This window comes from Tanticharoenia sakaeratensis NBRC 103193, from assembly GCF_000963885.1.
GTDB lineage: Bacteria > Pseudomonadota > Alphaproteobacteria > Acetobacterales > Acetobacteraceae > Tanticharoenia > Tanticharoenia sakaeratensis.
This window is the reverse complement of record NZ_BALE01000048.1, coordinates 170,069-221,615: the sequence shown is the minus strand read 5'-3', so window position 1 is coordinate 221,615 and position 51,547 is coordinate 170,069. Positions and strand designations below refer to the sequence as shown.

Annotated in this window: 54 protein-coding genes (1 of these 54 only partly in view); 37 read left to right on the top strand and 17 right to left on the bottom strand. The window is 63.4% G+C overall.

From position 1 onward, the window contains the following. Positions 1-121: 121 nt before the first annotated feature. The 4 genes from B8446_RS14595 to B8446_RS14580 all read right to left on the bottom strand — a co-directional run bounded on the left by B8446_RS14595 (position 122) and on the right by B8446_RS14580 (position 7,112). Positions 122-1,771 carry an efflux transporter outer membrane subunit gene (locus tag B8446_RS14595; RefSeq protein WP_048850802.1) on the bottom strand — a complete coding sequence of 550 codons (1,650 nt, stop codon included), beginning with the start codon at positions 1,769-1,771 and terminating at the stop codon, positions 122-124. Then, positions 1,772-2,950, bottom strand: a complete 1,179-nt coding sequence (locus B8446_RS14590) for an efflux RND transporter periplasmic adaptor subunit (protein ID WP_048850801.1) — start codon at positions 2,948-2,950, stop codon at positions 1,772-1,774. Further along, entirely contained in the window at positions 2,950-6,120 is a 3,171-nt protein-coding gene (locus B8446_RS14585; RefSeq protein ID WP_048850799.1) for an efflux RND transporter permease subunit, read from the bottom strand. Before B8446_RS14585 ends, B8446_RS14590 begins: the two co-directional genes overlap by 1 nt. A 599-nt stretch (positions 6,121-6,719) precedes the next feature. Continuing rightward, complete coding sequence (locus tag B8446_RS14580) at positions 6,720-7,112, bottom strand: helix-turn-helix domain-containing protein (protein ID WP_048850798.1); 393 nt, start codon at positions 7,110-7,112, stop codon at positions 6,720-6,722. 454 nt (positions 7,113-7,566) lie between these two features. On the opposite strand from B8446_RS14580, the gene B8446_RS14575 reads away from it, so the two are divergent. The 22 genes from B8446_RS14575 to B8446_RS14475 all read left to right on the top strand — a co-directional run bounded on the left by B8446_RS14575 (position 7,567) and on the right by B8446_RS14475 (position 27,044). After that, the gene (locus B8446_RS14575; RefSeq protein WP_241767809.1) at positions 7,567-8,097 is read left to right on the top strand and encodes a hypothetical protein; all 531 of its coding nucleotides are present in this window, start codon (positions 7,567-7,569) and stop codon (positions 8,095-8,097) included. Positions 8,098-8,682: 585 nt separating this feature from the next. Then, positions 8,683-9,165 carry a hypothetical protein gene (locus B8446_RS14570; RefSeq protein ID WP_053053906.1) on the top strand — a complete coding sequence of 161 codons (483 nt, stop codon included), beginning with the start codon at positions 8,683-8,685 and terminating at the stop codon, positions 9,163-9,165. Continuing rightward, positions 9,149-10,465 carry a phage terminase large subunit gene (locus tag B8446_RS14565; RefSeq protein WP_048850794.1) on the top strand — a complete coding sequence of 439 codons (1,317 nt, stop codon included), beginning with the start codon at positions 9,149-9,151 and terminating at the stop codon, positions 10,463-10,465. Before B8446_RS14570 ends, B8446_RS14565 begins: the two co-directional genes overlap by 17 nt. Before the next feature lie 33 nt (positions 10,466-10,498). Continuing rightward, on the top strand, positions 10,499-11,947 hold the full coding sequence (locus B8446_RS14560; RefSeq protein WP_048850793.1) for a phage portal protein: 1,449 nt from the start codon (positions 10,499-10,501) through the stop codon (positions 11,945-11,947). Further along, positions 11,947-12,507, top strand: a complete 561-nt coding sequence (locus tag B8446_RS14555; RefSeq protein WP_053053903.1) for a phage scaffolding protein — start codon at positions 11,947-11,949, stop codon at positions 12,505-12,507. The genes B8446_RS14560 and B8446_RS14555 overlap by 1 nt, the downstream gene beginning before the upstream one ends. A gap of 88 nt (positions 12,508-12,595) precedes the next feature. Beyond that, positions 12,596-13,975, top strand: a complete 1,380-nt coding sequence (locus tag B8446_RS14550; RefSeq protein WP_048850791.1) for a hypothetical protein — start codon at positions 12,596-12,598, stop codon at positions 13,973-13,975. 51 nt (positions 13,976-14,026) lie between these two features. Further along, positions 14,027-14,428, top strand: a complete 402-nt coding sequence (locus tag B8446_RS14545; RefSeq protein ID WP_048850789.1) for a hypothetical protein — start codon at positions 14,027-14,029, stop codon at positions 14,426-14,428. An 11-nt stretch (positions 14,429-14,439) separates the two neighbouring features. After that, positions 14,440-15,036 carry a hypothetical protein gene (locus B8446_RS14540; protein WP_241767808.1) on the top strand — a complete coding sequence of 199 codons (597 nt, stop codon included), beginning with the start codon at positions 14,440-14,442 and terminating at the stop codon, positions 15,034-15,036. Between the two features lies 1 nt (position 15,037). Further along, positions 15,038-16,024 (top strand): hypothetical protein, encoded by a 987-nt coding sequence (locus B8446_RS14535; protein WP_048850786.1) that lies wholly within the window; start codon positions 15,038-15,040, stop codon positions 16,022-16,024. A gap of 48 nt (positions 16,025-16,072) precedes the next feature. Then, the gene (locus B8446_RS14530; protein WP_048850784.1) at positions 16,073-17,557 is read left to right on the top strand and encodes a tail protein; all 1,485 of its coding nucleotides are present in this window, start codon (positions 16,073-16,075) and stop codon (positions 17,555-17,557) included. Between the two features lie 2 nt (positions 17,558-17,559). After that, the gene (locus B8446_RS14525) at positions 17,560-17,985 is read left to right on the top strand and encodes a hypothetical protein (protein ID WP_048850782.1); all 426 of its coding nucleotides are present in this window, start codon (positions 17,560-17,562) and stop codon (positions 17,983-17,985) included. Continuing rightward, positions 17,982-18,305, top strand: coding sequence for a hypothetical protein (locus B8446_RS14520; protein WP_048850781.1), 324 nt, complete (start codon positions 17,982-17,984; stop codon positions 18,303-18,305). The genes B8446_RS14525 and B8446_RS14520 overlap by 4 nt, the downstream gene beginning before the upstream one ends. A gap of 240 nt (positions 18,306-18,545) precedes the next feature. After that, on the top strand, positions 18,546-19,475 hold the full coding sequence (locus B8446_RS16150; protein ID WP_148506028.1) for a hypothetical protein: 930 nt from the start codon (positions 18,546-18,548) through the stop codon (positions 19,473-19,475). Between the two features lie 12 nt (positions 19,476-19,487). Continuing rightward, the gene (locus tag B8446_RS14515; RefSeq protein WP_048850779.1) at positions 19,488-20,405 is read left to right on the top strand and encodes a hypothetical protein; all 918 of its coding nucleotides are present in this window, start codon (positions 19,488-19,490) and stop codon (positions 20,403-20,405) included. A 7-nt stretch (positions 20,406-20,412) separates the two neighbouring features. After that, a complete protein-coding gene (locus B8446_RS14510; RefSeq protein ID WP_048850777.1) occupies positions 20,413-20,619 on the top strand; it encodes a hypothetical protein in 207 nt (68 codons plus the stop codon). Between the two features lie 65 nt (positions 20,620-20,684). Continuing rightward, on the top strand, positions 20,685-21,683 hold the full coding sequence (locus tag B8446_RS14505; RefSeq protein ID WP_241767807.1) for a hypothetical protein: 999 nt from the start codon (positions 20,685-20,687) through the stop codon (positions 21,681-21,683). Positions 21,684-22,153: 470 nt separating this feature from the next. Then, positions 22,154-22,318 (top strand): hypothetical protein, encoded by a 165-nt coding sequence (locus B8446_RS16650; protein WP_241767806.1) that lies wholly within the window; start codon positions 22,154-22,156, stop codon positions 22,316-22,318. A gap of 161 nt (positions 22,319-22,479) precedes the next feature. Then, positions 22,480-22,674: a hypothetical protein gene (locus B8446_RS14495; protein WP_158507603.1), complete on the top strand. Its 195-nt coding sequence runs from the start codon at positions 22,480-22,482 to the stop codon at positions 22,672-22,674. Positions 22,675-22,707: 33 nt separating this feature from the next. Next, positions 22,708-23,850, top strand: coding sequence for a baseplate J/gp47 family protein (locus B8446_RS14490; protein ID WP_048850880.1), 1,143 nt, complete (start codon positions 22,708-22,710; stop codon positions 23,848-23,850). Positions 23,851-24,125: 275 nt separating this feature from the next. Further along, entirely contained in the window at positions 24,126-25,094 is a 969-nt protein-coding gene (locus B8446_RS14485) for a hypothetical protein (RefSeq protein ID WP_241767805.1), read from the top strand. Continuing rightward, positions 25,095-25,787 (top strand): hypothetical protein, encoded by a 693-nt coding sequence (locus B8446_RS14480; RefSeq protein ID WP_241767804.1) that lies wholly within the window; start codon positions 25,095-25,097, stop codon positions 25,785-25,787. It abuts the gene before it with no gap. Between the two features lie 36 nt (positions 25,788-25,823). Then, a complete protein-coding gene (locus B8446_RS14475; protein ID WP_241767803.1) occupies positions 25,824-27,044 on the top strand; it encodes a glycine-rich domain-containing protein in 1,221 nt (406 codons plus the stop codon). 50 nt (positions 27,045-27,094) lie between these two features. Here the strand turns inward: B8446_RS14475 and B8446_RS14470 are convergent, their stop codons facing one another. The 9 genes from B8446_RS14470 to B8446_RS14430 all read right to left on the bottom strand — a co-directional run bounded on the left by B8446_RS14470 (position 27,095) and on the right by B8446_RS14430 (position 38,118). Then, entirely contained in the window at positions 27,095-28,417 is a 1,323-nt protein-coding gene (locus B8446_RS14470; RefSeq protein WP_053053901.1) for a c-type cytochrome, read from the bottom strand. Further along, positions 28,414-30,192 (bottom strand): GMC family oxidoreductase, encoded by a 1,779-nt coding sequence (locus B8446_RS14465; protein WP_048850768.1) that lies wholly within the window; start codon positions 30,190-30,192, stop codon positions 28,414-28,416. The genes B8446_RS14470 and B8446_RS14465 overlap by 4 nt, the downstream gene beginning before the upstream one ends. Before the next feature lie 13 nt (positions 30,193-30,205). Next, positions 30,206-30,907, bottom strand: coding sequence for a gluconate 2-dehydrogenase subunit 3 family protein (locus B8446_RS14460; protein ID WP_241767802.1), 702 nt, complete (start codon positions 30,905-30,907; stop codon positions 30,206-30,208). A 347-nt stretch (positions 30,908-31,254) separates the two neighbouring features. Continuing rightward, on the bottom strand, positions 31,255-32,133 hold the full coding sequence (locus B8446_RS14455; RefSeq protein ID WP_053053900.1) for a hypothetical protein: 879 nt from the start codon (positions 32,131-32,133) through the stop codon (positions 31,255-31,257). A 71-nt stretch (positions 32,134-32,204) separates the two neighbouring features. Beyond that, a complete protein-coding gene (locus B8446_RS14450) occupies positions 32,205-33,197 on the bottom strand; it encodes a hypothetical protein (protein WP_048850766.1) in 993 nt (330 codons plus the stop codon). Continuing rightward, a complete protein-coding gene (gene hslO / locus B8446_RS14445) occupies positions 33,194-34,144 on the bottom strand; it encodes an Hsp33 family molecular chaperone HslO (protein ID WP_048850871.1) in 951 nt (316 codons plus the stop codon). The genes B8446_RS14450 and hslO overlap by 4 nt, the downstream gene beginning before the upstream one ends. 34 nt (positions 34,145-34,178) lie before the next feature. Next, complete coding sequence (gene argF / locus B8446_RS14440; protein ID WP_048850764.1) at positions 34,179-35,165, bottom strand: ornithine carbamoyltransferase; 987 nt, start codon at positions 35,163-35,165, stop codon at positions 34,179-34,181. Then, the gene (locus tag B8446_RS14435) at positions 35,162-36,343 is read right to left on the bottom strand and encodes an aspartate aminotransferase family protein (protein WP_048850762.1); all 1,182 of its coding nucleotides are present in this window, start codon (positions 36,341-36,343) and stop codon (positions 35,162-35,164) included. The genes argF and B8446_RS14435 overlap by 4 nt, the downstream gene beginning before the upstream one ends. A gap of 203 nt (positions 36,344-36,546) precedes the next feature. Further along, positions 36,547-38,118: a D-aminopeptidase gene (locus B8446_RS14430; RefSeq protein ID WP_048850760.1), complete on the bottom strand. Its 1,572-nt coding sequence runs from the start codon at positions 38,116-38,118 to the stop codon at positions 36,547-36,549. 136 nt (positions 38,119-38,254) lie between these two features. On the opposite strand from B8446_RS14430, the gene B8446_RS14425 reads away from it, so the two are divergent. From B8446_RS14425 to B8446_RS16455, 9 genes are all read left to right on the top strand, one after another. Further along, positions 38,255-38,992, top strand: a complete 738-nt coding sequence (locus tag B8446_RS14425; RefSeq protein ID WP_084712365.1) for a regulatory protein RecX — start codon at positions 38,255-38,257, stop codon at positions 38,990-38,992. Further along, on the top strand, positions 38,989-39,441 hold the full coding sequence (locus B8446_RS14420) for a CHAP domain-containing protein (protein ID WP_048850756.1): 453 nt from the start codon (positions 38,989-38,991) through the stop codon (positions 39,439-39,441). Before B8446_RS14425 ends, B8446_RS14420 begins: the two co-directional genes overlap by 4 nt. 110 nt (positions 39,442-39,551) lie before the next feature. After that, positions 39,552-39,839, top strand: a complete 288-nt coding sequence (tatA, locus tag B8446_RS14415) for a twin-arginine translocase TatA/TatE family subunit (protein ID WP_048850754.1) — start codon at positions 39,552-39,554, stop codon at positions 39,837-39,839. 24 nt (positions 39,840-39,863) lie between these two features. Beyond that, positions 39,864-40,517: a methylthioribulose 1-phosphate dehydratase gene (locus tag B8446_RS14410; protein WP_084712364.1), complete on the top strand. Its 654-nt coding sequence runs from the start codon at positions 39,864-39,866 to the stop codon at positions 40,515-40,517. Continuing rightward, on the top strand, positions 40,514-41,056 hold the full coding sequence (locus tag B8446_RS14405) for a 1,2-dihydroxy-3-keto-5-methylthiopentene dioxygenase (RefSeq protein ID WP_048850753.1): 543 nt from the start codon (positions 40,514-40,516) through the stop codon (positions 41,054-41,056). Before B8446_RS14410 ends, B8446_RS14405 begins: the two co-directional genes overlap by 4 nt. Then, on the top strand, positions 41,053-41,766 hold the full coding sequence (mtnC, locus tag B8446_RS14400; protein WP_048850750.1) for an acireductone synthase: 714 nt from the start codon (positions 41,053-41,055) through the stop codon (positions 41,764-41,766). Before B8446_RS14405 ends, mtnC begins: the two co-directional genes overlap by 4 nt. After that, positions 41,763-42,686 (top strand): bifunctional riboflavin kinase/FAD synthetase, encoded by a 924-nt coding sequence (locus tag B8446_RS14395; protein ID WP_048850748.1) that lies wholly within the window; start codon positions 41,763-41,765, stop codon positions 42,684-42,686. The genes mtnC and B8446_RS14395 overlap by 4 nt, the downstream gene beginning before the upstream one ends. After that, positions 42,683-42,937: a hypothetical protein gene (locus tag B8446_RS16460; protein ID WP_199484130.1), complete on the top strand. Its 255-nt coding sequence runs from the start codon at positions 42,683-42,685 to the stop codon at positions 42,935-42,937. Before B8446_RS14395 ends, B8446_RS16460 begins: the two co-directional genes overlap by 4 nt. Continuing rightward, complete coding sequence (locus B8446_RS16455) at positions 42,882-43,151, top strand: GNAT family N-acetyltransferase (protein WP_199484129.1); 270 nt, start codon at positions 42,882-42,884, stop codon at positions 43,149-43,151. Before B8446_RS16460 ends, B8446_RS16455 begins: the two co-directional genes overlap by 56 nt. A gap of 83 nt (positions 43,152-43,234) precedes the next feature. Here the strand turns inward: B8446_RS16455 and B8446_RS14385 are convergent, their stop codons facing one another. Next, positions 43,235-43,564 (bottom strand): hypothetical protein, encoded by a 330-nt coding sequence (locus tag B8446_RS14385; protein WP_084712363.1) that lies wholly within the window; start codon positions 43,562-43,564, stop codon positions 43,235-43,237. A gap of 150 nt (positions 43,565-43,714) precedes the next feature. Further along, positions 43,715-44,092 (bottom strand): hypothetical protein, encoded by a 378-nt coding sequence (locus B8446_RS16145; RefSeq protein ID WP_148506026.1) that lies wholly within the window; start codon positions 44,090-44,092, stop codon positions 43,715-43,717. Positions 44,093-44,284: 192 nt separating this feature from the next. On the opposite strand from B8446_RS16145, the gene B8446_RS14375 reads away from it, so the two are divergent. Both B8446_RS14375 and B8446_RS14370 read left to right on the top strand, forming a co-directional pair. Further along, positions 44,285-44,494, top strand: coding sequence for a hypothetical protein (locus tag B8446_RS14375; RefSeq protein WP_048850745.1), 210 nt, complete (start codon positions 44,285-44,287; stop codon positions 44,492-44,494). A 95-nt stretch (positions 44,495-44,589) separates the two neighbouring features. After that, a complete protein-coding gene (locus tag B8446_RS14370) occupies positions 44,590-44,913 on the top strand; it encodes a hypothetical protein (RefSeq protein ID WP_048850742.1) in 324 nt (107 codons plus the stop codon). An 88-nt stretch (positions 44,914-45,001) separates the two neighbouring features. Here the strand turns inward: B8446_RS14370 and B8446_RS14365 are convergent, their stop codons facing one another. Both B8446_RS14365 and B8446_RS16140 read right to left on the bottom strand, forming a co-directional pair. Beyond that, on the bottom strand, positions 45,002-45,634 hold the full coding sequence (locus B8446_RS14365; protein WP_048850740.1) for an SOS response-associated peptidase: 633 nt from the start codon (positions 45,632-45,634) through the stop codon (positions 45,002-45,004). Next, complete coding sequence (locus B8446_RS16140) at positions 45,613-45,993, bottom strand: hypothetical protein (RefSeq protein WP_148506025.1); 381 nt, start codon at positions 45,991-45,993, stop codon at positions 45,613-45,615. Before B8446_RS16140 ends, B8446_RS14365 begins: the two co-directional genes overlap by 22 nt. A gap of 252 nt (positions 45,994-46,245) precedes the next feature. Between B8446_RS16140 and ileS the strand changes: the two genes are divergently transcribed. The 4 genes from ileS to mutL all read left to right on the top strand — a co-directional run. After that, on the top strand, positions 46,246-49,158 hold the full coding sequence (gene ileS / locus B8446_RS14360) for an isoleucine--tRNA ligase (RefSeq protein WP_048850738.1): 2,913 nt from the start codon (positions 46,246-46,248) through the stop codon (positions 49,156-49,158). Beyond that, complete coding sequence (gene lspA / locus B8446_RS14355; protein WP_053053899.1) at positions 49,155-49,670, top strand: signal peptidase II; 516 nt, start codon at positions 49,155-49,157, stop codon at positions 49,668-49,670. Before ileS ends, lspA begins: the two co-directional genes overlap by 4 nt. An 82-nt stretch (positions 49,671-49,752) precedes the next feature. Next, a complete protein-coding gene (locus B8446_RS14350) occupies positions 49,753-50,313 on the top strand; it encodes a DUF3035 domain-containing protein (protein WP_053053898.1) in 561 nt (186 codons plus the stop codon). Between the two features lie 79 nt (positions 50,314-50,392). After that, positions 50,393-51,547, top strand: partial view of a DNA mismatch repair endonuclease MutL gene (mutL, locus tag B8446_RS14345; protein ID WP_048850734.1) — the 5' portion only. It continues 654 nt past the right edge of the window; only the first 1,155 of its 1,809 coding nucleotides appear in the window; it begins with the start codon at positions 50,393-50,395; its stop codon lies beyond the right edge, outside the window.

Genomic DNA, 51,547 nt, shown 5'->3' with positions numbered 1-51,547 from the left:
AGCAGCAGGATATGAACCGGATTAACGTGGAACGGCTCTAGAGCGTGGCCATGCATGTGTCATGAAAAAAGGGGACGCCCTCAAGGCGTCCCCTTTTCTGTTCCGGTTTGCCGGCGTGGGTTCAGTGCGTTTGCGCGGCCGGGCTCGGGCTTGGCAGCGGCGTCAGCTGCGAGCCGGCGGAGGCTGCGGGTGCGGTGGGTGCGGGATTCGCGAGATTCTCGAACTGCTCCGGATGCTGCGAGATGGTAACGCCGCCGACCGTGTTCGGATGATGCAGGTGGTCGTACTGCAAGGGATCGATCGACAAGGTCTGGTCCATCGTGGGGAGCGTCTTGACGTCCCAGCCGCCGCCGAGCGCGCGGATCAGGCTGACCTTGGCCTGGTACATGCGGGTTGCGATCTCGACCTGATGAATCCGGGTTTCCAGCGTCTGGACCTGAGCGAAGATGGCTTCGAGATAGGTGCCGACGCCGCCCTGATAGAGCGTCATGGTCATGTTCTGGGTCGCGAGCGTCGCGGCGACTGCTTTCTGCATCGCGTCGTTTTCGAGCGTCAGGCGATTGGTGTTCGTCAGCCCGTCTTCGACCTCGCGGAATGCGGCAAGGACCGTGTGGCGGTATTCGTCACGGGTTTCGCGGTATTCCGACCAGCTGCGCTGCAGCTCGGCACGACGCATGCCTCCTTCGAAGAGCGGCATCGAGAGCCCGGCACCGTAGGACCACAGGGAGTTGGACAGGGTCGAGAGGTCGAGATTGTTCGAATCGAAGCCGCCGAGCAGGTTGAAGTTGATGTGTGGATAAAAGGCGGCGCGTGCGATGCCGATGTCGCGATTGGACTGCGCCATGGCGCGTTCGGCGCTGGCGATGTCCGGGCGACGCTGGAGCAGTTCGGACGGGATGCCGGCCGGCACGTTCGGGTTGTTGAAGACCAGGGTCTGGTCGGCCGGGATGTGGAAGCTGGACGGCGACGCATTGGTGAGGATCGCAATCGCGTGCTCGGTGACGCCGCGTGCGGCTTCGATGTCGAGTTCGGCAGCCTGGGTGCTGTAGAGCTGGGCCTGGGCGCGCGCGACGTCGAGGCGTGGTGCGGCCTGATTTTCCAGCTGGTTCTGGGTGATTGAGAGCGCCTTCTGGTAGTAGGCGATCGATTGCTTGTAGATCGCGATCTGCGCATCGTAGCCGCGCAGTTCGATATAGTCGGTTGCGAGTTCCGCCTGAGTGCTCAGGCGGGCCATGGCGAAGTCGGCTGCCTTCTGCTGTGCGTACTGCTTCTGTGCGCGGACTTGGTTGCGGATTTCCGACCAGAAATCAGGCTCCCACGAGGCCACGCCCTGATAATAGGCGTCTGCCGACGTGACAGGGCCCTTGTAGCGGAAGAGGCGGTTGACCGACTGCTTGTTGTCGGATGCCCCTGCTTCCAGCCCGAGATGGGGCAGGAGTTGTGCGCGCGCCTGAACGACCATCGAGCGCGCCTGGATGAAGCGTTCGGCGGAGGCCTGCAGGTCCGCGTTGCCGGCGGTTGCACGATCCTCGAGGCTGTTGAGCATTGGGTCGCCGAAGCCTGTCCACCAGTTGGTGGGCAGCGTTTCATCCGCAGGTGTCGCGACGTGGAACGGCCCTTGTCCCTGCCACGACGCGGGCACCACAAAGGTGGCCGGGTGGTATTCCGGGGCAAGGTCGCAGGCGGTGAGGCTCACAAGCGACAGTGCGGAGCCGCATGCGAGGGTGAGGCGGCGCCACAGGCGCCGCCTGGTGGCCTGGATTTCGCTCATTTACTGGTTTCCGTAGCCGGATTCGTTGTAGCCGCGCTGGGGTGTTACGACGTTGACCTTGTCGCCTTCGAGCAGGTCGGCGGGGGGGTTGTCGATCACGCGGTCCGAGCCGTCGATGCCGCCTTGGATTTCCGTTGCCGTGTCCGCCATGCGTCCGACGACGACGGGTTTATAGTGAACGCGGCTATTTTGATCCACGGTTGCGACCGTCATGCCCTTTTCCTCGAAGACGAGGGAGGAGGACGGCAGTTCGTAGAGTTGCGAGTGGTCGTTGTTGGCCTTCAGCGCCACGGACGCGAAGGTGCCCGGCCAGATTTCCTGCTTGCTGTTGTCCATCACGAATTCGGCGATGGCGGTGCGGGTGTTGGGATCGAATCCCTGCGCGGTGGTGAGGAACTGGGCCGAGAATTTCCGGTCCGGATACTGGGGAACCGTCACTTCACCTGTCAGGTCCGGTGCCAGAACGTAGGAGAAGACTTCCGGCACGGAGATGAACAGGCGCAGCTTATGTGTGTCTGCGACTGTGAAGAGTTCGGATGCGCTCCCCATCGCGTTGAGATTGCCGCCGCCGCTGTTGACGTAGTCGCCGACGCTGATGGCGCGATTGGTCACCACGCCGTCGAAGGGGGCTACGATGGTCTTGAACTTTTCGAGTGCCTCGAAATGTTCGACGTTGCGCTTGGCGGCCTCGACCTCGGCCTGGGCTGACTGTTCGTTGGCGAGCGAAACCGAGACGGACTGTCCGGAGACCGACTGCGAGCGCCCCATGGCGCGCCAGCGGTTGGCGGTGACGACGGCGAGGTTCGCCTTAGCCTGCTGGGACGCGAGATCGGCCTTGGCCTGGGCGTATTGCGCGTCCAGGGCCGGGGCGTTGATTTCAGCCAGGACGTCCCCTGCCTTCACGTGGGCACCGTAGTCCTTGTACCACATTTTCACGTAGCCCGAGACCTGCGGGTAGATCGGGGCCTGGTACCAGGCGTCGATCGTGCCGGGGAGGGTGAGGGCGACCTTGGTAGGAGACTTCTTGGGCTGGAGCACCGAGACGTCGGGGATCGCGCTGGCGTTGGTCTCATCCGCGAGGGCTGACGCGGCGTGGACTTTCTCGACGACGATGTAGCCGACGTAGAGCGCGAGGACGCAGCCACCCGCGACGGCGACGAGGTTACGGGAGGTGGCCATCAGACGGTTTCCTTCTGGCGCGCAGAGCGGTTGTGGAGGATTGCGTAAACGCAGGGAACGAAGAGCAGGGTCGAGATGGTGGCGACGATGAGTCCACCGATCACGGCGCGGCCCAGCGGCGCGTTGGTCGAGTTGGACATGGCCATCGGGATCATGCCGACGATCATGGCGAGTGCTGTCATGAGGACCGGGCGGATACGGCCGAACCCGGCCTCGATGGCGGCCTTCAGCGCGTCACCGTGGATTTCGATGCGTTCGCGGGCGAAGGATACCACGAGGATCGAGTTGGCGGTTGCGGTTCCCATGCACATGATGGCGCCGGTCAGGGCTGGCACCGACAGGCGGGTGCCTGTCAGGAACAGGGCCCATGCGATGCCGCCGAGTGCGCCCGGGAGTGCCGTGATGATGATGAACGGGTCCAGCCAGGATTGGAAGTTCACGACGATCAGGAGGTAGATCAGGACGATCGAGACGACCAGTCCTTCGACGAGCTGATTATAGGCGCCGTGCATGGTGGTGGCCTGGCCGCGAACGTCTACCGCCGACGAGCGGGGCACGTTCTTATGGTCGCGGGCGAGGACGTCGTTCACACCGTTGAGTACAGAGCCGAGATCGGTGCCTTCCGCCGAGACGTAGATGTCGATCTCGGACATCGAGTTGTAATGCGAGACTTCGCCCGGGGTGCCGATGGCGGCGACGTTCGCGACGGCGCCCATGAGCTGGGTCTGGTCGTTGGGGTCGCCGTCGCCCTTGTCCACGGGGATGGTCAGCAGGTCGTTCAAGTGGGTGAGCTGATCCTGTGAGGTGTAGACGTTCAGCGGGAAGGTGACGTTGTCTTCCGGGTCGAGCCAGAACTGGGGATCGACGACGACCGAGCCGGACAGGGTCAGCAGTTCGTTGTTGGCGATATCCGCTTCCGTGATGCCGGTAGCCTGGCTGAAGGTCCGGTTGCCGTTCACCATCAGGGTTGGTGTTGCCATTGTCTGCTGGATCGTCACGTCTGCGGCGCCCGGTATGTGACGGAGTTGGCCGATGATATGTTTGGCGTAGCCGTAGTTGTCTGACGCGCTCGGTCCGGAGATCTGGATGTCGATCGGGGACGGCGAGCCGAAGTTGAGGATCTTCGCGGTCAGATCCGCGGGCTGGAAGGTGAAGACGGTGCCGGGGAAGCGTGCCGACAGGTCCTTGCGCAGCAGCGCGCGGTAATTCCAGACGGGCGATTCCTCGTCCTTCAGTGCGATGGTCAGATCGCAGTCCTGGGTGCCGACGGTCGGTGTCGGCATGAACGCCTGGTTGTGCGGGCCTTCCGGCAGGCCGCAGTTGGAGATGATGTTATCCACCTTGTTGGGCAGGTCCTGGCGGATGCGGTCGTCCACGAGGGCTGCGATGCGGCCTGCGACTTCGATGCGGGTTCCGAGCGGGGCGCGGAAGTGCATCTGCAGGGCCCCGGACTTCACCTCGGGGAAGAAGTCGCGGCCTGCGAAGGCGTAGAGGGTGAAGGATGCGAGCGAGCAGAGCAGGAAGATGCCGACGAACAGGTTGCGGCGTGCGATGCAGCGAGTCAGCACGTCGTTATAGCCATCGCGGAAGCTGTTGAACCGTCGTTCGAAGCCCTGCTGGAAGCGGCCGAAGAAGCCTTTCTTCGGTGCCGGGTGGGCGTGATCGTCGTGGCCGTGCGCGTGGTGGACCTGGCCGGCCAGCAGGAACTTCGCCATGGTGGGGACGAGGGTTCGTGACAGGATGAAGGATGCGATCATCGCGAACATGATGGCTTCGGCCATCGGCATGAAGAGATAGCCGGCGACGCCGTCCAGTTCGAAGAGCGGCAGCCAGACGATGCAGATGCAGGTCGTCGAGACGAAGGTCGCGATGACGATCTGGTTGGCTGCGTCGATGATGGCGAGTTCGAGATCCTTGCCCATTTCGAGATGGGTGTCGATGTTCTCGATCATGACGGTTGCGTCGTCGACCAGGATACCGACCGCCAGGGCGAGGCCGCCGAGCGTCATGACGTTGATGGATTGTCCGGCCCATCCGAGTGCGATGATGGAGCACAGGATGGCGAGCGGGATCGATGTTGCGATGATGATGGTGGAGCGCCAGGAGCCGAGGAACAGCAGGACGACAATGCCGGTCAGGAAGGCTGCGGTCACCATTTCCTGGACGACGTCTTTGATCTGGTCCTTCACCATGATGGAGGCGTCGGACAGGATCGAGACGTGGACGTCCGGGGGCAGGATCGCACGCAGGCGCGGCAGCAGGGCCTTGGTGGCCGAGACGACGTCGAGCGTCGAGGCGGTGCCGCCTTTCTGGGTTATGACTTCGACGCCCTGGCGGCCTTTCACGAGAACCAGGTTCGTCTGCGGGTGGCCGCCGCGATAGACGTCGGCGATGTCGCGGATATAGATGACGGCGTTGCCGACCCGTTTCACGGGGATGTTGGCGATATCCTCCATCGTTTCCGGGGTGGCGTTCGTCTGGACCATCCAGTCAGTCGCGTCGATCTTTTCGTCGCCCGCGGGCAGCACGATGTTCTGGTCGCGCAGGGCGGCCTGAACGTCAGATGCGGAGAGATGGTGGGCCCTGAGCTGGTTCTGGTTCAGGGCGATCATGACGAAGCTGTCCATGCCGCCGTAGGGGTGGGCGACGACGGCGCCGGGGACGGTTGCGAGCAGCGGACGGACGGTGATGACGCCGAGTTTGAACAGGTCGGACGGGGTCTGTTTTTCCGATGTGATCTGAAGGGCGATGACCGGCACCTGCGAGGGGTTGAGGGCCACGATCATCGGTGCCGGGACTTTGGGGGGCAGGCCGAGGAGTACGGTCTGGGAGATGGCCGTGACTTCGGCTTCGGCGGTGCCGACCGGGGTTCCGGGCTGGAAGTAGATGTTGACGATCGAGCGGCCGTAATAGGAGTTCGACTCCATATGCTCGATGTTCTGCACCGTCGTGGTGACGGCCAGTTCGAAGTTGTAGGTGATGCGTCCCGCGAACTGCTGCGGCAGGAGACCGGGATAGGTCCAGATGACGGCGACGACCGGCACCTTGATGTTCGGGAAGACGTCGGTTGGCGTCTTGAAGATCGACATGATGCCGAACATGAGGATGAGGATCGAGAGGACCACGAACGTGAGTGGTCGTCTCAGGGCCGTGACGACGATAGCGTTCATCGGATCGGGTATCCCGGTCGGTTCGGTGGGGGCGTCTGGGTCATCGGTTCACTCGAGAGTGTCGGTCGGCGGTCTGCGGGCGTCCGGATCGCTTGTCGCATCCGGCATTTCAGAGCGTGTCGCGCGTTCATGCCCGTGTCCAGGGCTGTGGCGATGGCAGCATCTGTTCGCGATGGGGCAGCATCGCCGGGCCAGGAACCGCCGGCAATACTCTGTCGCATAAATGTTGTTTTAAATTATGGCGCTAAGGTTACGCCGTCTTCAGGAAGCGCCACAGTTTGCAATATGAGCGCCAGCGCAGCGGGGCGACAGCGAAGGGATTGCCCCTCAAGGCGATATTAATGGCAAAGAGCCACATTTGTTCCTTGACTCGATGGCAAAGTGCCATTAATTAATCGTTAACCCCGGAATTCCGCGATCCAATTTCGGATTGTGGCAGGGAGGCTGGGGGCGGACTGGCTGGGCTGACGATCAGAACGGCAATCCGGCAAATTTAACTCGTATGTTCACTTTATGTTCTTGTTTTGACCATTTCACAGTGCTATCTGACTGCCTGCATCTGGAGATTTCCCCGTTCATGAGCTCGGATCTCGATCACATCAGTGGAAATCCTCGTTTGGTCTCTTGGGCGTCGCAGGCTTGTCGGAAGGCGTGCTTCTGTCCCTGTCCGGATCCGTGTCCTGGCGCTGGAGCACCAGCTCTGGGTGCAGGGCCGCAAGACGCAGAGCCAACTCCTCATCCGTTCGTCCATTCAGGACACCTTTCAAGAGAAAATCTGTTGATACACGGAGCCGGTTCGACAATGCGGCAATAAGGAAGACGCTCGGCGCGCGGTCGCCCTTTTCGATCTTGTTCAGGGTCGACGCATCGACGCCAAGCAAGCGTGCGCATTCGCTTTGATTGGGCATGACAAGTTCTCGGGCCCAGGCGATCCGCGTTCCGATTGCGCGTTGGATCTCTGACAAGGCGTCGGGGCGTTTGTGCTTGGCCATAAGGCCTTCTTAGCAATGGCGTTATGCCAAATCTAGTGGCTAGTTATCATTTCACGTCGTGTCGCGGGAAGTTGACCGCGCGCACTGTATTTCGGGAACGATATTATGACGAATCCGAACGATAGTCGGAGAAAGCTCGACCGCGTCACCGCGGAGCAGGTGGCCCGCATTCTCGACTCGGGGTCGGTCCTTGCGCTTGGCCGGCGACGTGCGGCGTCTGGTTTGCGTCCGCGGTCCCAGCCTGTCGAGCGTGAGTCGGCCGAGCCGCTTGCGCCCGGCCATTCCATCAGCTGGGGAGCCATCTGGCAAGGGCAGGCGCCCCGTTTCCCTGGTTTGCGTCCGATGGGATGTTGGGAAGCAGCGGTCCTGGCTGACTAGGCTACGGCAATTGCCCGAGCTCAGGTGCCGGCGCGGCCTGACGGGTCTGTGATCTTTTCCTTCAGACTGGAAATCAATGATGTCTTTGCAAATGGCCGGGCGTTGCGCTCGTAAAGCAGCGGACGTTGTCGGGCCCACGCCCGAGCGGCTGCGACGTGACCGGTTCCGGACGACCAACGGAGTGACGCGGATCGTCAACACGGTGCAGGTCCTGCGGGACGCAGGCGACATTTGCGATGACGAAGTATCTGCCGCGACACGCTGGTATCGAGATTATGTCTTTGCGCAGCACGGCGTTGTCGAGGCCGATGCAGCTCATCCGGCAGAGACGGAGCGAGGCGATGTCCACACCTGGATGCTTGGTCGTGGAAAAAGTGCGGTGCGCATCAGCGATGTGAAAGCGGCGCTTGGATTGTGCGGGCATGTCCGCCTTCAGATGATGCTAGGCCAGGAGATGTCATTTTCTGCGATGGCGCGCATTCTCTATCCTGGTGATTCGGATTCGCGGGCGCGTATGAAGGTTTCGGCCCAGTGCAGTTTTCTGCTTGAGCAATTGGCGACGTTCTATCGGACACGTACATCCAAAAGGAAACAAAAGTTAAAATAGCGCTTGCAATCTGCGCACGATTGAAGTATAGTTTTCTCATAGTGGAAATTTGTATTTGAAAATCAATTAATTGACTGGCCGCCTTCGGGCGGCTTTTTTTATGACTGGGCCGATAATGATGTCTGCCATCTCACAAATCCGCGCCGGCGATGTCGTTTATTGTGCTCGTGAAGCAATGATTGTCATCGAGCGGAATGAGACGCATATTCTGGCGTGTCCTCTGGTCTCTGATGACGAGCCGCGTCATCGTGCCGATCAAGTTCTGGAATGGACGGATCTGTGCTGTGCCGGTCTGACAACGACGCATATTCGGGCACGGGCTGTTCCATGCTTTCGTTCCATCAAGGCCATACAGTCCGTTGGACAAGTTCCACGCACAGTATGGCAAAGGATCCGGGCAGCGGCCTGGCGTGAGCAGGCGTTGCGAACCGCCGAGCGTGTCCCCCGCAGAATCCGGGGTGAGGAAACACATACGACAGTGCACAGGAGAGCGCCGATGGCCAGTCATCGCCGTCCGTCGCTATCGAAAGTTGCCGTTGTCTCGCAGATGGACTGTGCAGTGCCATGTGGAGGGAGCCCGAGACAATGAGCAAAGATGGTATATCGCCTGTGAGTCGACCCAAAGACGTTGTCGAGGCATGCGAGGTAAGCTGTCGCGCCACGCGCATGCAAGGCATGAAAGCTGCGTTTCTCAGGCATCTCTCGAAAAGCGGTAATGTTTCCGAGTCCTCCCGCATCGCGGGTGTCGAGCGGTCGACCTTGTACAGTTGGCGTGACGCGGACGCGGTGTTTGCCAAGGAATGGGAGTGTGCGCTTGAAGATGCGGTCGACATTCTTGAGTCTGAGGCGCGCAGGCGTGCTGTCGAGGGATACGATGAACTTGTCCTGTCGGGGGGGCGCATGGTCTGCGATTCGAACGGATCACCTGTTACGCGTCGGAAATATAGTGACGGTCTTCTGTCTTTTCTTCTGAGGGCCCATCGGCCTTCCAGATTCGGCGATACCGATCGTGATGAAAAATCCGGCATGATCACGATCACGATCACGCCGGATGACAGTGTCCTTTAAGCTCAATGCGGGTCAGACGGCGGCAAATAAACTGCTCGGAAGTGGGGCGAGGCACATCCTGCTGCGTGGTGGCTCGCGGTCGGGCAAGACATTTGTACTTGTGCGCGCCATTGTGGTGCGAGCGTTGCGCGTCCCACAGAGTCGGCATGGAATTTTCCGATATCGTCTGACCGCACTCAAGTCTTCCGTCATCAGAGATACCTTTCCCAAGGTCATGCGTCTCTGTTTTCCGCAGGTCGAATACAAAATCGATCGACAGGACTGGGTCGTATCATTTCCAAATGGATCGACGATCCTGTTCGGCGGGCTTGATGATCAGGAGCGAACCGAGAAAATTCTCGGTCTTGAATTCGCGACGGTTTATCTCAACGAAGCAAGCCAGATCAGCTATGGCGCCAGGAACATTTTGCTGACACGACTGGCGCAACGATGCGGTCTGGCGACGCGGGAATATATCGATGCCAATCCGCCGAGCACCAGTCACTGGCTTTACAAGATGTTCGAGGAAGGCATTGAGCCTAAATCGGGCGCACCGATTGCCGATTTTTCGCGTTATGCGACGATGCTGCTCAACCCGGATGTCAATCGGGCCAATCTTTCGCCTGATTATCTGGAACGACTTGAAGCATTGCCGGAGCGGGAACGGCGTCGTTTTCTCCTAGGGGAGTATCAGACGGCCGTCGATGGTGCTCTCTGGCGGGTCGAATCTTTCCGCCGCGATATTGCAGTAACGGGACAGAACCGGTCGGAGATCGCCGAGGGGATGCGTCGGATCGTGGTGGCGGTCGATCCCTCCGGAGCAAGCGGGCCGGACGATTATCGTTCCGATGAAATCGGAATTGTCGTCTGCGGTCTGGGAACTGACGGGATCGGGCATGTTCTGGAGGATCTGTCGCTTCGGGAGAGCCCGGCGGGCTGGGCGCGCCGGGCTCTCCGTGCGCTGGATGACTGGGGTGCGGATCGGATCGTGGCCGAGCGGAACTTTGGCGGTGCGCTGGTGGAAAACACGATCCGCAGCGTTCGGTCCGATGTTTCGGTCAAGACTGTCAATGCCGCCCGGGGCAAGGTGGCGAGAGCTGAACCCGTGGCGGCACTCTATGAGACCGGACGCGTGGTTCATCACGGGAGATTCTCGGCTCTTGAAGACCAGCTCTGCCAGTTCTCGGTTTCCGGGTTTCGGGGAGGCAGATCTCCGGATCGGGCTGATGCCATGGTCTGGGGACTGACAGAAGTGATGTTGGAGGCACCCGATCAGGGTGCCGTCTCCTGGGATCCGGCTGGATTTTCGTTTTCGCGATAACGGCGCGCCTGGCTGCGTCGGAATGGAGCGTGCATGGACTGGTTGTCTCTACGATCACGTTATGCGGTACCGAGCGGCGTGTCTGCACGTGGTGCGCGGCTTCTGGCACTGAGGAAGGTGCTGGACGGGACGCAATACGACGTTCTGACCAATCCTTTTGCGAAGGAGCGTAGCGGCGCGGGAGAATATATTCCGTTGTCGAACCGCCGGCCATCGGTCAGGACCAATCTCTGTCGGACCGTCGTGGACGAGTCGGTTTCGCTGCTTTTCGGGGACACGCACTGGCCGGCTGTCCTGGCCGACGACACGGACACCGTCGCCGCCCTCGGCGCATTCGTGCGTTCATGCCGGCTCGGGGCGTTGATGATGGAAGCGGCCGTCCGCGGATCGGTCGGATCGGTTGCCATCCTGTTTGAAGTTGCCTGTGGTGTTCCGAAGCTTTCTCTTCTGGATACGGCTTATCTGACGCCGCACTGGGACCCGCTGAGCGGCGCTCTGCTGGAAGTCAGCGAGCGGTATGCTGTTCAGGGCCGTGTTCTGGCGGCGGAAGGCTACGTAATTCCGGATGAGCTGACGGCAGCGCAGTTCTGGTGGCAGCGGACCTGGACGTCCGAGGAATGCCGGGTGATGACGCCTGTTCCCCTATCTGTGGCGGCTGATGAAGCAGCGGTGGATGAGGAACGGTCGGTGCGGCATGGTCTCGGGTTCGTGCCGATCGTCTGGATTCGAAATCTCGGAGCAGAGCACAGCTCGGAGCCGGATGGAGACTGTACGTTCGAGCGTGCGATCGATACCGTCATCGAGGCCGATTATCTGCTGTCGCAGGCAGGGCGCGGACTGAAATACGGATCTGATCCGACGCTCGTGCTGAAGACCGGTGGTCGAGCACCAGAAGGGCCGGCACGGCAGGGAGGTGCGGCTTCCGCCCTTACCCTTCCGCCGGAAGGTGACGCGAAGCTGCTGGAGATCAACGGCAATGCGGCAGGCGCGGTTCTGGCGCATTACAAGGAGCTCCGTGAACTGGTGCTGGAGCAGCTGCATGGCAATCGTGCTCATGCCGATCGTCTGGCGGCTGCCCAGTCGGGTCGTGCGATGGAGATGATGTGTCAGCCGTTGATCTGGCTGGCGGATCGTCTGCGGCATGCTTACGGCGAAGGTGGGCTGATCCCGCTGTTTCGCATGGCATGCCGGTTTTCGTGTGTTTTGAAGGATGGCCTTCTGATCGACGGGGTGCGTGTTCGCAACCTCGTTCCCACTGGGCTGTCCTTGCACTGGCCGCCGTGGTTCGCGGTGACGAACGGAGAATTGTTGTCCCTGGCGCAGGGCCTTGTCACGGCGGTGTCCGGCGGCGTCCTGAGCCGCGAGACCGCCGTGCGCATTTATGCCAACGCGACCGGCAATCCCGATCCGGCGGCAGAATGGCAGCAACTGGTTGCGTGGGTTCCGGAGAAGTCGGCATCCATGGCGCATGAGGAGGCGTAATGTCGGAAAAGGATGATGCAGCGAGCGATATGACGCAGTTGCAGGAAACTCTGCGCGAGGTTCAGTCCCTTCTGGAGGCGACGCAGACGGAGCTGACCGAGGCGCGAAATGCGCAGGAATCGCTTGCAAGCGAAGGCGAGAGACTGCGAAAGCAGGCGATGACGTTCGAGGCGCGTCGGACGAAGGAGGTCCAAGCGCATGAGGCAGCGCTGGCGCGCCTGCGCAAACAGGCCGATTCGGATGTCATTCATGCGGAGTTGCGCGCCGAGGCGACGCGGCTTGGTGCACATAATCCGGATGATATCCTGCGCCTTCTGGATCTTTCCAATCTTCGTCGGAACGAGGACGGCACTGTCGAAGGTGTCGGTGCTGCACTGGAGCAGGCCCGCGCCGAACGCAGTTATCTTTTCTCTGCCGCCCCGGTTTCGGGGGCGGTGAGCGGCAATACGGTCGGGTCCGCAGCACCCCGGCCGGGGCATGCGCCCGGTTTCGATGCCCGCGGCGCGCCCGCAGCGGATTACGAGACGCGGAAATGGCAGTTCCTGAAGGGGAATTCCTGAGTTACCGCACTGATTTCAATCGATCCTGATTTCTGTCGAAAGGCCCGCAGCACCTGCTGCGGGCCTTCGTTTTTCGAGGCAACGATACATGAGCATCGATAACTTCCCGGTTCAGCTTCAGGCGGCGATCCAGCAGGGCTATCTGGCCCGCGAGTTCGAGAACGGTCTTCGTTCGCGCCTCGGTTTTCGGGCGATTGCGGACCGTGAGGTGTTCCCCAATGCGATCGGTGAGACACTCACCAAGACGCGCAAGAGCCTCAAGGCGCCTGTGACGACGCCGCTCAACCCGACCACCAATACCAATTTCGATAACGGCCTGACGCCGAGCACCTGGTCGATCGAGCAGTATACCCTGTCGATCAATCAGTATGGCGACACGATCGACCTCAACATGGTGACGAGCGGTGTGGGCATTGCCTCGCAGTTCCTGGCTAACGCCAATACAAATGGCATTCAGGCCATGCAGTCTCTGGACCGTCTGGCGCGCAATGCGCTGTTTGGCGGTGCGCAGAATGGTGTCGGCGGTTATCTGGGCGGCAACACGCGCGTTGCCGCGACGATCGGTTCGGCATCGAACGTCATCGAAGTCGATGATATTCGCGGATTCCAGAATGTCATCGTCAATGGCCAGGTGACATCGGTCAGTGCCACGAACGGCATGACCGTGACCGTGGGTTCCGACGCATATACGCTGGTCGCGGTCGCCGCCGATGCGACCAATGTCTCGACGGCACCGGGTGGCATCTCCGGGCAGCTGACGTTCTCGGCTGCTGTCTCGGTCTCCGATGGTACGCAGGGCAATGCAGTCGTCGCGTCGGTGGCGCCGCTTGTGCTGCGGCCGAACGGTCGTCTCACGACGGCCGGGCTGCAGACGTCCAGCGCTGCGGGAATTGCCGACACGCTGGGGATCCAGACCGTTCTGGCGGGTGTTGCGGCACTGCGCCGCAACAACGTGCCGATGATCAACGGTGCCTACCACTGCTATCTTGACGACCTGCAGTTGCTCTCGCTCTTCCGCGATACCGACTTCAAGTATCTCTATCGTGGAGCTTATGGCTCGGAAGAATACCGCAATGGTCAGGTGATCGAACTGCTCGGCGTGCGCTTCATTCCGACGACGGAGGCGCCGCAGCAGCTGTCTCTGGGGGCTGGACCGATCCACCGCGCGCTCCTCGTCGGTCAGGGGGCACTGATCGAGGGCGACTGTGCGCTGACCGGTCATTCGGACATTCCCGATGCGGAGCGCGCGCTGATCGAGATGGTCGATTCGGTGGCGATGGTCACGCGTGAACCGCTGGACCGACTGCGGCAGATCATCGCCCAGTCGTGGTACTGGATTGGTGGTTTCGCCTTGCCGACGGACGTGACGGCGAATGTGGCCGTCATTCCGACCGCGACCAATTCCTATCTCAAGCGTGGCGTCGTGATCGAGAGTCTGGGCACCGATGCGCTTGGGCTCATGAACTGATCGTGACGGCTGGTCGGGCCATTGGCTCGGCCGGCCAACCAGGAGGGGCGCATGTCTGGTTCGACGGCGTTTTCCACGCTGCCTCTGGCAGATGGAGAAAAAACCGATCTTCGGCGCTTCTGTGGCTACCCGGCCATCGGAGGAACGTCATCCGGCGAGGGATCGTGGCGGTTTTTTCAGACGTTCGGGCAGTTCGAGTGGAAGATGAACAATCTGTCCCCGACGGAACTTGCTCAGGTGCGGCTTTATCTGTCGCAGCTTTATCCGCTGGAGACGGCGGTTATCGGTGCGTCTGCCAATCTCGACACGGATCAGGCGGCATCCTGGCGGCACAATGCGCGGGAAGTCGATGACCGCATGGGGCTTTTTGACCTTTGGCGTCGTCGTCTTTGTGGCTTTCTCGGCGTACCGATGGGGCCGGACCTGCACGGGGGCCATGCGGTCGTGATCTGATGGAGGTGTATGTGGACCAAGCGACGATCGCGACACGCGTTGCATCCGGATGGGCGAAAGCAGCGGCCATTCTGGGCATCGCGGGCATGCAATATCGGCCGACGAACGCGCTGGCGCCGATGGCGGCTGTCTACGGGCGACCGATGATGGTGTTCGACGCAGGACCGGCCTTCTCGCTCGCCAGACCGCAGAACTGGGGCGTTCCGACGGAATATGTCCTTCTGAACACGACAGATGTTTCGACCGGGGATATTCTGGTCTGCGGATCCGGCACGTATTTCGTGGCGCGCTACGAGGCGATGCGGCCTCCCTTGTGTGTTCTGTGCACACGGACCGTATCGGTCTCCGGCGTGACGGGGACGACGACCACCGTTCTGTCGGACTGTCCTGCGGCGATCCTTCTCAAATCGCATGGCGATCGTGATGACAGCGGGATGCCGGGCTCGACGCGGCCGGGACAGTTTGTGCTGTATCTGCCGTCGCTGCCGGGTGTGACCATCGTGCCTTACATGACCGTGGTCGACGATCTGGGAAATTCGTATTCGGTGGCATCGGCAGAGGCGACATCGTTCGGATTTCGCTGCATGATTACGAACCAGCAGGTCTGACATGGCTGATGTCTCAAGTATTGCGCAGGCGCTTGCGTATGCGTGTGCGGAACTGGTCTTTCCTGACGGGCTGTCCGCGCCGTCCGTTACGGGGCGTCAGACGGTGGTGCGCCGGGGGTGGCTTTTGCCGAGCGATCTGTTCACGGCGCAGTCAGTCCGGAACAATGTCGACTATGTCACGGTCACATCGAGCCTGAAGCACTATCGGCCGCACCCTGAACCACTGGGGCGTCCCTGGCGGGAGACAGCGTTCATCGCGCCGACCGTGTCGGTCACCGTATCGGGCTCCACGGCAACTGTTGCCTTGCAGGCCGGTGCCGTTCCTGTGGGCATCGTCGGCGTCCGTGCAACGCCTGACGACGGTGAGCCTGTCGTTGCGAGTTATGCTGTGCAGGCAGACGATACGGTCGAGACAATTGCCGAGGTACTGGCCTCGGCATTGCCTGAGGTGGCTGTATCGGGCGGTTCGATGTCGATCAAGGGCCGTATCGAGGCTCAGGTCGCGGGATTTGGTCGGTCAATCCGGGTCACGCGCCGGCAGACGCAGGGTTTCACGGTGTCGATCTGGACGTCGAATGCAGGCGCGCGTGATGCGCTGGGATCTGCGCTTGATGAGGCTCTGGCTTCGCTTGGCTGGCTTTCGACGATGGATGGCGCGCAGGCTCTCCTGACGTTTGAGGGCGCCGGAGATGTGGACACGATGCAGACGCAGGCATTGTATCGGCGCGATCTGACCTATTCGGTGACGTTCGATACGCTGCAGACGCAGATATCCGCGCAGATGCTGTTTGGCGGAGGAACCCTGACACTCGAGGCAGGCGGCCAGACTGCATCAGAGCATTTCGGGGATCAATCGGAAGCGGGGCTTGGGCAGAGTCAGCAGGCTGCCCTTTCGGCCGCCTCTGCGGCAGCAAAACTGCTTTTGCCGGCTTCTCCCTATCCGGGATTTTCAATGGACGCGTTCGGCACGGTGACGGCCGCAGCATGACTGCAGCCGCAATGCGGAATCATAACGACTAAGCGGGGCTTTTCCAAAATGTCTCTGATCTATCAGGCCGGGTCTTTGAACACGGCGGCTTTGACCGTACCCAATCTGTATGTGCAGATCGCGCAGCCTCAATCACTGACGTTGTCGGGCGTGAGTTCGTCCACGATCGGTATTGTCGGCACGGCGGGATGGGGTCCGGTGGACATGCCTGTGCCGCTGGGGGGCACGGGAGATTATGCCGTATCGTTCGGGCCCAAGCAGGCGAAGACGACTGACATCGGTATTGCGGTCAATGCGGCGGCACTTCAAGGTGCGACCAGTTTCTGTGCGGTCCGGGTAACCGACGGCACAGATGCGGCGGCGACGGCATCGCTCGATGGTGTCGAGCTTGCGGCGGTCTGCACCGGAACGGCCGGCAATGCGATCGTCGTGACTGTTTCGACCAGCGGTTCCGGCTTTGCCATGGTGGTCGCACATCCGACGCTTGGCACATTCAGCTATGGCGGTGCGAACTGGACGGCACTTGCGGCGGCCGTGGCCGCTGATTCGCAGCGCCTGATCTCGGTTTCGGTTCCGGGCACGGTGCCGGCGGTTGCGGCTGGGACCGTCACGCTGACAGGCGGGGCGGACGGTGGAGTGCCGTCGACGACGGCGTTTGTCGGGCAGGATATTTCGCCGCGGACCGGCATGTATGCGCTGCGCGGCCAAGGCTGTGCCATCGGGATGCTGCATGGCGTCAGCGACAGCAGCTGCTTCACGACGCAGAGCGCGTTTGGGCTGGGCGAGGGCATTTACATGATTGCGACCGGTCCGTCGTCGGACACGATCGCCAATGCCATTGCGACCAAGGCCGCGAGCGGGCTGAACTCCTATGCCGTCAAGCTGATGTTCGGCGACTGGATCTGGTGGCGCGATGACCTGAACGGGTTGATGCTCATCACACCGCAGGCGTTCACGGCCGGTATTCTCGGTGCGTTGTCACCAGAGAAATCGAGCCTGAACAAGTCTCTTGCGGGAATCGTCGGGAGTCAGAAAGCCGGTCTGAGCGGCGGAAGCGCCACGTATTCCTCGGCGGATCTGGCGACACTGTTTGCGTCCGGTATCGACGTGATCTGCAATCCGGCACCTGGCGGGGCCTATTGGGCTGTGCGGTGCGGGCACAATTCGTCCACCAACGTTGCGATCAGTGGTGACAATTACACGCGCCTGACCAATTTCCTGGCCGAAACCTTTTCGGCCGGCATGGGCACGTATGTCGGCAGTGTGATCAACGACACGCTGTTCGGCGATATCCGGGCGACGCTGCTCGGTTTTCTGTCAGGTCTTCTGTCGCAGGGCATTCTGGGTGTCACGAACGGCGCGTTGCCTTACGCGGTTGTCTGTGATGCTTCCAACAACCCCGCGAGCCGTATCGCGCAAGGGTATGTCCAGGCGGATGTGCAGGTGCAGTACCAGGGCATCAACGAGAAGTTCATCGTCAATCTGCAGGGTGGCGCATCGGTCAGCGTTGCCACCACGGCCGGGAGTGTCTGAGGATGGCCAATCCATATAGCATCGGGCGCGATTGCCGGATCACCGTGTTGTGGAACGGTACGCGCGTCGATCTGCGCGATGTTACGTCGTTTCAGGCTGTCCAGCAGACGCTTGCGCAGCGGGCCAACCCCCTGAACGGTGTGCCGGTCGAATTCAACACGCCCAACGGGTGGCGTGGAAGCTTCGTAATCGCGCGGGCCAATTCCAATCTCGACGATCTCGTGGCAGCAATCGAAGCAGGATTCTGGAACGGCGGCACGATTGGATCAGGTACGATCTATCAGTACGTCACCGAGCCGGACGGCAGCACGACGACCTGGGAATACAGCAACATTTCCATCACGCTGAATACCGATCGGTGGCAGGCCGAGGGCATGATTCACCAGACGGTCAATTTCTTTGCATCATTGCGGACGAAAATCTCGTGACGGCGCTTCCCGATGTTGTGGAGACGCAGGACGGGCGCAAACTGTCTCTGCGCGAGATCGATCCGGCAGACATGCTTGATCTGATCGAAGCGGCCGGCAGTGCGGTCAATGGAGCTTCGGCATCCGCGTGGCTGAGCTATGCGCAGATGATCTGTTCCGTGACGGCGATTGACGGTGTCCCGGTGCAGATGCCGTTGACGAAAGCCGAGGTCAAGGATCTGGCGCGCCGGGTTGGCAACAGCGGTGTCTCGGTTCTGGAACCCTTGTTCTACGGCACTGAAAGCACCGTCTCGAACGAGGTCGAAACAGCAAAAAACTGAGCAGGCACCGTGCGTTTCAGGAGATGCTCTATCTCCTGAGCCGTGGGGTGCCGTGGGATGTCATGCGCGGCTGGTCGGGGGCCAGGCGTATGGCGGCGTGTATTGTGACGGCAGAACGGGAGGGCGCGGTGTTTGACTGGGAAGCATTGCGGTATCGCGATGATTGACGTCTTTCGTCGCGCGTGGGTGCGCGCCAGCCGGACCGGGCGACTGCCGGGTGCGGGAAGAGCGTTGCGACGCATGCCTGTGTTGACGCGGGCTTGCATGCCAATGGGCCGGTCGTTTGTGCCGCGCCGAATGCTGGGTCGGAAGGAAGCCGGACGTCGTCTGCCTGTAGCTGACCAAGATATCGTTTCCGGGGCGAACGATGGTGTTGTGGCAGCGTTTCCAGGCTCTGTTGCGCTGCCGCGCGACGTCCTTGCGGCAGAGCCAGCGAATTTTGCTCCGAAAAAACACGCGGGAACGTTGCTTGGTGGGCCATTCATGGCGCGTGTGGCTGAGAGACTGAGCACAGGAATTCTGTCTGATGCCGTTTTTCGCCTTCATGTAGACAAGCCGTCTCCGGCGGGAGGGCAATCACTTTCTACTCAAGGCCTGTTTCACTTCTGGTCAACACGGATCGACAAACTCCAGTTTGCGGACCAACGCACTGCTCGTGCAGATCAGATTGCCTCGGCAGGCCGACAGAATGCCCGGATATTTCCGGCACTTTCCAGAGGGCGTGACCATGGCTCTCGACGAATGCGATTTGTGCCCGACGCGGCAAAGATGCCGCGCCGGAAGGGTAGTTTCGAGGATGCCAGGCCGGCCGGACGCGCTGTGCCCGAAGCGCCGCAGGGCATCGCACGAGGGGTCTTCGCTGGTGCTTCCACTTTTCAGCGTAATGCTTGCGGCGGCCCCATTGCTTCCGCACCGATCGTGGTGCCGCCAGCACGCCGCGGCAAGGTCGCTGCGGCGGATTCCTGGTCGACGAGATACGACGACGCAGGTGGGTATCCGGACGCGGCGCCGCCTAAGGCCTCTTCTCGCGGAGCGATGAAAGACCGGTCTACATCGGATTTTTCGCGAAACCTGCCCGACCGGACGAGGTTGGCTCTGCGCCGGGGCGGAAGCGGTGTGGATGAAATGGCGCTGGCGCAGTTTCCCGGTCTGAGCATCGGATTTCAGTAAGGCGGGTTTCAGATGAGTGGGACGCTTACGGCTGTCGAAACGGCTATCGGCGCGGTGGGACGCGCATACGCGTCAGCGCCGATCATGCTCGGCGGGATGATATTGACTGGAATCGAGGTGCCCGACCGATTGCAGGTCGGGGGGCGTCAGATGCTGGCCGTGCATCGGGTCATCGGGGGTGGCCGTGTCATTGATGCGCTTGGCAATGATCCGGATCGGCTGGAGTTGTCTGGGCGGTTCATGGGGCCAGATGCCCAGGCGCGTGCCCAGGCTGTGGAGCGGATGCGCATCGCGGGTGTGCCTGTTGCGTTTTCCGGAGCCGGCCTGTCGGGCATGGTCTGGATCGCTCAGTTTGCGTACGCTTACGAGGCCAAGGGTGCAATCTGCTCCTATCGGCTTGTTCTCGAACGCGCATCCGACTCCCCCGCCGCGGCTGTCGACGACACGGTCCTGACCGGGCTGGTTGGCAGCGACGCGACGCAGGCGCTTACCGGCATCACATCGGCAGTCGCGGGCGTTTCGTCGGGCGCGTTCACTCTTGCGGGGCAGGTTGGCACGATTGTCGGCCAAGTCACACCTGTTGCGACGATCGTGGGTACTGGGGGGGCTCTGGCTTCCGTCATGACCGGACTTTCTCGCGTAAGTGCTGCAGCGCAGTCCGGCGTGGATCTGGCAACGGTTCCTGTCTCGATCGTCTCTGTCACATCGGGCCTAGCCGCGGCGGGGGGCGGACTCGGTACGGCAATCGGCCAGACGGGAGCCAATCTGGAGAGCATTTCGCCTGTCAACGCGAGTTCGTTGAATGCCCTGGTTCAGAATGCGGGCTTGCTGAGTGCGTCCGTGGATGCTGGCGGTCTGGTGAACCGGGCAGCCGCGAACACGGCTGCGCTCGGTAACACGGTCTATGCGGGGCCTTCGGTCTCGGCGTGAGGATACGATGAAGACGGTCATGGTCTCAGCAGCGGACATATCGCTGTTTCATGTAGCACAGGCGCAATTGGGCGACGCGACGCAGTGGTGGCGCGTCGCCCAGCTTAACGGCCTGTCCGACCCCGATCTGGGGTGGCTCTCCGGGCCTGTCATGCTGGCCTTGCCTGCGACGCAAGCCGTCACGGGCGTTGGTCTGCCGGAGTTGTCCGCGTGACGGCGAGTCGGCAGTTTGCGGCGCGTCTACTGTTGGCGGGCGCAGAGCCCACGGCCGGGCGCATCGTGTCTTTCGATATTGACTCCACACGATACGGCCGATGCGACACGGCGGAAATCGTTCTCGCTATTGATAAAACGAAGCTCGCAGGCGGCGCGGCATGGTTCGAGACGTTGTCCGGCGATGATGCCGATATCGTGTTGCAGCTGTGTGATCGTTCAGCACGCTCCACGTCGTGGACGACGATTTTTCATGGGATTGTTGATCACGTGGCATGGTCGCCTGATGATGGTCGCCTGACGCTCGAGTGCCGCGATTACATGGCGCGCCTTGTCGACATGCGTCTTCAGTCGGCCTGGCTTAACCTGACCGGAGCAGAGCTGATTGCCGCTGTCGTCGCGTCAGCATTTCTTGACGCGTCCGTTTCGATGCCGGCAAGCATGACCGGTCAATTCTGGCAGATTGAACACAAACGTTCGGCCGTTTTCGCGCAGCATCGGTTTCAGACGGCGTTTGACCTTGCTTCTTTCGTCGCGCGGGAAGCCAACTGCGATCTGTATGCCGACAGTAAGACAATTGTCTGTATGCCGATCAAGGATTCTTCCGATCCGGCCGCGGCGGTCATCGACCTGTCCGGCCTGACTGTCGCGCGGTCGTTGTCGCGTGATTGCCAGCTTGGGCAGGGCCTGGTCGTGCATGTCGCCTCCTGGGACAGTCGGCAGCGGACCGCAACGCAGATCTATTATGACGGCCGGGATTATTCGTCGCAGGCGCCGTCTGGCGCTGGGATTGTGCACAGTTTTCGAGTGCCCGGGCGCCGCCTGGATGAGGTCCGCAGTATTGCGCTCGGAAAGTATAATCGCATTGCCGCTCACGAAGTTTCCGCGCATGTGCGCCTGCCCGGTCAGGTAGGTTTTGGACCGCGGCAGTTCGTCAGGGGGGTTGCATCGAGCGGAACGTGGGCAAGCGTTCTTTCCGTGGATGCCGTGAGATCGCGTTTCTCGATCGAGCACGGTTTCGTACAGGACGCAACGGTTCGTTCGCGTTCAGGGAGAGCTGGATGACAGATCAGATATTGGCGGCTGGCGCTCTTGCGAACCGCGTGGCGCATACGATTCATGGTATTGTGTCGGCGGTCGACCCGGTAAATCATGCCGTAAAGGTTCTGATACAGCCGGAAAACGTCGAAAGCGGCTGGATTTCGGATGCGGCCTGGGCACAGTCGGGTGATATTCGTATCTCCTGTCCCAGCTGCGTGGGAACGCACGTGGTGCTTCAGCCTATTGAAGGCGATGGGGAGCATCTTGCGGTGGTCGGCATCGTATACGACGCTGTCGTCCTGCCGCCGGCATCGCCTGCTACGGGGCGGGTAGCGCAGCCTGGCGAAATACTGATCATGGCGGGTTGCGGCGCACCGCCTATCGGCGCCAATGGTCCTGGCACGGCCTCAGCCTCGGCTCCGTGGTGGCACCTTACCCGATCAGGTGTGTTTTCCGGCGCGGGAAATGCCCGGTCTGCCCTGACAACTACTGGCATGACATGGTCGGTCGGTGAGATTTCCATGACGCTGACAAGCGCGGGCCTGTCGATCTCGGGCGGGGGCATCACATCCAGCGGCGATGTGGTCGGCCAGTCGCATTCGTTGTCGACGCATGTGCATGCATTGGGTCAGGCCGAGACAGGGACTGCAATCGGATGAGTGCATTATCTCATATTTGCGGATTCGACCTTACGATTTCATCGGGTACGATTGCAGTTGTTGCCGGGGCCGAGGAAGTAAGGCAGCGCCTTTTGTGCCGCCTTTGCACCAATCCAGGTGATTACATCTGGCAGGCGAATTTCGGGGCAGGCCTGCCTGCCATGATCGGCGATCCGATGGATGTCGAGCGTATCCGTGGAGTGATTGCGGCCCAGATCGTTCAGGATCCCGGTGTCGATTCTACTGAACCGGTGTCAGTCAATATTCTGGTGGGCTCCGATGGACGGTACGACTGCTCCATTGCCTATGTCGATGCGCAGAACGCGACGACGCAGACGATCGGTTTCTCGAGCTAGTCCGTATAATTCCACCGACTTATGGGGTTCATCATGACGCTTACGCTGCGTTCGTTTTCGACCGTGGTATCCACAGCTGCGGCCACTGTGCAGGCGTCCTGCGCGCAGATCCTGGACATGACGGTTGGTACACCTGCGCGCGCCCTGATCGAGGGTGTCGCAGGCGTTACATTATGGCTTCAATATGTGGCGTTGCAGGTTCTGGCACGGTCCCGACTTGCGACATCACAAGGCGAAGATTGCGACAGCTTTGTCAATGACTTCGGCATGACCCGGCTGCCCGGATCTCCGGCGTCGGGTCTGGTCATGATGACGTCGTTTTCACCGGCTGCGCAGTCAGCCGTTGTGCCCCCAGGGGTGGTTGTGCGGACCGTTTCCGCAGTCAACTTCGTTGTCGTGGCCGATAGTGGAAATACGTTCTGGTCTGCGTCGTCCGGTGCTTATGTTCGACGGCCGGGCGTTTCGTCGATCGTCGTGCCGGTTCAGGCGCGGGTCTCCGGGAGCGTCGGGAATGTCGCGCCCGGCGCGATCTGCCTGATGGGAACATCCGTTTCCGGCATCGATACCGTAACCAACACGACGGCTTTCACCAACGGCTCGGATGCCGAAACAGATTCGGCACTACGGAAGCGGTTTCCGTTATGGCTTGCAGCGAAAACTTCGGCGACGGGCGCTGCAGTGGCTAATGCAGTGGCAGGTGTTCAGACCAATCTGACACTTTCCCTGATGGATGGGCAGACGCCGGATGGCGCGCTGGCGCCGGGTTATTTCACGGCTGTCTTCGATGACGGAAGCGGCACGCCCGCAGATGCACTCGTGCAGGAAGTCTATGATGCCATCGATGACGTTCGGGCTCTGGGCGTGAATTTTGCAGTTCAGCGTCCGAGTGTACTGACCCTGACCATCAGTCTGAGTGTCGCGATTCCGGCCGGGGCGGATGCAGCGGCGGTCCAGTCCGCCATCGAGACGGCAATTACCAACGACATTGCTTCATGCAGCGTCGGCTCAGGCTATGCGTATAGCCGCATCGCCTATCTTGCCTATTCGTCAGCCGGCGTCAGCGTTCTTTCTGTGACAGATGTCCTGCTCAATGGCGGTCAGGCTGATATTGCGGCCAACACGACCCAGGCTGTCCTGCCTGGGATTATTTCGGTTTCGGTCAGTCAGGGGGCGTGATGCCAGCGTTCGATTCCTATCCGCCGGTATCAAAGGTTGCCGGTTCGGAAGTCTTTGTGTGTGCGGATGCCGCCGGTGAAAATACGTTGACCGTCACCGCGGCTCAGATCGCGGGGGCACCGGCGGTATCGGAGCCCAGCGGTGCTTTGTTTGCATCTGCCGGATCGCAGATCAGCCGACTGGCAGATCGACTTTTCGTCGGTGCAGCCACGGATTGTCCGGGCAACGAGAACGACGGCTCATCGTCGACTGGTTCGGCTGACTGGCTTTCGACCATGATGGGCAAGACGTCCATCGGGCCGTGGGCCATGCGGAACGCCCAGGGTGCGTCGCTTGCGCGCTTCGGCAATACGGGGTTTGTCGGAGCATCGCGAACGTCCGATGCGCAGAATGCGAGTGCTGCGCTCGGATATGTTCCGAGCAGCATCGGGGTCGCGTCCTGGGGTGTGGCGGATGAGACGGCGAACCCGACGACAACCACGGCCTACGCGTATTATGGCGAGGCATGGCGCCTTTCAAACGTCAATTATCAGCCGACGTTCGGAATGGAGCTGGAATGCGTCAATTTCGGCGGCCTTGCCGTCGGGCTTTCGACTCCTTTTTCGCCAAACGTCGGTGGTGGCGTCTATGGTCTGCAGTTAGGCGCCGGAGGCGGGCAGACGAGCGGGACAAGCGATGCGGCGGCAGGGATCGTGTTCGTGTCCAACCCAAACGCATTTCAGACCGGGATCGTTTTTTCGGCGACGTCCTTGAGCGGGACGAATGGTGCCGACACGGGTTATGGCGCGGCAATTTCGATGGCTCGCAATCAGGCAATCGAGTGGCACACACCTGAAACCGTCTCAGGGGCCGCCGGCACCAATGTAGGCGCCTTCATTCGCTCGACGGTGGGGTCTCGCGCTAACGGGATGCGGCAGGAGTTTACTGATAATGCGCTTCTGTTCAGCAATATTGATGGCACACCGGTTTTCTCGATCGAAAACAATGCGCAGCCGACGAATATCCTGAGCGTGCAGGCTGGCAGTGCCGGGCAGGCCGCGGGACTTTACGTCGAGGAGGGTGCTTCAGGCTCGCCCCATCTGGGCCTTTACCCCGCGAGCGGCGGCGAATTGCAGATCACATCTCCGGTCAGTGACGTCGGCGGCGCACTTCCATCGAGCGTTGGTGGTGGTTTTCTGCATATCAATGTCAACGGCAGCGACTTTCGCATTCCGCTTCTGCTGCCCTCGCAGGCGGGCGGTTAAATGCGTATGGGAATTTTGGTCGATGTCCATGGGCAGCCGCTTCTGGCGACGGACGGCAAGACACTGCTCGACACGGGCGCTCCGACCGGTAGTGCAGCCGATATCGCTGATCGTCTGCGCGGTCTTTTGCCCAATGGCTGGTTTCCGGCAGCGCCGCTTGGCGCGGAGGTCGAACAGGCGCCGGTCCTGGCGGCGGTTTTGTCCGGGTTCGGCTCGGCTCTGGCCGGTTTCTGGCAACTGATCGCAGAGGTGGCGGGGCAGATGCGTCTCTCCATCATGACCGGTGCTTTCCTCGATATGGCGGCCGCAGACTACTTCGGGGCGTCCGGATTGCTTCGTGATGTCGGTGAAGGGGATGTGACGTATCGCGCCCGTATTGCGGGATCGCTCATTGCTGTGCGGAACACGCGCACGGCGGTTTCGGCGGCCATCTCGTCGTTGACGGGGGTGAAGCCCGTTATCATCGAACCGCAAAATGCTTCTGATTGCCATGCGTATGGTGGTCTGGCGTCAGCGGGGGCCGGTGGTGGCTACGGGTATGGAACGGCCGGACTGCGCTATGGGCACCAAGGATCGGCACAGTTCTTTGTCGAGACCGCGACTGGTGCGGCTTCAGGAGTTTCAGCGATCGCGGCAGTGGTGAGCCAGACGAAGGCGGCAGGCGTCGCGGGCTGGATAAGGATTGTTGATTAAATGGATCGTGTCATCGTTTATCCCGGGTCCGTCCCTATGGATACCGACCTTCTGCGTAGCGGGGTTTACGCGAAAGAAGGGATCGGGCGGCTTTCGGAAATGCTGTTTGGTCAAGGCGCGGTTTCCGCCCGCGGGCTTGTCTGTACGCCATCGGCAAGCGGCCTTTCCGTGACAATCGGTCCGGGTTCCATCGTGGCTCCCGGCGTCGTCGATGCGACCCCGTTCGGGGGCGCCGGCGGTGGTCTTGCGGCCGATCCGACGCTGCTTGCGTGTCAGTATATCAATCCTCAGTTGCAGACAGTCGCCGTGTCGTCGACGGGTGCGACCCTTACCGTTTTTGCCGTCTGTTCCGAGCGGGATATCGATCCTGCCGTACTGCCGTTCTATAACGCGGCCAATCCGACGCAGACGCAGGCAGGTGTAGGCAACGCTGGTGGTAATCTGCCGACCTGCCGCACCGGGAGCCTGTCTTTCGTGATCGGCACGTCAGCGCCGGCCGCGCCCAGTGGTGGAGCAGTCGTGGCATTGTACACGTTCACGGTTGCTGCCGGTGTCAGCACGCTCGCAGGTGTCGTGCCCACGGCGGGCAGAGTGTTCTGGCCGACAATCCCAGAGCTGGCGACGATGACGCTGCTTCAGGCAGCCACAACACCGATGGCGCTCGCTTCATCGAGCGGGTCCCTGACCGTGCCGGCCTGGGCATCGCGTGTCGAACTACGAGCGATCGGTGGTGGAGGAGGTGGGTCCACGTCGAACGCCATGACGCCGGCGGATGGCTCGTTCTCCGGCTCTGGCGGTGGTGCGGGTGGCGATGCGTGGGGGCTTTACGCGGTCAATCCCGCCACCGGGACGCTGACGCTCACGATTGGCGCAGGCGGAGGGCAGCAGGAAACCGGTGGTGCAACAGTCGTCAGCTATGGCGGTGCGACGCTGCTGCAGGCTGGAGGCGGTGCAGGGGGTGCTTTCTACAGTTCCCAGGGGTCGGCAGGCGGTGACGGTGGGACCGCAAGTGGCGGCACGATCTGGAATCTGACTGGCGGCTATGGTGGCGACGGGCAGAGCGGCGTCGGTACTTTTTCGGGCAATGGGGGCAACGGCCCGTGGGGCGGCGGCGGCCGGTGCGGCAATATCGGCGGAAAAGACGCGACAGCCTATGGTGCGGGTGGCGGCGGGGCATATTCCGCATCCGCCAATGGGACGACGTCGCCGGGCGGTGCAGGGTATCAGGGTTGTGTGTTGTATCGGTTCCTCCCCTGAGAACCTGCTGCCCCGTTGTCGTCTAAGACGACAACGGGGCATGGACGCTCTCAGTTCATGGGAACGGGGGAGCGCACCAGGACCGGCGGCGGGGCCGAGGCTTTCAGGGCCGACACTGTCTGGGCCGAAACGGCCGGTGCATCGTTGCCCCAGGCATTGCGGATGAACGTGACAACGTCCGCAATCTGCTGGTCCGTCAGGCGGTGGGCGAAGCCTGGCATCGTGAACGCCGAGGGGGCATGGATCATGCTCGGCAGCAATCCACCTGTCTGGACGATATGAACCAGAGAGGCCGGATTGTCGGTCATGACGACGGGATTGCCGGCCAGCGGCGGGAAGACCCCTGCATAACCATGACCGTCATCACGATGACAGGCGGCACAGTTGTTGACGTAGACATAGGCGCCGCGAGCCGAGGCGTTGCCACTATGGAGCGCAGCTTCAGTCGCTCCGTCATACTGCCAGGGCGTCTGATGGGTATCTGCGGGCGACAGGGTCAGAAGATATTTGGCGATCGCGTGCAGGTCTGCGTCCGTCAGGTGTTGCGTTCCGTGTTCCACGGCATCCGCCATGCCACCGAAGACCACGCCCTTGGCCATGCGACCCGTCTTGAGGAACGCCACCAGGTCGTCCTCGGTCCAGCGGCCGAGACCTGTGCGGTTTTCCTGACGAAGGCTCGGGGGCACCCAGCCATCGATTGCATCTCCGCCCGAAAGGAAGACGGTCCCGTCAGATGCGGTAAGCGCCTTTTCCTGAAGGGTGGCGGCGCGCGGCGTATGGCAGGCGCCGCAATGCCCGGGCCCTTCGACCAGATAAGCCCCGCGCGCGATGGCCGGATCGTCAAAATGACGCGCTGTCTTCTGCAAGGCATCGGCCGGTGCCGGAGAAAACATCCGGCGCCAGATCGTCATCGGCCAGCGCATCGACATTGGCCAGTGTATCGTGGACGCCGGAGGGGCGTAAGCAACCGGCGCGACGCCGTAATGGAAATAGGCGTAGAGCGCATGAATGTCCGCATCCGTCATGCGGGCATATGAAGGATAGGGCATGGCCGGATACAGCGATGCACCATCATGGCGGATGCCATCACGCAGGGCGCGCGCAAAGTCAGCCTCGGTATCGTTGCCGATGCCGTAGGTCTTGTCCGGCGTGATGTTCGGCGCGTAGATCGTGCCCATCGGCAGCTTGAACGGCAGGCCGCCGGCATAGGCGGCACCGCCACTGATCGTATGGCATGCGGAACAGTCGGACGCATGGGCGAGATATTCGCCCTGCGCGATCAGTGCTTGGGTGGGACGGTCCTGGGCCAGCGCGGGAAGGCTGGAGGCAAGACCTAGGGTCGCGACGGCGGCGCGGACGAGGGACAGTCTCATAGCTGCACCAGCGGGCCCGGGTTTTTCAGGTAGGTCGTTCGGATGTGGTGCGCGGTCCAGTAGGCAAGGGCGGCAACGGTCCCGGTCGGGTTGTAACCCATGCCCTGGGGGAACGCGTTGGAGCCGATGACGAATACATTGGAGACGTCCCAGGACTGAAGATAGCGGTTCAGTGCCGATGTTTTCGGATCCGTGCCCATTACGGCGCCCCCGCCCAGATGCGTCGTCTGATAGAACCGGGTGTCGAATGGATCGCCGTATTTCTTCATGCCGAGTTCGTATTTTTCGGCACCGAGCGCTTTCATGATCGGCTCGATCTTTCCCACGACATAGCGGTTCATCCGCACGTCATTGTCCTTCCACGTGAAGGTCATGCGCAGAAGCGGGACCCCGTAGGCATTCTTCCAGGTCGGATCGAGATCCAGGAAGATGTCGTGATAGGCCATGTTGCTGCCATGCGCATCGATTGCGACCGCATGTTTGTAGGTGTTGACGAGGCCTTTTTTGTATCCTTCGCCCCAGCGCGGGGCTCCGTGGCCACCGCCCGTGCCTGATGCCGCGATCGGCTTGACGCCCGCCTGATTGACCCAGATGGGCGAGCCGCCGACGAAGCCGAGCGGTCCATGGTCGAAATTCATGCAGTTGAAGTCGTCGATCGCGACGCCGCCGCCGCCGGTCCCGATGAACTGGTTGGTAAACTGTTTCTCGGACAGCCAAGCACGTGACGTGGTGATCGTCTGATAGACGAAATTGCGGCCGACCACGCCTTCGTTCTTGGCGTAATCGTAAGGCTGGCCGATGCCCGACAGCAGCATCAGATGGACGTTGTGGAACTGGAAGGCGCTCAGGATCACCAGATCGGCGTTCAGCGTGACTTCCTTGTTCGTCGCAAGATCGAGATACGTGACGCCGGTCGCGCGTTTCTTGTCGTCGTCCAGATTGACCCGCAGGACATAGGCACCGGTGAGCATCGAGAAATTCGGATTGCCACGCAGCGCGGGCAGGATGTTCACGTTCGGCGATGCTTTGGAATACATGTAGCAGTCGTAACCGCTGCAGAATCCGCAGAAATTGCACGGTCCCATCTGGACGCCGTAAGGATTGGTGTACTGCGCCGAGGCGTTGGCGGCAGGCAGCGAGTAGGGATGATACCCCGCTTCCTTGGCCGCGCCGCGGAACAGGTGCGCCGAATAGACATCCTTCAGTGCCGGCAGGGGGAAATCGTCAGAACGGGACGGTGCGAAGACGTTGCCGTCACCGACGACCTGTCCGTTGACCTTGTATGCCGTGCCGGCCGTGCCGAAGACTTTTTCCGCCTTGTCGTAGAACGGCTCCAGCTCGTCGTAGGTGACGCCGTAATCCTGGAGATTCATGCCCTCGGGAATGAATTTCTCGCCGTATCGCTCGACGACGGTGGACCGCAGCGTCAGATCCTCGGCGGCTGCGCGGAAGTGCACACCCGACCAATGCAGCCCGGCGCCACCGACACCTTCCCCTGGCAGAAAAGCCGCGAGCTGCCGGTAGGGAAGGGCAGTCTGATCCGGTGTGTTGCGGACGGTGACCGTGGTTTTCGCCATGTTTTGAAAGAGGCGGTGGCGGACAGCGCCGCGCAGCTCGTCGACCGAATCCGGATAGGCACCTTCGACGGCCGTGGTGCGTTCGGGGCCGCGTTCCAGCATCACGACGGACAGTCCTGCTTCCGTCAGTTCCTTGGCGAGAATCGCGCCAGCCCAGCCAGCGCCGACGACGATGGCGTCAGGGTTCTTGATTGACATGTAAGCTGGACCTTTAAGCCGTTTCGCCGCTGATGGAGACCGGGCCGAACGGATATGCCGGGCCGTATTGGTCGACCCAGTCCATGAAATCGGCGCGTGCGCCCGGGAAGCCGAGCATGACCCACCCGCCAAGGTGGCGATTGCCGCCATGGATCGGATCGGAAAATGCGCCTTCCATCGTGTTTGTGCGCAACTGTTCGAAGAATGTGCGGCCGGGCACGTTGCCGAGCGTCACGGCACCGCCTTCGAGGGCAGTGAGAATGGCCACCTGATCGGTAGCCGCAAGGTCTGCAAATGCCTTGCCGTGCTGCTGGCGGGCATAGCTGTCAGTCGCTGCGATGCCGTGGCGATAGAGATCGCGCGGCGCGAGCGGAAGCTGGTAGCCGAGATTGGCTGGCCCGTCCTGAAATGGCCCGGCCATGAACCAGTCTTCGCCCCGGCCATAAGACGTGTTCATCTGGCGATCGATGAACTCGGGAACGGCCAGGTCCAGAGCACCGGGACCCACGTCATCATGTGGGAAGATCCGTTCGCAGGCAGCCTGCAGGAAGCGCCATTCGGCAGCCGTGAAATAAGCTGGCGAATAGGGGCTATCAGCGTTCGATGCGAGCGCGTCGGACCATCCCTGATGCCCTGAGAACAACCAGAAAGACGTCGTGCCGAGCAGGCCTTTGACGAATGTCCGTCGGCTCGGAACCAAATGCGATGGCGGCAAGAAAATCTCCGCGGGCAATGAGAGCAGCAATGCAATATGAGGCAGGCGGCCATGCCGTCCGTCTCGGATCGGCGGCATCTGACCCCAACAAGCCCCAACCGTCCACCCGTTTCGGCCTGTTCACGAAGTCACGGCGGACAGCACAGAATGCCCGCAGCTTTGCCGACGACGAAACGCAGCGGCGTTCTGGGTGGGGAAAAACCGTTTTGTGTCAGAGCGTTGCAAGGGCTGCGTCTGATGCTCGCAACACCGCTGCAACCACACGCGGCCGGTTGCTCGAAATCACGATCAAAAGTCTGCGAGCGGGCCTGTTATCGCGCGAGCGTGACGAACGGGGCCCGCTCCGCTTATTGCGGAGCTGCCGTCTCGTCTGTCGTGCCTGCCGATGTCCCGGGCAGGTGCAGATAACCCGGCTGCGGTGAATGCTGCGTCACGGCAGGTGCGGATTGGGTATCGCCGCCGGTCGGGAAGATCGCGTCCGGTGCCTGGGGTGCGGCTGCGGCAGGAGCGGCGGCCGCTGCAGGAGCAACTGCCGCGGGTGCCGCTGTCTCGGCCGCAGCCGCTGGCGCTGCGCTGTCCGCAGCAGGAGCAGGGGTCGCACCGGGTGCGGAAAGGCTTTGCTGCTGGATGGCCCCGGAAATCGGGTTTCCGCCCGCATCGACCAGCCAGTCCTTCAGGGAACGGCGAACCTGGAACTCCAACTCGACATTCATGTCCTGCATCATCTGCGACGTCAGGGCGTAAAGCGAGTTGCGCAGGGTGCTGTCGTCTTCACCGGCATTCAGCGTGCGGCTGACCTGTGCTTCGGCATAGCCTGCGTGCTGGCCGGTGGACGTCAGGATGTCGATATGGACTGCAAGATCGCCCTGGAGGGTGTTGTCCGGAGCACGCGTAATGACAGCGTGGGTAATGGTGAATGTGGCGCTTCCGCTGGAGCCGCTGGCCACCACGCGCTCATGAGCCATGGTCTGCAGTGCCTGATCGGGCGGTGTGGGGGCCTGGGCCGAAATGTCTCCCGGCGTGCTTCCGGGCGGTGCCTGATCCACGACGTCGACACGGCCCACATTGAGGTGCAGTTGCCCGAGATAGCTGTAGTCGAGCGGTGCGAACGTCTGGGAGGACGTATCACCGGCGCAACCGGCCAGAGTTCCGGCAAACGGGAGAACACAAAGTGCCGCGAGAGCCAGTCTGAACCGTCGCGCCTGTCGTACTGGCCGCTGCATCATCCCCTGTCCATTCGTTTGTCTGCCCGGCATTCGTGCCGCAGGGTCAAGGGTGTCCAACTGACATCGGATCGTCAATCCTTCGCCCTGCGACCACCGAACAGCCGCTTCAGAAAACCGGGACGTGGATCCTCCGGAGACTGCTCGGCAGGCAAGGCCGAACCCGTGCCGTCCGTGGTGCGCAAGAGCGCCCACGCGGCGGATTCAGATCCGCCGTGTTCCAGCGGTGCTGCAACAGCCGGTTCCTCGTCCTTGAGGTCGGTCAGAGCCGAAGCGCGTCCGAGCCCGTAATCATGCGCCTTGAACGGCACGGCTTCGGCGATCTGCCGGGCATGGTCCGGATGAGCGGCATACCACGCCAGAATCCGACCCGGCAGAAGTGCTGGATCGGGCTGGTCGCTGACAATCAGATGTGCCTTCGGGCAGAAAAAGGACGGGCGCTCCATTGTCGCCCGTGTGTGCCATGTCAGGTAGAACGCTGCGTCATGCTCAGGGTCGTGAAAACGGTGCACCGCGAGTTCATCGCAGTCGAGCACGATCTGTGCACGCAGGGGCGCGCCGGTGAACGGAGATGCAACGATCAGGGCTTCGCTCGACACTCGCGATTCCAGAAGGGCCGCGATCCGCGTATCTTCGATCGCAAGACCCGTCTGCCCGGACATCATGCCGCCGGTCGTGGCCCATGAAGCAGGATAGATAGCGATCGCGTCCAGATTCTGCGCAGCCCACGCACCGGCAATTTCTGCCAGCAGGGGTGGCGGCAGATCGGACGATGGCGGCACGGCGTCAGGCGTGCCGGACAGGCTGCCCTTCACGAGCGGAACGGCCCATGATTCGGCGGCCCGCCAGAGCACCGTCCGTACATCTCCCTCGAGAAAGGCCGCGTGGGTGCTCAATACGGCCCCATCGGAACCGAGATACCAGCACACGGTCTGCCCGGTCGCGGCCCGGCGCAAGACAAGACCGGTCACGCCATCAGCCAGAGCCGTGCGGGCGATTTCATCCCAGCCATCGTAGAGGCGGTCGAACCACGCCCCGTCCCGAATGATGGGCGCCGCAAGGGTCATGAAGGATCGCGCTCGGGCATGATCCGGTCCCGCGGAAACCTGAAATCGACGTTGCAGAACTCGCAGGTCATGATGATCTGGTCGTTGACCGCCATGTGGTCGAGATCTTCTTCCGGAAACGTCTCCAGAAGCCCCGCCAGACGCGCGCGCGAGCATCGGCATCCATACGCAAGTGCGCGCGGTTGTCCTATGGCCAGATCGAGTGTTCCGAACAGCCGGTTCAGAAGTATGGTACCGTCAAGCGCATCATCCAGGATCTCGTCGCGCGTGACCGTCTCGGCCAGGGTCACGGCCGTGTCCCATGCATCCTGTCCGTCCGCCGTCAGGACGACATCCTCGACACCGCCGCCTGCTGCAATGCGTTCGAGCACGAGCGCGCCAGCGCGCCAGCCTGCATCCGTCCGATCGCAGAACAGCCTGATCCAGCAGGCGTGCTGCTCGCTGGTTTCGAAATAGTGCATCGCCATCTCGGCGAGGCTGTCGCCGGTGATCTCCACGATACCCTGGCTGCGCTCCGTATCGCCGCCGGGATCCACCGTGAAGGCCAGATAGCCTGCGCCGAGCAATGCTCCGGCACTCGTGTCCGCAGGCAGTCCGGCGCCGCCCTCGGTATCGGCCTTGATATAGAGCCGCAGCGCACCGCTGTCCGAACTGTCGGTGACAAGCGTCGAGACGGGCCCGTCGCCCTTGATCTGCAGCGAAAACGAGCCCTGAAATTTCAGGGTCGCCGACAGGGCTGCGACCAGCGCCAGCGCCTCGCCCCCGAGCCGCATTGCCGCATCGTCGAGCGTGCGGCGCGACAACAGGGCCTCGGCCAAGGGACCGAGCTGCACCATGCGACCGCGCACAGGCGCGTGGCGCAGGTGAAACGGCACGACGCCGCGCGGCACGACCGTATCGGGCACATCGGGGCGGTCGGTATCGAGAAAGATCGGTGTGTCGATCATGTATCCATCGGCCAAGAGTTTCCGGGGCGATCCTTCAGGCGGGCTCGACGCCGAAGCGCCGCCACCCCGGACCGCCAAGCGCCCACAGCAGCAGCCCCTTCTGGGCGTGAAGCCGGTTTTCCGCCTCGTCGAACACGACGGATTGCGGCCCTTCGAAGACGTCCTCGGACACCTCCTCCCCGACATGGGCAGGCAGGCAATGCATGAACAACGCCCTGGGATCGGCTGCGTTCATCAGATCGGACGTGACGCTGTAGGGTGCAAGGGTCTTCAGGCGCGCATCAGACGCCTGATCCGACATGCTGACCCACGTGTCGGTCACGACGCAATCGGCATCGCGCACGGCAGCACGGCTGTCCTGTGTCAGCTCGACCGTGGCGCCTTCGCTGCGTGCCCACGCAACCGCCTGGGGATCGGGCGCCATGTCCGCGGGCGTTGCCAGCGCGATGGTAAAGCCGAACCGTGCGGCTGTCTCGATCCAGGAGGTCGCGACATTGTTGCCGTCGCCGACCCAGGCGATGCGGCGCCCGGCAATCGGGCCGCGATGCTCCTCGAACGTCATGATGTCGGCCAGGATCTGCACTGGATGCGAGCGTGGCGTCAGCCCGTTGATGATCGGGATCGTGCTCCAGCGCGCCAGTTCCGCGACCTGTTCCGCATCGCCGCTGCGCACCACGACGGCATCGAGAAAGCGCGACAGGACGCGTGCCGTATCGGCCAGGCTCTCGCCGCGCCCGATCTGCATCTCGCCCGGCTGCATGACGGATACCGAACCGCCGAGCTGGCGCATGCCCACCTCGAACGACAGACGCGTCCGGGTCGAGGGCTTGGACAGCAGCAGACCCAGCGTGCGGCCTTCGAGCGGCCGCGCGGGATGCAGCGGACGGGTCCGTCCGCGCTGCATCGCCTTCACGTTCATGGCGAGGTCCACGATCCCGCGCAGCGTCGCGGCATCGAGATCGCGGAGTTCGAGGAAATGCCGGATCGGGGTCGCGTCCGGCTGGCTGGTCGCAGCACTCATGCGGCGTCTCCATCATAGGCACGGGCGGCCCGATCAAGCATGGCGCACGCCTGCGCGCAGGTATCGCGATCCACGATCAGCGGCGGAATCAGCCGGATCGTGTTGTCTCCGGCCGGCACACACAAAAGCCCCTCGTGCATCGCGGCATTCACGAGCGGTCCCACCGGCACGCGACATTTCAACCCGCGCATCAGGCCCACGCCCCGCACAGCCTCGAACACCGCCGGATGCACCTGAACGAGCCGCTCTAGCTGTTCGCCGAATGCCGCGCCGACGGATTGGACCTGCGCCAGGAAGCCGGGCTCAAGAATGGCCCGAAGCACAGCCAGCCCCGCGGCGCAGGCCAGCGGATTGCCGCCGAACGTCGTGCCGTGACTGCCGGGCGTCATCGCGCGCGCGATCTCCTCGGAGGCGAGGATCGCCCCCATCGGGAAACCGCCGCCGATGCCCTTGGCGACCGAGATGACATCCGGACGGATCTCCGCCCATTCATGCGCGAACAGACGCCCCGTTCGGCCCATTCCCGTCTGCACTTCGTCCAGCGCCAAAAACAGGCCGAATTCGTCGCAGGCGGCGCGCAGCGCGCGCAGGAACTGCGGATCGGGCACACGCACGCCACTTTCGCCCTGGATCGGCTCGACCATGACGGCCGCCGTCTCGGCCGTGATCGCCTGGCGCAAGGCGTTCAGGTTGTTGAACGGCACATGATCGAAACCTTCGACCACCGGCCCGAAACCCTTCTGGTAGGCCGGGTTGCCGGTCGCGGCGAGCATGGCCAGCGTGCGGCCGTGGAAGGCGCCGTCGCAGCAGATGATGCGCGTGCGCTCGGGGTGGCCGCGCTCGGCCTGCGCCCGGCGCACCATCTTGACCATGCCCTCGTTCGCTTCCGCGCCCGAATTGCAGAAGAATACGCTGTCGGCGAAGCTGTTGGAGACCAGCAGTTCGGCCAGCGCCTCGGCCTGTGGGATGCGGTAGAGGTTCGAGACGTGGATCACGCGTGCCGCCTGTTCGGCGATCGCCCGCGTCAGCTCGGGATGGCCGTGGCCGAGCGCGGACACCGCGATGCCGGCGCCGAAATCGAGAAATCGTCGCCCGTCCGCCGTGATCAGCCAGGCGCCGACCCCCCGCTCGAAAGCGAGGTCAGCGCGGTTGAACGTGGGCATCAAGGGGGCGATCATCGTATCTCGTATCAATCTGAAGGGTGAATGAAGCCAAAAAGGCGAATGTTCGGGCGGACGACGAAGGGCCGGCCCGAGCCCGCGATCGGGTCGGGCTTCATGCGACACGCCACGGACCATGATGCCGTTCCGAGCGGTTTTTCGTCAAATGGACGTGTGTATTATCGCGTCACGAAGCCGATACGCATGTCGCGCATGTCTGTTCAGCTCCGGTCGTACCGCAGGTTTCGGGCCAGCCAGCAGCCAAGGCGCAGCCCGCTTACCGTTCCGTCGGGCGCGCGATCAAAGGCCAGCGTCCAGTCACCCGGCGGGGCCACGTCCAGCGCGCGCGGGCAGGGCAGAACCCAGACGTCGCCTGCGAGGTGCTGAAGCCGTTCCATGCGTCCCAGGCCGAACGCGCCCGAAAAGCCGCCATATAGGATACCGCCCGCCGAACTGACGGTCAGCGTGGCAGCCAGCTCAGGCTCCAGTTCGGCGCAGGCATAGGTGCCCGCGATGTCCGATGCGGCGCTTCCTTCGACACGGCGCAAGGTGGTCGTGCGGTTCTCGCCCGGCCGTACCATCGACAGGTCCGACCCGGAAGGCGCCAGACGCGCCGTCTCCGACTGCGCGCTCCCGTCCGACAACACCTCCAGCATCTCCGTGCCGCCCAGATAGCGCAGGCCGACCCGCCCTTCCGGCGTCAGCGAGACACGGGCCGACAAGCCGGTTTCCATCTCGAGATAAACGCCGGGCAAGCCTGTATCGGGTGCATGGCCTGAAGGTGCGGCGGCATCCCCCACATCCAGCAGTGCATCCAGTACGTCGTTGGCCGCCCGACGCGCATCGGCCATATGGTTGAACAGCACCACAACGGATACGCGCGCATCGGCGACATGGAGCCGATGGCTGCGCCAGCCGCGCAACGCACCACCGTGGCCTGTGACCGCGCGGCCAAACCGCACCTCGCGGGCAAGTCCGAAGCCGTATCGCGCCGGCGCCCCGTCTGTGAACGTGACGGGCTGCGACAGCCGGTTGTAGAGCGCGTCCGGATCGTCCCGGCCGGCATCGATACTGCGCTCCCACGCGATCATGTCGTCGAGGCTTGCACCAAGGCCCGCGTCCCCGGTCCAGATGACACGGTTTTCAGCCGGCCGGAATCCCGCAGCCTCGGTCCCTTCGTAGCCTTCCGTGCCGTCGGGCAGCGCCCGCGTATCGGCCGCGAGAATGGCACGGTTCATGCCGAACCTGTCGAATAGCCGCGCCTGCAGAAGCTCCGCGAACCCGCGTCCCGTGTGCTCTTCGAGCGCATCGGACAGCAGGCGGAAATTCTGGTTCACGTAGGAATAGTGCATGCCGGGCGCGAACTGGAGCGTGCGTGTGCCGGCGATCAGCCGGCGCGCTTCCGCATCGCCGAACGCGGACTCGGCGGGCGCACCCAGAAGCATCGCGACCGCCCAGTAATCCCGCAGGCCGGACTGGTTGTGGCAGAGCTGAAGTGCCGTGGGCGGCGCCTGCATCAGGTTCGGAAGCCGCCTGCGCACTGCATCGTCCAGAGCAGATACGTCGCCCAGCAGATCGAGCGCCAGGCTGCAGGTGAACTGCTTGGTGATCGAGCACATCCGAAACAGCGTCTGTGGCGTGAAGGCAATCCGACGCTCCGCATTGGCATAGCCCCAGGCATGACGCACCAGAACCTCGCCGCGATGGAGCACCGCCACGGCGCCCCCGGGGCCGGGGTATCGGGAGGGCAGATCCGCGATCGCGGCATCGAGCCGGGCATGGTCCTTCGTCATGGAAATGAAGTCTGATCCAGCATGCGGCAGGACGCAAACCAGACAGGGCAAACCGAATGGAATGATCGCCAGATCCCGGGCGACATATCGCGAGCGGCATATCCCAAGATCGGGGCTTTCATGGCATGCTGGCCTCATGGTCCGACCCAGCGACGATCCTCGCCCCGCACTGCCTGACGACCCGTCGCCTGTACGCGCCGCGCGCCGCGGGCGTCGCCAGTCTCGCCGCGCACAGCCGGGGCCCACGACGGAAACGCCTGCGGGGCCCCCTCCCGGCCCGCCCGACGCACGGGCGTTGCGCGAGGCCGCCCTCGCTCATCTCGCCCGCTTCGCCACGACCCGGCAGGGGCTCGAAGCCGTATTGAACCGACGCCTTCTGTCATGGGGACGGCGGGCCGCCCGGGCCGGGATGGACGACGAGACGATCGCCTCGGCCATTGCGGTCGTTCGTCCTTCGATCACGCAGATCGCCGTCGACATGATCACCCTCGGCGCGTTGGACGATCGCGCCTTCGCTGAAAGTCGCGCACGCGGCCTGACCCGCTCGGGCCGTTCGCGACGGGGTGTTGCGGCCCATCTGGCCCAGCGCGGTGTAGAGGCGGACATCGCGGTCGAAGCCCTGGACGAGGCACTGGGCGAGCGGGGCGATGCGGCCGGGGCGGATGCCGAACTCGGCGCGGCCCTCGTGCTGGCCCGCAAACGCAGGCTCGGGCCATGGGTGCGAGCGGATGCACCGGACGTCGATGCGGCCGGTCGGATGAAGATCCTGGCGATCTTCGCGCGGGCCGGGTTCTCGCGCGATGTGGCCGAGGCCGCGCTGTCCATGGACGCTGACGAAGCGGAAGCGCGGATCATCGCGCTCCGCTCGGCATGAGACGCCCGGTCGCGCTGCTGCTGTGCCTTGGGCTGGCAGCCTGCGGCGGATCGGGCTTCAACGGCTCCGTGCAGTGCGCGCCCTATGCCCGCTCGGTGACCGGACTGCACCTGTCGGGTTCGGCCGCGTCGTGGTGGCGGCAATCCGCCGGGCGATATGCCCGCACGAGCCGCCCGGCCCCTGGCGACGTGCTCGTGTTCCGGGCGACCCGGCGTCTGCCCTCCGGACATGTATCCGTCGTGCGCCGGACCATGGGCACGCGGGCCATCCTGGTCGATCAGGCGAACTGGGAGCCTGGACGGATCGATCACGGATCACTTGTCGTCGATGTGTCGCCCGAGAATGACTGGACCCGGGTCAGGGTCTGGTGGAAGCCAAGCCACGGTCTGGGCCGTACAGCCTATCCGACATTCGGTTTCATCACGCCGTTCGCCCCCGATATCTCGTGACGTTCAAGGCCGATTGCACGCTTGGCGCTTGCAAGACACTTCACACCGGGCCATGTGAGAGGCCGATATGTCCCGGGTCTGAGAGCGGGGCCAAGAGGTGAGGATCGATCATGGGTAGTCTCAGTCCCCTGCATTGGCTGATCGTGCTCGCGGTCGTGCTGGTCGTGTTCGGCGGCGGCGGCAAGATCAGCACGATGATGGGTGATTTTGCCAAGGGCATCAAATCGTTCAAGAAAAACATGTCCGATGACGAATCGATGGAGGCTGGCCCGTCCAACGGTGGTCACATCGCGCCGCCGTCGGGCTATCCGCAACAGGGCTATCAGGGCCCCTATCCGCAGAACACGACCACGGCTGCCCCCCAGCCTGGGACCCAGTCCGCTCCCCCGCGCGGCTGAACGGCCAAGAGCGAACGCCATCTGATGGACTGGCCGGAATCCCCGTTCGCGCTGCCCGATCACGCGTCCGGCAGTGAGACCATGGCCGACGCGGCACGCGAGATCGTCGCCGCCGGCCGGCGCATGGACAGGCTCGGCTTCCTGCCCGCAACGGCGGGCAATCTCAGTCGCCGCCTGTCTTCCGACCGCTTCGCGATCACGCGCTCGGGCGGCCACAAGGGCTTCCTGACCGAAGCGGACGTGATCGAGGTCGGACTCGACGGGCAGGCCGTGCGCGCCGGCGATCGTCCCAGCGCCGAGACGCTGCTGCACTGCCAGATCTACGAACACGAGCCCGAAGCGCAGGCGATCCTGCACGGCCATTCGCTTGCAGCAACCGTACTGTCGCGTTTCGTGCGCGATACCATCGTCCTCGAGGGCTATGAGGTTCAGAAGGTCTTTGCCGGCCAGACGACCCATACGGCCGCCATCCGCGTTCCGGTCTTCGACAACGATCAGGATATCCCGCGACTGGCTCGCAATGTCGCCCCGCTGTTGAACGACATGCCGGCGGGCTATGTCATTCGCGGTCACGGCGTCTACGTATGGGGGCCGAATATGAAAAGCGCCATGGCCCGTATGGAGGGGCTCGAATTCCTCCTCGCCTGCACGCTGCATGAAAGGAGTCTCGCACGATGAGCCGACTGACCGTCTATCGCGACGATGCGCCCGGAATTGCCACGCTCGATACCGACAACCCGCGAGAGATCGCAACCACGCTGCAGCCGCACGGCATCCGCTTCGAGCGCTGGGACGGCGTGGCGCCCCCTCCGTACGACGCATCGCCCGAAGCCGTTCTCGACACCTATCGGCCGTATCTGGACGCCCTGATGGGCGAGACCGGCGCCGGCACGGCTGACGTGGTGCGGATCAATGCCGCGACACCCAATCTCGGCGCGCTGCGGGACAAGTTCCGCACCGAGCACACCCACACCGAGGACGAGGTCCGTTTCTTCGTCCATGGCAGCGGTGCGTTCGTGCTGCATATCGACGGTCAGGTTTTTTCAGTCATGTGCACACAGGGCGACCTGATCTCGGTGCCGACAGGCACGGCGCACTGGTTCGATGCCGGCCCCACCCCCGATGTCGTGGCCCTGAGAGTCTTCACGGACACGACCGGATGGGTCGCCCATTACACCGGCGATGCCATCGCCGAGCGGTTCCCGGCCGCCGCATGAGCGGCGATCGCGCGGCTCCGCCGGTTCGCCTCATCCTGCTCGATATCGAAGGGACGACGGCCCCCATCGCATTCGTGCGCGACACGCTGTTTCCCTATGCCGCACGGACGCTGCCGGATTTCGTGCGCACTCATGCGGACAGCCCCGATGTCGCATCGGCCCTTGCTGCCACGCGTGACATCGCCCCTGACCGCGATCCGGTGGGCCAGCTGCTCGACTGGATCGCACGCGACGAGAAGATCGCGCCGCTCAAGACGCTGCAGGGTCTGGTCTGGCGTGAAGGGTTTGCGCGCGGGGAACTGCGCGCGCAGCTTTATCCCGACGTCGTGCCGGTCCTGCACGCCTGGAAGGCAGCCGGGTATCGACTGGCCGTCTATTCGTCCGGCTCGGCCGCATCCCAGCGTCTGCTCTACGGTCATACCGATCAGGGCGATCTGACCGGCCTGTTCTCGGCCTTCCACGATCTCGCCATGGGATCGAAGAAGGAGGCGGCGAGCTATCGCGCGATCGCCGCGGCCGAAGGCCTTGCGCCGGGCGAAATCCTGTTCCTGTCCGACATCGCGGCCGAGCTCCATGCGGCGCGGGACGCGGGGTGCAGGATCTGCCAGATCGTTCGCCCGCAGGACGGCACCATCGTCGACCCGACCCTGCCGCACGTGGCCGATCTCGCTGCGTGCGATGCCCATCTCGAGGCCCTGTCCGCCGCATGACACTTCATACCGACTGGCGCAGCATTCCTGAGGAGGCACGCGGCGCTGTCGCGGCCCTGGGCAATTTCGACGGCGTGCATCGCGGGCACGCCCATCTCCTGCACGCGCTGCACTCCGCCCGGCCCGACCGGCCCCTGTCCGTCGTGACGTTCGAGCCGCACCCGCGCGAACTGTTCCGACCGCAGGACCCCCCCCTGCGGCTTACCCTGCCGGAAGAGCGTTATCAGGCCCTGACGGCGCTTGGCGTCCGTCACGTCTTCCAGATCAGCTTCGAGCCGGATTTCTCCCATCTTGGGGCCAGCGAATTTGTCCGCGAAGTGCTGCATAACGGGCTGGGCCTTCAGCATGTCGCCTGCGGACCCGACTTCGCGTTCGGGCATCGTCGCGGCGGCGACGTCGCCCTGCTCGAAGCCCTGCTGGAGCCGCTGGGGATCGGGCTCACGGTCGTCCCGCCCCTGTCCGACGTCGGCGGACCGCTGTCCTCCACCCGAATCAGGCGCCTGCTGCAGGAAGGCTATCCCGAACGCGCCGCCGAGGAACTGGGACGCATGTGGTCGATCCGGGGTATCGTCCACAAGGGCGACCAGCGCGGCCGCCTGCTTGGATTCCCGACCGCGAACGTCCCGCTCGGCCGCCATATCGAACCCGCGCGCGGCGTCTATGCCGTGACCGTGCGGCTCTCCGATGGCCGCATCATCCCGGGCGTCGCCAATATCGGCCGCCGTCCGACATTCGACGACGGCCAGGAAAGCCGCGTCGAGGCACATCTCTTCGATTTCGACGAAGATCTGTATGGCCAGACGCTTCAGATCACGCTGCATACCCTGCTGCGCGAGGAACGGCGGTTCGAAGGATTCGAGGCGCTCAAGCAGCAGATCATGCTCGACGCCGTACAGGCCCGTGCCGTTCTGGATGCATGACGCGTGATCTGCGGATCAGTCAGGCCGCCGAAACACCCGAGGCCTGGCTCGATCTTCGCCAGATGCTCTGGCCCGAAGCGGACGACCATCAGGCAGCCATCGTCTTCATGAAGGCCGATACCGCCGCATGGCTTGCCTGGATCGATGGAACAGCATGTGGTCTGTGCGAAGCGGCACTTCGCCGGGACTACGTCAATGGCTGTTCCACGACGCCCGCTGCGTTTCTCGAAGGGTATCTGCGTCACGCCTGACCATCGACGGCGCGGCATCGCCCGCGCATTGATCGACACGATGATTGCCTGGGCCTCGGCACAGGGCTGTGTCGAATGCGCATCCGATGCCCCGATCGACAATGCCGCATCACACAGTCTGCACCGGGCCCTGGATTTTACCGAGACCGAGTGCGTCGTCTTCTTCCGGCGGCCCATCTCCGCCGCGCGCCGGGACGATCCGCCAATCCCTTGATCGGCTACCGGTGCACGCCGTCCCCGCACGTGCGGACGCCGCGACCCTGATGTGTCGCGGCATCACATCGGCAACGATTGCAATCAGCCGTTCGCGAATAGACGAGGCCAGCGCCTTTCCGCCCAGACGAGCCCGCGATCCGTCAGCGCCCGCAGGGGTGGCACATCGTCCGACAGAAGAATCAGCCCCAAGGGCAGCATCCACAGTCCAAGAACCGGCAGGAAGAACAGGCATCCGCCGAAGCAGAACGCGATGCCCATCGTAATCCGCGCCACGCGCATCTCCGGATGACGCAGACACACGACCGTGTCGCGTGCCCATCGTGGCAGATGCGTCAGAAGGGCCGCGATCCGGCGTTCGCGGTCGGATTGCGTGTCATGCGGTCTGAGTGCGCGGTCTGAAAAATCGGTCATGCGAACGCCAACGCACGTCCGCGACCCCGGATTGCGTCAGGCCCTGTATCCGAACATGTCAGCCAGACCGGCACGCTGTCCGGCCCGTCGCCATCGGAGACAGCGTGCAACGATTGATTGTGCCTCGCCAATACATGTCGATCTGTTGTGTCAGTCGTGCGGATTCCGGTCCTGTCCACCGGGTCCGCCCGGAGGTGGCGGACAATCCCATGGCGGCCGGTGCCCGAAACCGCCGGGCGGCCGAGGCGGGCCGTCATGGCCGGCACCCATATCGCGATCGTCCGGTGCACCTTGCTGTGGCGGCTCGGGCGGCGGACCATGATCGCCGTTCGGGGGATGAGGCGGACGACCGCAATGATGCCGGTCATGCGGACCTGTGTCTGAGGCCGGCCCATCCGTCGGTGCCATCGTGGAATAGACTTCGCCATTATAGGACGTCGTGCTCTGCGCGACCGCGCCATGTCCTGCAAGCCAGACGGCACACAGCCCGGCAATCGAGGCGAGTGCCGGGAAAGTTCTCCGCGTCATGGCCTTCCTTCTTTCTGAAGCCACGACAGTCTGCCCGTAAACTTCAGGCCCTTCGAGTTACAAACGGCAAGGTACAGTAGCGCGGTCCTGCTGCCCGCCCATCGGTCTCGTGTGCGAAAAATCTTGAATCCACGCATCACGACTTCCATATTTGCGTGACCTTTCTTTGCAGCAAGAAGGAGGTGAAGTGCAATGGTGGGGATTCTCGAGTATTACAAGTCACAGGCGTTCCGGATGCTTGCGACCGAACATCAGCGGCGCAATCTGGCCCGACTCAGGCACTCGGCAGCCAACGCCGCCGAACAGGCCGGGGTCGCACGCGACAGGCTGGTCGATACTGCCCGGCGTGCCGCCGACGCTGTAACGGATGCTGCAGGCGGCGGCCGTATCAAGACGGGCTGACGAACCGACCTGAAGATGTCGTGAGGTCCGGTATGGCGGAACCCGGGGTTCCGCCGCGCCTTTTCACTCCTCCAGTGTCTGGAGAGGGCCGATACATGCAGGCAAAGTGTCAGGGACCGCTGATCGTCATCGAGGGTGATGGCGTCTATCATGCCATCGCGGCGCATAGCATCACGCGGATCACGCTCGTCGTTGCGGCACCCAACGTGACACGTGTCGGCAAGTCGGATCGAACGGCACGGATCTTCATCAACAGCGAAGGCGCCCCGCTGGATATCGATGCCGACATGTGCGTCGAGCTGACCGCATTATGGCAGAAGGCCCTGAAAGGCCCCGATCCCGCGCCGCAGGTCAAACCTGACCCGCAGGCCGGCCAGCCTCCGGCTCAAATCGCACCGGAAGCCTCGGCACGCCCGTAAGCCTTTCCGGTAAGCGGCCGTCCCGGATCGGCCGCCCGGTTATGGTTCGGAGCCGATCGGCAAAGGCGAGTCTGGGTGGCTGGCGAGGTCAGGCTTGAACGACTGTCAGGGCCGCATCTCGGAGCGGTCTTTGAAGTGTCCTGGCGACGTCCCAAGGTGCATCGAGCCAGACATCGACCTCATCGGCGGTTTCGAGCACGACCGGCATGGCTTTCGGATGATAGGGTCGCACGATGTCATTTGCCTCCGTCGTCAGGAAGCCGAACAGGTCCGCCGTGATCTCGCCCTCCCTGATCTTCCGAACGCTGGTCCATGTCGTGTGAAGTCCTGCAAAGAAGCGGAGCGGCCGATCGTCATCCGCCGCAAACCAGACGGGCTCGAATGTACCGTCCTCCTGCCGCGCCATTTCCGAAAATGAGGTCCACGGCACGACACACCGGTGCTGCGGGCTCAGCCAGCGTCGCCAGTGCGGAGATGCGGTGTTGCGGATGTTCGTCACACCCCGATCGGTCTTTTTCCCGGCCAATGCAAAGGCGGGCGAGGGCATGCCCCAGCGTGCCATGACCATTTCGCGCCCATCCGCTCCGTTCTGTACGATCGGCGCCGACTGATCGGGATAGATGGACGGCAGCGGCGCAAGATTGCCGGTGCGGTCTTGCATGGCGCCTGCAAGGTCCCGGATCGCCTGCTGGTTGCTGGTCATGCTGTAGAGATTACACATCGCGCACCACTATCGAGCCAAAGGTCGCCCTGCAGGTCATCCGTACCCCTGACGGCAGACGCCGCGGACAGGCGCGGGACGAACGGGATATCGAAATCGTTCAGGCGGCAATTTTCAATCATGGTCTGGAAAGCCGGATCACTGCGCGGATCCAGCCAACCGTGCGCGGCGCTCCCGGAATTGTCGGTGGACGGCTGGCACCGCGCGGCCACCAGATCGAATGGCCCGGCATTTCCAGCGCGGTTGCCCTGCGCCACTATCCGTCGCAACGGCTGGCTAGCTGTCTCGTGAGAAACAGCGCCACACGCGCCAAGGGCCGGCAGCAGGGACATCGAGGCGGCGGGACAGCGTGCGACCATGCTCCTCCAACGCTCACATGCCCGGACCGTTTTCAGTCTGTTTCGACCGGGCCGTTCATGATGCAGGTCAGGCCTCCCGGGGGCGAACCCGCGCTGGCAGGCTGGTCCCGACGGGAGCGCCGACGGCCGTGCGATCCCTATGCGCGACAAGGGCCCGGCGCTGCCTGCTCTTGACCCACGGCCATGCGGCTCTCCATAACCGGCGATCCTCCCGCGCCAGATCAGCGCAACGACCCGGAGACTGCCTCGTCCATGCCCCCCGCCGACCAGACGCCCGACCAGGACCGCTACCGCGACACGGTCTTCCTGCCCCGCACGGCCTTTCCGATGCGCGGCAACCTGCCCGTCCGGGAGCCCGATATCCTCGCGCGCTGGAAGGCCATGGATCTCGACGGCCGGATCGCCCGCGAAGCCGAGGGCCGGCCGCGCTTCACGCTGCATGACGGCCCACCCTACGCGAACGGCAATCTTCATATCGGGCACGCGCTCAACAAGATCATGAAGGACGTCGTCAACCGCGCACATCGCATGGCGGGCTTCGCCGTGCATTACGTGCCGGGCTGGGACTGTCACGGCCTGCCGATCGAGTGGCGGATCGAGGAACAGTATCGCAAGTCGGGCCGCGACAAGGATGTTGTGCCCGTCCTCCAGTTCCGCGCCGAATGCCGCGACTATGCCGCCCACTGGCTGGGCGTGCAGAGCGACGAGTTCCAGCGTCTCGGCGTGCAGGGCGACTGGGCCGGGCGCTACGCCACGATGGACTTCTCGTCGGAGGCGGCGATCGTCGAAGAAATCGGCCGGTTCCTGCTCAATGGCGGGCTCTATCGCGGCCTGCGCCCGGTGATGTGGAGCCCCGTCGAGAAGACCGCGCTCGCCGAAGCCGAAATCGAATATCACGACATCGATTCGACCACGATCCACGTGGCCTTCCCATTCGTGAGCGACCCGACGCCGGGTGATGCGCTCGACGGTGTCTCGGCCGTCATCTGGACCACGACGCCCTGGACCATCCCCGCCAACCGCGCGCTCGCGTATGGACCGGACTTCACCTATGTCGTCCTGCGCGTGGACGACATCGCCGATGGCAGCCTCGTGCCGCGTGGTGCCCGTCTGCTGGTCGCCGAGGACCGTGTCGCGGCGTTCTGCGATGAAGCCGGCATCACCGCGCATCACATTCTCTACACGATGCCGGGCGAGGCCCTTGCAGGCGCCATCTGCGCCCATCCGCTGCGCGGGCAGGGGTTCGATTTCGACGTGCCCCTGCTGGCCGGCGATTTCGTCACGACCGACGCGGGCACCGGCCTTGTTCACATGGCGCCGGCCCACGGTCAGGATGACTTCCTGCTGACCCGCCAGCACGGCATCCCCGTCCCCGAACTGGTCATGGACGACGGTCGTTACGCCGAAACCGTGCCCCTGTTCGCCGGGACGCACGTCTTCAAGGCAGCCGATCCGGTCTGTACGGCGCTGTCGGATGCGATGACACGCAGCCAGCGGGCGGGCGAGGCCCCGTCCGGTCTGATCGCGCGCGGCACGATCCATCATTCCTATCCCCATTCCTGGCGCTCGCGCGCGCCCGTCATCTTCCGTGCGACGCCGCAATGGTTCATCGGCATGGACACCCAGGCCGATGCGTCTGTGGAAACGCGCGCGTCCAACCACGGAACCTTGCGGGAGATGGCGCTGGACGCGCTCGGTCAGGTCCGTTTCGTGCCGGAATCATCGCGCAACCGCCTGACCTCGATGGTCGCGGGGCGTCCGGACTGGTGCATCTCGCGCCAGCGCGCCTGGGGTGTTCCGATCGCCGTCTTCGTCGAGAAGGCAACGGGCGAGGTGCTGCGCGATCCGGCCGTCATGGCGCGTGTCGTGACGGCCTTCCGCGAACACGGCGCCGATATCTGGTACAGCGCCGATCCGGCCGAGTTCCTCGGCCCCGACCGCGATCCGGATGCCTACGAACAGGTGTTCGACATCGTGGACGTGTGGTTCGAAAGCGGCTCGACCCACGCCTTCACGCTGGACCGCGACGGGCTGGACTTCCCCGCCGACCTTTATCTGGAAGGCTCGGACCAGCATCGCGGCTGGTTCCAGTCGTCCCTGCTGGAGAGCGTCGGCACACGCGGCATCGCGCCCTTCAAGGCGATCGTGACCAACGGCTTCGTGCTGGACGAGCAGGGCCGCAAGATGTCGAAATCCCTCGGCAACACGGTCTCGCCGCAGGATGTCATCAAGCAGTACGGCGCAGATATCCTGCGTCTGTGGGTCGTCAATTCCGACACCAACGAAGACCTGCGGATCGGATCGGAGATCCTCAAGCAGCAGGGCGAGCTCTATCGCCGCCTGCGCAACACGTTGCGTTGGCTTCTCGGCGCGCTGGACGGCTTCTCGGCGGACGAGATCGTCCCGCACGACGAATTGCCGGGCCTCGAGCGGTTCATCCTGCATCGCGTCTCGGAACTGTCGGCCATGGTGGCGCAGGCCGTGGAGACGCATCAATGGGTCGGCGTCTATCCGAGCCTGCACGGCTTCTGCACCAACGAGCTGTCAGCCTTCTATTTCGACGTGCGCAAGGACGCGCTCTATTGCGATGCGCCCGACAGCCATCGCAGGCGCAGCGCCCGCACCGTGCTCGACATCCTGCATCGCGCACTCTGCGCGTGGCTGGCGCCCGTTCTGGTCTTCACCGCCGAGGACGCCTGGTGCGCCCGCTTCGGCGAGAATGAGAGCGTGCATCTGGTGACGTTCCCGACCGTGCCGGAGAGCTGGTCGGATCCCGAACTCGCCGACACATGGGATGCGGCCCGCGCCGTGCGCCGTCTGATCACGACCGAGATCGAGGCGGCCCGCCGGTCTGGCGCCATCGGTTCGTCGCTGCAGGCGCAGGTGTCGCTGCCGCTTTCGGAATACGAGGCGCGCGTGTTCTCGACGATCGACTGGGCGGAACTCGCCATTGTGTCGCATGCCGAAGTCGAGATCATGCCGGGCAGCGCGTCGCTGTATCTGGACGATCCGGATGCACCCGGCGGCGAGCCCCACGGTGGCCCGGTCGTGCGCGAGGCATCGGGACAGAAATGCGCCCGCTGCTGGCGCGTGCTGGACGAGGTCGGGACAAACGCAGCGCACGACGCGCTGTGCCTGCGCTGCGTGTCGGTCGTGGCAGAATGAGCGACACGATCCCGGCCGTGGAATCCGACGCCGGGCGGACGGCCCGCCTTCTGGCGGGCTTTCTCGCCGTGGCAATCGTGCTGATCGCGGATCAGGCCAGCAAGCACTGGATCCTCTATGGTCTCGACCTGCCGCAGCGCGGTTCGGTCGCGGTCCTGCCGTTCCTGAACTTCACGATGGTCTGGAACCACGCGGTGACGTTCGGGATGTTCGGCGGCGTGGGCCGTCACGGTCCGCTTGTCTTCTCGACGATCTCGATGATTGCCGTGCTGGCCCTGCTTGCCGCGATGTGGCGGGCACGCAAGCTCTGGATCGCGATCGCCATCGGCGCGATCGCAGGCGGCGCGGTCGGCAACGTGATCGACCGGCTGCGCTACGGCGCCGTGGTCGACTTCCTGCACGCGCATGCCTTCGGCTACAGCTGGTATGTCTTCAATGTCGCGGATTCGGCTATCGTCTGCGGCGTCATCGCCTGGGCGGCGGACAGCCTGTTCTCCCGTCCCACCCCCTGAACCCGCCGTGTGCGTGGCCGGACCGCGGCCCTGTTCTGGCCTCTTGTCTGGTCGCAGACGCAACGGTAGAGATGAGCGCACCATGGCCAAGCTCCTTACCCGTCCTGTCGTGACCCGACTTTGTATGTCCGCCTCGGCCCTCGTGGGTGTGAGCATGCTCGCCGGCTGCACCGGTGCCGACGTGTCACGGGCTTTCGGCCTCACGCGTGACGTGCCGGACGAATACACCGTCACGACGCGGCCGCCGCTCTCGATGCCGCCGTCCGAGAGCCTGGGAGCACCGGGCAGCACGACGATGGCGAGTTCCGTGGACCAGAGCCCGCGCATGCAGGCGCTGGAGACGCTGTCTCCCAATGCCGCGCTCAACAACACCAACGGCAGCAGCAGCGCCGGACAGAGCGCCCTCGTCGGCGCTGTCAACCAGGGCGCTTCCGCGCCGAATAATGCGGAACTGAGCCCGGCCGGCGCCGGCTTCGTGGACAACCTGATGTTCTGGCAGGCCGGTTCGGCCGGCTCCGTCGTCGATGGACAGGCCGAGAACGGCCGGATCCGTCAGAATGCAGCCTTGGGCCGGGCACAGACCAATGGCGCCACGCCGACCGTGCGCGGCAAGTCCTCGGGCGGGATGCTCGGCATCTTCTGATCGCGGGATTGCGGCCTGACGGGCTGCTCCCCTTTTCGACAGGGGTGCCTGCCGTCACAGTCGCGCGTATGATCGCCCGATGACGGCCTCTCCCCAGATTCGCCGCCTGTCCGGCCACGTGATCGATCTGATCGCGGCGGGCGAGGTGATCGAGCGCCCTGCCGCCGCGCTGAAGGAACTGCTGGAAAACGCGATCGACGCCGGTGCGCGCCGCATTGTCGTCGCCCTCGACGGTGGCGGCATCGGGCGAATCGAGGTCACGGATGACGGGTGCGGCATGACGCCTGACGATCTGTCCCTCGCGGTGGAACGCCACTGCACGTCGAAACTCGCCGACGAAACGCTGGTGCGGATCGCGACCCTCGGCTTCCGGGGCGAGGCACTGCCCTCGATCGGTGCATCCGCCCGCCTGAGCCTGACATCGCGGCCGCCCGGCGCCGAGACCGCGTGGCGGCTGCGGGTCGAAGGCGGCGTCCTCACCCCGCCGGAGCCGGTGGCAGGACCCGTCGGCACCCGTGTTCTGGTGGAAGACCTGTTTTTCGCAACGCCCGCGCGGCGCAAGTTCCTGCGCTCGCCCCGTGTCGAATCCACCCATGCCGAGACCGTCGTGCGACGTCTGGCGCTTGCCGTACCGGATACGGCGATCCGGCTGGTCATGGACGGGCGCACCGTGCTGGACCTGCCGCCGCAGGATCGTGCGTCCCGCGTACGAGCCATCCTCGATGTCACGCCTGATCTGCTGGTGCCGCTCGAGGATGGGCGTGGCGACATGCAGCTCGAGGGCTTCATCTGCGGGCCCGGCCATACGCGTGCCGCCGCCGGCGCTCAGTTCCTGCTGGTCAACGACCGTCCGGTGACCGACCCGGTCCTGCGGACCGCGATCCGTGTCGCCTATCGCCCGGTCATCGTTCCAGGCCGCCATCCGGTGCTGTCGCTGCATCTGCGCCTGCCGCCGGAACAGGTGGACATCAACGTCCATCCCGCGAAGACCGAACTGCGCTTCGCCGACGAGCCTGCGGTGCGTTCGCTGATGATCGGGGCCTTGCAACGCGCTCTCGGCTTCGGTGCGGGTACGGGCAACAACCGCATTTCGCTGAATACGCCGCGCCGGGCCAGCATCGCCTATCCCCCGCCGGATCGTGGGGCGCCGGCCGTGTCCCTGCCTGCATCCTCCTCGCCTGCCACCGGCTTTTCCGAACGCCGGCTCGATCTCGGCGACCACCCATCCGCGCGA

Coding starts and splice junctions, on each gene's coding strand:
- B8446_RS14560 (WP_048850793.1), top strand. CDS start 10,499: ATGGACTGGTTGTCTCTACGATCACGTTATGCGGTACCGAGCGGCGTG.
- B8446_RS14455 (WP_053053900.1), bottom strand. CDS start 32,133: ATGATGCAGCGGCCAGTACGACAGGCGCGACGGTTCAGACTGGCTCTC.
- B8446_RS16145 (WP_148506026.1), bottom strand. CDS start 44,092: ATGACGCGGAGAACTTTCCCGGCACTCGCCTCGATTGCCGGGCTGTGT.
- B8446_RS14580 (WP_048850798.1), bottom strand. CDS start 7,112: ATGGCCAAGCACAAACGCCCCGACGCCTTGTCAGAGATCCAACGCGCA.
- lspA (WP_053053899.1), top strand. CDS start 49,155: ATGAGCGACACGATCCCGGCCGTGGAATCCGACGCCGGGCGGACGGCC.
- tatA (WP_048850754.1), top strand. CDS start 39,552: ATGGGTAGTCTCAGTCCCCTGCATTGGCTGATCGTGCTCGCGGTCGTG.
- B8446_RS14490 (WP_048850880.1), top strand. CDS start 22,708: ATGACGCTTACGCTGCGTTCGTTTTCGACCGTGGTATCCACAGCTGCG.
- B8446_RS14485 (WP_241767805.1), top strand. CDS start 24,126: ATGATGGGCAAGACGTCCATCGGGCCGTGGGCCATGCGGAACGCCCAG.
- B8446_RS14565 (WP_048850794.1), top strand. CDS start 9,149: ATGACAGTGTCCTTTAAGCTCAATGCGGGTCAGACGGCGGCAAATAAA.
- B8446_RS14495 (WP_158507603.1), top strand. CDS start 22,480: ATGATCGGCGATCCGATGGATGTCGAGCGTATCCGTGGAGTGATTGCG.
- B8446_RS14585 (WP_048850799.1), bottom strand. CDS start 6,120: ATGAACGCTATCGTCGTCACGGCCCTGAGACGACCACTCACGTTCGTG.
- B8446_RS14480 (WP_241767804.1), top strand. CDS start 25,095: ATGCGTATGGGAATTTTGGTCGATGTCCATGGGCAGCCGCTTCTGGCG.
- B8446_RS14435 (WP_048850762.1), bottom strand. CDS start 36,343: ATGATCGCCCCCTTGATGCCCACGTTCAACCGCGCTGACCTCGCTTTC.
- B8446_RS14425 (WP_084712365.1), top strand. CDS start 38,255: ATGGTCCGACCCAGCGACGATCCTCGCCCCGCACTGCCTGACGACCCG.
- B8446_RS16150 (WP_148506028.1), top strand. CDS start 18,546: ATGCCTGTGTTGACGCGGGCTTGCATGCCAATGGGCCGGTCGTTTGTG.
- B8446_RS14470 (WP_053053901.1), bottom strand. CDS start 28,417: ATGAGACTGTCCCTCGTCCGCGCCGCCGTCGCGACCCTAGGTCTTGCC.
- B8446_RS14475 (WP_241767803.1), top strand. CDS start 25,824: ATGGATACCGACCTTCTGCGTAGCGGGGTTTACGCGAAAGAAGGGATC.
- ileS (WP_048850738.1), top strand. CDS start 46,246: ATGCCCCCCGCCGACCAGACGCCCGACCAGGACCGCTACCGCGACACG.
- B8446_RS14530 (WP_048850784.1), top strand. CDS start 16,073: ATGTCTCTGATCTATCAGGCCGGGTCTTTGAACACGGCGGCTTTGACC.
- B8446_RS16455 (WP_199484129.1), top strand. CDS start 42,882: ATGGCTGTTCCACGACGCCCGCTGCGTTTCTCGAAGGGTATCTGCGTC.
- B8446_RS14430 (WP_048850760.1), bottom strand. CDS start 38,118: ATGACGAAGGACCATGCCCGGCTCGATGCCGCGATCGCGGATCTGCCC.
- B8446_RS14365 (WP_048850740.1), bottom strand. CDS start 45,634: ATGTGTAATCTCTACAGCATGACCAGCAACCAGCAGGCGATCCGGGAC.
- B8446_RS14555 (WP_053053903.1), top strand. CDS start 11,947: ATGTCGGAAAAGGATGATGCAGCGAGCGATATGACGCAGTTGCAGGAA.
- B8446_RS14350 (WP_053053898.1), top strand. CDS start 49,753: ATGGCCAAGCTCCTTACCCGTCCTGTCGTGACCCGACTTTGTATGTCC.
- B8446_RS14385 (WP_084712363.1), bottom strand. CDS start 43,564: ATGACCGATTTTTCAGACCGCGCACTCAGACCGCATGACACGCAATCC.
- B8446_RS14375 (WP_048850745.1), top strand. CDS start 44,285: ATGGTGGGGATTCTCGAGTATTACAAGTCACAGGCGTTCCGGATGCTT.
- hslO (WP_048850871.1), bottom strand. CDS start 34,144: ATGATCGACACACCGATCTTTCTCGATACCGACCGCCCCGATGTGCCC.
- B8446_RS14590 (WP_048850801.1), bottom strand. CDS start 2,950: ATGGCCACCTCCCGTAACCTCGTCGCCGTCGCGGGTGGCTGCGTCCTC.
- B8446_RS14525 (WP_048850782.1), top strand. CDS start 17,560: ATGGCCAATCCATATAGCATCGGGCGCGATTGCCGGATCACCGTGTTG.
- B8446_RS14450 (WP_048850766.1), bottom strand. CDS start 33,197: ATGACCCTTGCGGCGCCCATCATTCGGGACGGGGCGTGGTTCGACCGC.
- B8446_RS14405 (WP_048850753.1), top strand. CDS start 40,514: ATGAGCCGACTGACCGTCTATCGCGACGATGCGCCCGGAATTGCCACG.
- B8446_RS14465 (WP_048850768.1), bottom strand. CDS start 30,192: ATGTCAATCAAGAACCCTGACGCCATCGTCGTCGGCGCTGGCTGGGCT.
- B8446_RS14420 (WP_048850756.1), top strand. CDS start 38,989: ATGAGACGCCCGGTCGCGCTGCTGCTGTGCCTTGGGCTGGCAGCCTGC.
- B8446_RS14595 (WP_048850802.1), bottom strand. CDS start 1,771: ATGAGCGAAATCCAGGCCACCAGGCGGCGCCTGTGGCGCCGCCTCACC.
- B8446_RS14410 (WP_084712364.1), top strand. CDS start 39,864: ATGGACTGGCCGGAATCCCCGTTCGCGCTGCCCGATCACGCGTCCGGC.
- B8446_RS14570 (WP_053053906.1), top strand. CDS start 8,683: ATGAGCAAAGATGGTATATCGCCTGTGAGTCGACCCAAAGACGTTGTC.
- B8446_RS14575 (WP_241767809.1), top strand. CDS start 7,567: ATGATGTCTTTGCAAATGGCCGGGCGTTGCGCTCGTAAAGCAGCGGAC.
- B8446_RS14395 (WP_048850748.1), top strand. CDS start 41,763: ATGACACTTCATACCGACTGGCGCAGCATTCCTGAGGAGGCACGCGGC.
- mtnC (WP_048850750.1), top strand. CDS start 41,053: ATGAGCGGCGATCGCGCGGCTCCGCCGGTTCGCCTCATCCTGCTCGAT.
- B8446_RS14515 (WP_048850779.1), top strand. CDS start 19,488: ATGAGTGGGACGCTTACGGCTGTCGAAACGGCTATCGGCGCGGTGGGA.
- B8446_RS16460 (WP_199484130.1), top strand. CDS start 42,683: ATGACGCGTGATCTGCGGATCAGTCAGGCCGCCGAAACACCCGAGGCC.
- B8446_RS14545 (WP_048850789.1), top strand. CDS start 14,027: ATGTCTGGTTCGACGGCGTTTTCCACGCTGCCTCTGGCAGATGGAGAA.
- argF (WP_048850764.1), bottom strand. CDS start 35,165: ATGAGTGCTGCGACCAGCCAGCCGGACGCGACCCCGATCCGGCATTTC.
- B8446_RS14535 (WP_048850786.1), top strand. CDS start 15,038: ATGGCTGATGTCTCAAGTATTGCGCAGGCGCTTGCGTATGCGTGTGCG.
- B8446_RS14510 (WP_048850777.1), top strand. CDS start 20,413: ATGAAGACGGTCATGGTCTCAGCAGCGGACATATCGCTGTTTCATGTA.
- B8446_RS16140 (WP_148506025.1), bottom strand. CDS start 45,993: ATGGTCGCACGCTGTCCCGCCGCCTCGATGTCCCTGCTGCCGGCCCTT.
- B8446_RS16650 (WP_241767806.1), top strand. CDS start 22,154: ATGACATGGTCGGTCGGTGAGATTTCCATGACGCTGACAAGCGCGGGC.
- B8446_RS14550 (WP_048850791.1), top strand. CDS start 12,596: ATGAGCATCGATAACTTCCCGGTTCAGCTTCAGGCGGCGATCCAGCAG.
- B8446_RS14370 (WP_048850742.1), top strand. CDS start 44,590: ATGCAGGCAAAGTGTCAGGGACCGCTGATCGTCATCGAGGGTGATGGC.